A 44,169-nucleotide genomic window follows, 5' to 3' on the forward strand; every position below is an offset into this window, starting at 1 on the left:
GGAGTCACCGAGCACGACAAGCCGGCGCGCCTGCTTCAGCGGCGGCACGGCCGCGAGTGAGAAACAGGGTTAGAACACTGTTTCTCACTCACGACCAGCCGCGGCAGTGTGCCCACCCGGCGAGAACTCCCGGACCACCCGAGCCCGGAGGTACGATCCGGGACGTCCTTCTCGGCCGAGGGGGACGGCCCCGGCCGGAAGGGCAGCCTGTGGTCGCGTCGCCGAGGGCGGAAGACCGGGTGCGCGACCTGCATCGGCGTGCGGTCGCGGCGACCAACAACGGCCAGCCCGTGGTCGGCGGCCGCCTGATCCGGTCCGCCGCGCGGCTTCTCGGCCTGCCCGCGCAAGCGCCGCCGCCGGAATGGCCGTCCTGGCCTGACCTCGCCACGCGCGTGCTCGGCACGTACGCCGCCGTCGAAACCGCGCTGGGCAACAGCACCCGCGGGCTCGCGCTGCTCGACGAAGCCGACGTCCTCGTGTCCGACGCCGGGCGCGGGATCCTGCGCCAGCAACGGGGTCTCGTCTTCATCCTGATCGGCCGGATGGACGAAGCCCTCACGTGCTTCGACGAGGCGATCCCCCTGCTGCGGCAGGCCGGCGAGTTCGTCGTGCTCGCCCGGACCCTGCTCAACCGCGCCATGCTGCACCAGTACGCCGGGCGCGTCCGGCTCGCGCTCGCCGACCTCGACCAGTGCGAGCAGATCGGCGCCGGCCAGCCCGGAGAAGAGGGGCTGGCCCGGATCTTCGCCAAGGCCGCGCACGGCCGCGGCCAGGCGCGCGTGCTCACCGGCGACATCCCCGGCGCCCTGCGGGACTTCGACGCGGCGAGCGGGTTCTACGCCGAACAGAGCGTCGGGATGCTGCCGGTGCTGGCCGTCGACAAGGCCCGCGCGCTGCTCGCGGCCGGGCTGCCGCAGGAGGCCGCCGCCGAGCTGGACGCGGCTCTGGAGCAGTTCCCGCGGCTGCGGATGAACCAGGAACACGCCGAAGCCGAGCTGACCCGCGCTCTGGCCGCACTGGCGAGCGGCGAGCCGTCGACCGCGCGCAGCTGGGCCGGGCGCGCCGAACGCCGCTTTCGCCGTCGGGGCAACGAAACCTGGGCCGCGGTCGCGCAGCTGACCGTGCTGCGCGCGGACTTCGCGGCCGGACGGCGGATCGCCCGCGTCGCCGGCGAGGCGACCGCGCTGGCCGGCCGGCTCACCGCGCTGGGCCTGCGCAACGACGCCGAGATCGCCGCGCTGCTCGCCGCCCGCGCACGCATCGCCCTGGGCGACCTCGACGGCGCCCGCGCCGGCATCGCCCCGCGCGACCGCCGGACCGCACCGCTGGAGAACCGCCTGGTCCGGCGGCTCGCGCTGGCCGAACTCGGCGCCGCGAGCGGCGACCGGCGCATCACCTTCGCCAACGCGCGCGCCGGGTTGACGCAGCTGGAGCGGCACCGCGGCCAATTCGGCAGCATCGACCTGCAGACCGCGACGACGTCGCTCGGCAAGGAGCTCGCCGACGCCGGTCTCGCCGCCGCGCTGGCCCAGCGCTCGCCCGGCGTCGTCTTCCGGTGGCTCGACCGTTCGCGGGCGCAGGCGTTCCGGTTCCGGCCGGTGCGCCCGCCCGCGCACCCCGAGACCGTCGACGCCGTCGCCGAGCTGCGGTACCTCTCGATGCAGATCCGCGCGGGCGAGCTGTCCGGGAAGCCGGACACCCAGGCCGCGAAGCGGTGCGCCGCGCTGGAACGCGAGATCCGCGCCAAAGGCTGGCAGGCCGAGGGCACCGACGTCGACCACCCGGAAGCGAAGCTGCGCGAGGTGGGTGACGAGCTCGCCGAGACCGGCAGCGCGATGGTCTGCTTCCTCGCCGACCACGGCGCGCTGTGCGCGCAGGTGATCGCGAACCACCGGGTCGCGCTGATCGAGCTCGGCCCGGCGTCGGCCGTCGCCGAACCGGTCGCGCGGCTGCACAGCGACCTCGACGCGTTGTGCGGGCGCCAGCTGCCGGCGCGGCTCGACGAGGTCATCCGCCGTTCGGTGCGGACGCAGGTCACGGCCCTGGACGGAATCCTGTTGGCGCCGCTGGCTTCCCGGCTCGGCGACCTCGACGTCGTCGTCGTGCCGACCGGTGCGCTTTCGGCGATCCCGTGGGGCCTGCTGCCGACGTTGCGCGGGCGCCCGGTGACGGTCACGCCGTCGTCGTCGGCCTGGCTGGACGCGGGCCGCCGTCCGCGCCGCGCGGCCGGGGCGCCGCTGCTGGTGGCGGGCTCGGACCTGACCCACGCGGACACCGAGGTTTCTTCGCTGGCGCCGATCTACCCGGAGGCCGAGGTGCTGACCGGTGCGGACGCGACGGTCGCGGCGACGCTCAAGGCGTTCGACGGATGCCGCCTCGCGCACTTCGCCGCGCACGGCCACCACGAACAGGAGAACGTGTTGTTCTCCCGGTTGAACCTGGCCGACGGGCCGCTGATGGCCTACGACGTCCAGCAGCTTTCGACCGCGCCCGAGCAGGTGGTGCTGTCGTCGTGCGACGTCGGCCAGGCGGTGGTCCGCGACGGCGACGAGGTCCTCGGCTTCACGGCGGCGCTGCTCTACGGCGGAAGCCGGACGGTCGTCTCCAGCGTGGCGCGGGTCGACGACCGGACGGCCGGCGGCGTGATGCTGGCCTACCACCGGGCGCTCTCGGCGGGCACGCCCCCTGCGCGTGCCCTGGCCGATGCCGCCCGGGCGGCACCGCTGATGCCGTTCGTCTGCTTCGGCCGTAGCTGACCTCTGTTTCGACGTCCGGGCGGCTCCGGGGTTGCTTTCTGGTGATCGACCCCATCGCGACGCATCCCCGGGTGGCTGCCGGGCATCTCTTCCGGTGAGTCCGGTTGATCACGGAACGAGGGAGGATGACCATGAAGCGAACTGCGATCGCGATGACCATCGGGGGCCTGGTGGCCGGTGGCCTGTTCCTGGCGGGCGGCGCGGCGAACGCCATGCCGAGCGACACGCCGTGCGGGGCATCGGACGTCCACGTGACGGTGGCCCGCGACCCGTCGAACGCCGCCGGGCACGAGGCCTACGTCCTCACCTACACCGCGGCTTCGGCCACGACGAACTGCAAGCTCGAGGGCGCGCCGACGGCGTTGGCCTTCCTCGCCGGCGGGCAGCGGCTGCCGGTCACGGCGACCCCGGACGGCTCGGAGGCGGTCCCGGTGAACCTGCGTGCGGGGCACCCGGCCGTGTCGCGGATCGTCCAGCGCTCGGCGGCGGCGCCTTCGGCCACGCCGAACTTCGTGACGTTCGACCTGCCGACCGGCCCGTACGGCCAGCCCGTGAGCGTCGAGTGGCCCGCGGGGGCGGTCTTGAAGGGCGACACCGTGCAGGTCACGCCGGTCAGCAGCTGAGCTTTTCCGACACCGGGAGGAATGTCATGAAGCGCATCTTGATGGGGATCGGCACGGCCGCGGGCGCCTTCGCGCTGGCAGCTTGCGGGACTTCGACGTCGGCTGCTCCGGCGGGGGCCGCGGCGGTGCAGGCTCCGGCGGCCGGGGGCTCCGGGGGTGGCGTCGCCGCCGCTTCGACCGCGACACCGCGGTGCACCACGGCCGACCTGGAGGTCCTGCTGGGCAAGCCGGCCGAGAAGAACGGCGCGCCGGGCCAGTTCGACGTCCCGCTGACCTACCGCAACACCTCGGACCACACCTGCGGCCTGTACGGCGTGCCGGGCGTCGACCTGGTCGGCCCGGACGACGCGACGTTCGGGCCGGTCTACCACCTGCCGCGCGTCGACAACGGCGTGAAGTACAACGAGGTGCCCGCGGGGACGACGGCGTCGGCGACGATCACGGTCGTGAAGCCGGCCGCCGGTGAGCCGGCCTGGACGCCGGCGAAGCTGAACACCATCCCGCCGGGCCGGACGACGGCGCTGACCGCGAAGTGGCCGGCGGACCTCCCGGTGCTGCGCCAGGACGCGGCGACCCACCCGGGTTCCTACGTGAACGGCATCCTGGCCGACCCGGCCTGAAACCTTCTTCGTCACTCGATCGGGTGAAGCGGGGAGCCGCGCGTCATTCCTGGCGTGTGGCTCCCTCTTTCTCGGTGCGGCGGTAACCGGCCGGCACGCCCCCCGACTGGCCGGTTACCGCTGCGGCCTTTCTACGCACGGTGGAGCAGTACGACGGAGTCCGTCTCCGCGACGCGCAGGTATCCCGTGCTCTTCAGCTCTTCCAGAGCGAATTCCTTCGTGGCCAGCGTCGTCGGCCAGGACTGCTCCGGCTTCGCCACCACCACCCACTCCGGCCGCACCTTCGACACGCCGTCGAAGAACAGCACCGTGCAACGGGACGTCAGCCGCGGGGCCAGCCGGTTCGACGCCATGACGTCCGCGCCGTCCGGGATCCGCGCCAGCACCTCGTCGATGCCGTCCCGCTGCGACGGTGTCCAGACGCCATCCGTCAGGTGCGCCGCCTGCAGCCCGAACGAGCCCAGCCCGGCCACCAGCGCGCACGCCGGGAGCAGCGTCCTGAAGCGCGGGCCGCACCGCCGGACGCCGTCCGCCGCCGCGAGGAACACGATCGGCATCAGGACCGCGCTGTAGTGGTAGCCCATGCCCCAGTAGCGGTCGTTCGCCGAGACCAGCCGCCACAGCAGCGTCGGCACCGCCAGCAGCAGCACCGGCGACCGCAGCGCCGCGAACGCCGTCGGTACCACCAGGGCCAGCAGCATCGACACCTTGACGATCGACCCGCCGAAGGGGTTGAAGCCGCCGCTGTGCGCGTACGCGCCGGCCGGGTTCAGCGCCGGCAGCACGACCGTCACCAGCAGCACCGTGGTGGCCACGCCGAAGACGAGCACCGCCCAGCCGAGCCGCCGCTGCCGGTTGAGCAGCAGGACCACGCCCACCGCGGCGAGCGTCATCGGCAGGTCCTCCTTGACCAGCACCAGCGGCAACGCGCACCAGACCGCCGCCCGCCACTGCTCGCGCAGCAGGTGCTCCGCGGCGAACGCCACCATCGGGACGGCGAAGCAGACCTCGTGGAAGTCGAAGTTCACCGCGGACAGCAGCCCCCACGACAGCACGTACCCCGCGGCCACGACCGCGCCCCGGCGAGCGCCCAGCACGCGAGAAGCGCAGCGCGTCACGGGCACCGCGGACAGCGCGAACAGGAAGGCCTGCGCGAGCAGCAGGCACGCCGGCGACGGCCAGAGCAGGTAGAACGGCGCGAGCAGCGCCAGGATCGGGTGGAAGTGGTCGCCGAGCGTCGGCGCGCCGGGGCCGAGCAGGTCCGACACCGGCCAGTGCCCGTGCGCGTAGGACCGCACCGCCTGTTCGAAGATCCCCAGGTCGAACCCGCTCGCGTCGAACTTCCGGAGCCGCTGCAGCGACCAGGCGGCGTACCCGGCGAAGGCGACCGCGGCGACGACGTAGGGGACCGCGCGGGTTCCGCGCGTGCGCGCCGGAGCCGGCGCGAAGTCGATCAGCATGGCGGGATGCTCTTGGGGCCACGCTGAACCGGAGCTTAAGCGAGCTGAAGACGTCTTCAGGCAAGCGGAAGACGCAGCTCCAGACGCGCGCCGGACGTGCTGTCGGCGACGCGCAGGGAGCCGCCGTGCGTGCGCGCGATCTCGGCGGCGATCGCCAGGCCGAGCCCGGAGCCGCCGTCGTCCTCACGGGCGCGGTCCTCGTCGAGCCGCACGAACCGGTCGAAGACGCGCTCGCGCTGCTCGGCCGGGATGCCGGGCCCGTCGTCCTCGACCGTCAGCACGCTCTGGCCGTCGGACGCGGTGAGCGTGATCGTCACGCGGCTCTTCGCGTGGCGCTCGGCGTTGTCGACGAGGTTGCGCAGCACGCGCTCCAGCCGTCCGGCGTGGCCGCGCACCACCGGCGACGCTTCCAGGTTCAGCTCGACGCCGTCATGAGGGATCCGCGCGGTGACGTGCGCGGTCACCAGGTCGGCCAGCTCGACCGGTTCGGTCCCGGCCGGCTGGTCCGCGTCGAGCTTGCTGAGCAGCAGCAGGTCCGCGGCCAGCGTCTCCATGCGCGTCACGTCGAGCACGGCGTTTTCGCAGCTGCGGCGCCAGTCGAGCCGGTCCGGGTGGGCGAGCTGCACCTCGAGCTGGGTGCGCAGCGAGGCCAGTGGCGTGCGCAGCTCGTGCGACGCGTCCGCGGTGAACTGGCTCTGCCGCCGCACCGACCGGTCGAGCCGGGCCAGCATCTCGTTCATCGTCACGGCGAGCTCGGTGATCTCGTCGCCGGAGTCCGGCACCGGCACGCGGCGGCCGAGGTCGCCCGCGCGCACACCGTCGACCTCGGCGCGGATGCCGCCCACCGCGCGCAGCGACCGCCGTACCGCGAACCAGGCGACGCCGCCGATGAGCAGCGCGGCCGCGGGCACCCCGCCCCAGAGGATCCGCTGGGCCGTGTCCACGGTCTGGAGGCCGATGGGATCGAGCCGCGCCGACGTCCGCACGTAGTGCTTGTTGTCCCTCGTCCCGGCGTTGGACAGGACGGAGCGATTCCCTTGGAAACCCAGCCCCACCACGCAGTCCGGCCCGTAGACCACGGCCTGTCCGACCCTCGTGCCGGTCCCGCCGGGGTGGTCCGGGCACCCGGCGGCCCCCGACTTGTCCGGGCTGATCCAGTAGCTGTCGTACTCGATCTGCTTGGCGACGTCGAGGGGCTTGATCCCGGCGTCGAGCAAGGCCGCGACAGCGCCTGCCTTCTCACTGGCGAGCTGGTTCGCGGAGCTTTCCAGGCCGCTGCGCAGCGCCTGCACGAACCAGTACGACCCGAGGCCGAGGACGAGCGCCGAGGCGAGCGCGGCGAAGAGGGCGACCCGCCACCGGGTCGACCGGGGCAGGAGCCGGATCATGAGCAGAAGATAACCGCACCTTGGGAGACCCGGGACGCCGTCCAGGCTCCTACCGTCGAATCCGTGACGCTCGAGAAGTGGCAGGCGGTGCGCACGGCGCTCCCGGAGACCGGCGCCCGGTTCGCGGACCTGGTGGCCGGCGTCCGGCACGGGCACACGACGTCGCTCGGCGAGTGGACGATCGCCGAAACGGCGGCGCACGTCGGGATGATCGCGCTGATGTACACGTCGATGATCCGCGGCGACGGCGGTCCGCTGCCGCTGCCGGGCCTGGCGGAGCCGATCGACACGGCCCGCGTCGACACGATCTCGCGGATGAACGCGCTGGCGCTCGAGCTCTACCCGGAACGCGACCCCGTCCGGCTGGCCGAGCGGCTGCGCGCGGACATCGCCGAGGTGCTGCTCGTCAGCGCGGACTCCGACCCGGAGAAGCCGGTGTGGTGGCTGGGCGGCTCGCGCGTGCCGGTCGCGGGCGTGCTCGCGCACCTGGTCAACGAGATGCTGCTCCACGGCCTCGACATCGCCCGCGCGGTCCGGCGGCCGTGGCCGATCCCGGCGGCGCACGAGGCGCTGTTCCTGGAGCTGTTCCTGGTCGGCATGGCGCGCAACGACATGGGCCGCCTGCTCGACGACGCGACGCCGTCCCCGCGCCGGATCGCGGTCGAGTTCCGCTCGGCGTACACGAAACCGGCGATGCTGGCGTTGCAGCACGGCGAGTTGCGCTCCGAGGAACCGGACGGAAGCGCCGACGTGCGGCTGACGTTCGACCCGGCGGTCCTGGTCCCGATGATGTTCGGCCGGATTTCCCGCGCGCGGGCGGTGCTGAGCGGCGGGGTGCGGATCGGCGGGCCGCGGCCGTGGCTGCTGCCCGCGTTCCTCCGGACCGTGCGGATGCCCTAGTTCAGGACCCGGTACGTCAGGTGGGTCGCGTTCGGTGTTTCTTCGACGCGGGTGCGCTCGAGCTTCACGTGCGCGCCGGTCTCGGCGTCGAACAGCCGGACCCCGGCGCCGAACAGCACCGGGACGACGTGCAGGCGCAACTCGTCGACGACCCCGGCCAGCAGGTACTGCCGCAGGGTCGTGCCACCGCCCATCAGCACGACGTTCTCCTCGCCCGCCGCGGCTTTCGCCTGCCGCAGCGCGCTTTTCGGGCCGTCGGTGGCGAAGGTGAACGTCGTCGGGCCCTTGACCAGGGGCTCGTGCGGCCGGGTGGTGACGACGAAGACGGGCTTCTTGAAGGTGCCGTCGTCGCCCCAGGGTTCGACGCCGGCGTCGAACATCGTGCGGCCGACGACGAAGGCGCCGGTGCCGTCGAAGAGCCGGGCGCTGACCCCCGCGTCGGCGTCGGTGCCGTCGAACATCCACTGGTGCAGCAGATCGCCGTCCTTGCCGAGGCGGTGCTCGGTGCTGGTGTCCGGCCCGGCGACGATCCCGTCCGCCGACATGCTGATCTCCGCGATGACCTTCCCCATGGACGGCCACCTTGCCATGGCCGGATCAGTTCGTCGACCAGCCGTCGCCCCATTCGGCGTCGCGGGCCGCGCGGTACCGCGGGCCCTGCTTCTTCGAGACGGCCACACCCGGCTTGAGCCCGTCCGACGCCGTGCAGAGGTCGAGCGCGACCCAGCCCTTGTGCTTCTTCGGGTGCCGGATGATCCGCGCGTCCGGCCGCTCCGGCACCGTCCGCGACGCGACGACGTAGGCGAACTTCTCGTCTTCGAAGCCGAGCGTTCCCGCCTTGAGCCGCCGGTGCAGGACCGACCGCGGGAGCCGCGCGGAGAAGTGGCACCAGTCCTTGCCGGCCACGATCGGGCAGGCGGCGTCGTGCGGGCACGGCGCGACGACGTGCAGGCCCAGCTCGATCAGTTGCGCCCGGGCGGCGCGGATCCGTTCGTAGCCCGCGGGCGTGCCGGGTTCGACGATGGCGACGGTGTTCGCCTTGGCGGTCAGCCAGCGCACGACGTCGTCGCGGGAGGCGTCCGACAGCTCGCCGAGCACGTAGGACAGCGTCACGAGGTCCGCTTCCGGCGCCGGCGCGGCCGGGTCGACGAACCCGCGCCGCCAGTCGGTGTTCCGGACCGTCGCGTTCTTGGCCCCCGCGGCGAGCCGCTTGCCGAGCCCGATGGCCCCGGCGACCTGCTCCAGGACGGTGGATTTCTCCAGTGACGACCAGACGGTGGCAGCCGCCCAGACCGCGGCGCCGGTGCCTCCGCCGACGTCGACCTGCGTACGCGGCTCGAAGCCGGGCGCGCGCGAAGCGGCTTCGGCGAGCACAGCGTGTACGGCCGCGTAGGTGGCCGGCATCCGGTAGCCGGCGTACGCGGCGACGTCGGCTTCGGTGGCGAGGATGGGTGAGGCCGCCGCGTCACCCTGGCGGTAGCGCGTGCTGAGCCGGTCGACGGACTGCGCGAGCCGGGGCACGGGGTGCCGGGCCAGCTCGTCGTCGAGCGCGGAGGAGAGGTCGTCGGGGAGTACCGCCACGACGGCAGGTTAGCCGGGGCGCCCGGCCGGCCGGTGCTCGGCGGAGGGACGTGTCCCGCACCGTGAAGCGCGACTCGCGTGCCGGGCCGCCCGGCCCGCGGCGTCTCCCCTGTCCGAATTGCCCCGCTCGAGCCGCCCTGAGCTGCTAGTTTTCCGGCGCGAAAGTTTTTTGGCGGGCGCTGTCGATCCGGGGCGTGGCCGTTCGACGCGTAGGCAGACCGAGCGAGAGGAGACCGCGATGCGGTTCATGGTGATCATCAAGTCGAACGAAGAGTCCGAGGCGGGCCAGGGCCCGAGCGCCGAGCTGCTGGCCGAGATGGGGAAGTTCAACGAGGAGCTGGTCAAGGCCGGCGTCATGCTCGCCGGCGAGGGCCTCACGCCGAGCTCGCAGGGTGCGCGCGTCGTGTTCTCCGGGAGCGAGGACCCCAAGGTCGTCGACGGTCCGTTCGCGGAGACCAAGGAACTCGTCGGCGGCTTCTGGATCCTCCAGTGCCGCGACCGCGACGAGTGCGTCGAGTGGATCAAGCGCATGCCCAACCCGGACGGGCAGGCCGGCGTCGTCGAGATCCGGCGCGTCGCCGAGGCGTCCGACTTCGAGAACATGACGCCCGAGGTCGAAGAGCTGGAGGGACGGCTCCGCGCGCAGAGCGCCGGGGAGGCCTGATGCGTTTCCTGGTGATGGTGAAGGCCACCCCCGAGTCCGAGGCGGGGGTCGGGCCCAGCACCGAAGAGCTGGAAACGATGTCGAAGTTCAACGAAGAACTCCTGAACGACGGCCGGATCGTGTTCGCCGAGGGCCTCACCCGGAGCTCGGAGGGCGTGCGCGTCCTCTTCGAAGGCAACGCCGAACCCAAGGTCATCGACGGTCCGTTCACCGAGACGAAGGAGCTCGTCGCCGGCGTCTGGGTGCTCAACGGCGAATCCCTCGAGGACGTCGTCGCGCTGATGAAGCGCGCGCCGAACCCCGAGGCCAAGGGCGGTGTCATCGAGATCCGCGCCATCGCCGAGTAGTGGGTTGCACCGCGGCCGATCACCCTGTCTGATGGCCGGGTGACGGTTGCGGACACCCGGAGCACGGTAGAAGCGGTCTGGCGGATCGAGTCGCCGCGGCTCATCGCGGGTCTGGCCCGCATGGCCCGCGGCGACGTCGGTCTCGCCGAAGAGCTGGCGCAGGACGCGCTCGTCGCGGCGCTCGAGCAGTGGCCGGACTCCGGCGTGCCGCGCAACCCCGGCGCGTGGCTGATGACCATCGCCAAGCGCCGCGCGGTCGACCAGTTCCGCCGCAACGAGCGGTACGCCGAGAAACTCGAGGAGGTCGGGCGCGACCAGCAGCTCGGCGAGGGCGTCCTGCCCGACTTCGACGCGGCCCTCGACGACCACATCGAGGACGACCTGCTGCGCCTGCTGTTCGTCGCGTGCCACCCGGTGCTGAACACCCAGGCCCGCGTCGCGCTGACGTTGCGGATGCTCGGCGGCCTGACCACCGACGAGATCGCGCGCGCCTTCCTCGTCCGCGAATCGACGATCGCGCAGCGGATCGTCCGGGCGAAGAAGGCCCTCGCCGCGGCGAAGGTTCCGTTCGAGGTACCGGAGGGCGACGAGCGCGTCGCCCGGCTGTCCTCCGTGCTCGAGGTCGTCTACCTGGTGTTCAACGAGGGCTACTCGGCCACCCGCGGCGACGACTGGATGCGTCCGGCGCTCTGCGAAGAGGCGATGCGCCTCGGCCGCGTCCTCGCCGGGCTGATGCCGGGCGAGTCCGAGGTGCACGGCCTGGTCGCGCTGATGGAGCTGCAGTCGTCGCGCTCGAAGGCCCGCACCGGCCCGAACGGCGAACCGGTGCTCCTGCTCGACCAGGACCGCGCCCGCTGGGACCGGTTCCTGATCCAGCACGGCTTGGCGGCGCTGACCCTGTCGGAGCAGATCGCCGACGGCGCGTACGGCCCGTACTCCGCGCAGGCGGCGATCGCGGCGTGCCACGCCCGGGCCCGGACGGCTTCGGAGACGGACTGGGTCCGGATCGCGGCGCTGTACGAGGGGCTCGGCAGGCTCCAGCCGTCCCCGGTGATCGAGCTGAACCGCGGAGTCGCGGTGGGGATGGCGTACGGCCCGGCGGCCGGCCTGGAGGTCGTCGACGCGGTGGCCGACGAGCCGGCGTTGAAGGACTACCACCTGCTCCCGAGCGTCCGCGGGGACCTGCTGCAGAAGCTGGGCCGGTTGGAAGAGGCGGAGGAGGAGTTCAGGCGCGCGGCGGAGATGACGGAGAACGCCCGCGAGCGCGCGTTGCTCCTCGACCGCGCGACGGCGGTGGGTCGCTGAGGCCGCGCGTTGCGAGTTGTTCGACGTTCAGGCCGCCGGAGCCAGGGCGCTCGCGAGGCTCGGTAGCCGGACCAAAACGTCTTGAATGAGTCATTCAGGACCTCCGAAGACCTGAATGAGTCATTCAAGACGTTCGCCTCGCCGGCACGCTGTCGGCGAACTTCGGGCGCGCGATACTAGCGGTCCCGCCAGGAGAGCGGTGACAGCGTCAACGCCGCTTCAGCGATCTTCTTCGCGGTCTCCGTCGTAAGCCCCTTCCGCGCCGACTCGATCCACTCGTCCACCGGCCGCACGCCGATGTCGCGGTACTCCAGCGCCTGCAGCAGCATCTCCAGCTTGTCGGCATCCTTGGCGCACAACGACTCGGCCGACGAGCGGGTCTCGTATTCGTCGACCGCGTCACGCACCAGATCGCGGGACCGCGAAGGCAAGGCAGCCGTCTGGTCCGCCGTGATCTCCCGCGGCTCGGGCTTCTTCAGGTAGTCCCCGGCCGTCAGCGGAAGATCACCCGTCCGGGTCTCCTGGGTGTCGTGCCACAGCGCCAGGAACGCCGCCCGCTCCGGCGACGCACCCTCCTCCGCCGCGATCAGCGCCGCCAGCTGGGCCGCCCGCAGGCTGTGCTCGCCGACCGACTCCGGGTCGCGGACCCCCGCGTGCCACCAGCCCGACCGGCGGACGCGCTTCAGCAGACCCAGCTCGTACCCGAAGGAGGCAAGCGACTCGCTCATGCCCCCAGCCTAGGGCGACGGGATCATCGCCGTCAGGATCGTCGCCTGCAGCAGGGAGATCACGCCGACCACCGCGGTCAGCAGCAACGACCACAGGAACGTCTGCCGCAGCAGCGATCCCTCCTTGCCGCTCTGCCCGATGGCCGTCGCGCCGATCGACAGGTTCTGCGGCGAGATCATCTTGCCCATCACGCCGCCCGAGGTGTTCGTCGCGCCTGCCAGGATCGGGTTCAGGTTCAGCTGCTGGGCCGAGATCACCTGCATCGGGCCGAACAGGCTGTTCGTCGACGCGTCCGACCCGGTCAGGAACACGCCCAGCCAGCCGATGTACGCCGAGAACAGCGGGAAGACCGCGCCGGTCGTCGCCAGGGCCAGGCCCAGCGTCTGCGTCGCGCCCGAGTAGTTCATCACGAACGCGATCGCCAGGATCATGAAGATCGTCGCGAGCGCCCAGCGCATCTGGAACAGCGTCTGCCGGTACGTCTTGAGCAGCAGCCCCGCGCGGCCGCCCATCGCGAACCCGGCGATGACCGCCGCGATCAGGGCGACCGTGCCCGGCGAGAACAGGAAGTCCACCGTGAACGTCGCCGCGTACGGCGCGTTCTTCGCGGTGATCGGCGGGTGCTGGACGACGTGGTTGTGCAGCCCGGGCCAGGCGAAGATCCAGTCCGCCTTGTGCAGCAGCTTCGTCAGGTCGAGCCAGGTGGGCAGGTTCTTGAAGATCGTGCCGATCCGGGACAGGAAGATGGCCAGGATCAGGATGATGTACGGCATCCACGCGTAGAGCGCGCCGCGTTCGGACTGCGCCGCGCCCAGACTCTTGACAGCGCTTTCTTCGCCGTCGAAACGCCACACCGACGCTGGCTGCCAGAACCGCGTCAGGATCCACAGCGCGGCCATCGCGGTGAGCGCGGCGAGGACGTCGACCAGGCTGGCGCTGATGTAGTTGGACGCGACGAACTGCATGGCCGCGAACGCGAGCCCGGCGGTCAGCACCGCCGGCCACACCTCGAGCATGCGCTTCCAGCCGGCGAGGACCACGACCAGGAACGCGGGGATGATCAGCGCGAGCACCGGCACCTGACGGCCGACCGCCGCCGAGAACAGCTCGGTCGCCTGGTCCTGCTTGAGGTGCATGATCGGCGCGGTCAGCCGGCCGAGCACGATCAGCGGGTTGCCGAGGCCGCCGAACGCGACCGGCGCGGTGTTCGCCAGCAGCGCCAGCACGACGGCCTTCACCGGCGGGAACCCGAGCGCGGCCATCATCGCCGCCGTGATCGCGATCGGCGACCCGCCACCCGCGACGCCTTCGAGCAGCGCGCCGAAGCCGAACGCGATGAGCAGCGCCTGCAGCCGCCGGTCTTCGCTGAACCCGGCGAGCACGCGCTTGATCGCGTCGAACCGGCCGGTGGCGACCGTGACGTTGTGGAAGTACACGGCGTGGAACGCGATCCAGGCCACCGACCAGACGCCGAAGACCACGCCCATCGCGGCGGAGTCGAAGGCCAGCCCGATCGGCATCCGGTACAGCAGCAGGGCGACGCCGAGCGCGGTGACCAGCGCGAGCGCCGCCGAAAGGTGCGCGGAGAAGCGGACCACGCCGAGCGCGACCAGCAGCACGATGATCGGGAGCGCGGCGAGCAGCGCGGAGACCCACAGCCCGCCCGCCGGCTGGTAGTCCTGGATCCAGGTCACGGGTCAGCCCCTTTGCCCTCGTACGTAACCGAGCCTCAGCGACAGGGCGGCGGCGGTCCCGGCCACGGAGGCACCGAGCTCGTCGAGGCGGCGCAGCACGCGCGGCGCCGGCCCGGCGATGCTGATGGCGGCGATGGGCCGTCCCGAGTGGTCACGCACGGCGGCGGCGACGCACCCGACGTCCGGCTCGTTCTCGACCTCGTCGATCGCCCAGCCGCGGCGGCAGGTCCGCGCGAGGTCGTCGAGCAGCCGGAGCGGGTCGTTGATCGTCTTGAGCGTCAGGGAGTCGAGCTTCATCCGCCGGACGCGCTCGGCCCGGTCGGCCTCGGGCAGCGCGGCGAGCCAGGCTTTCCCGAGCGACGTCGCGTGCTGCGGGCGGCGGGTGCCCAGGCGGCAGGCGAGGGTGACGGCGCTGGCACTGCGTTCGGTGGCGACGTAGACCATGGTGTCGTTGTCGGGCACGGCGAGGTACGTGGTCTCCCCGGACCGTTCGGCGAGCGACGCGAGATACCGCGGCGCGCAGCGGTGCAGGTCGGTGGCGGCCATGGCCCGCGCACCGAGTTCGACGAGCCGCGTCCCGAGCCTGACCCGGCCGGTGACCTGGTCGGCTTCGAGGTATTCGAGGCTCTTGAGGGTGCCGACGATGCGGTAGGCGGCACTGCGGGAAAGCCCCAGTTGCCGCGCGATCGCATTGGTGGAAATCTCCTGGTGCCGACCCACGTGCTCGAGCACCGCGAGTCCGCGTTCGAGGGTTCCGCTGTTCTCCAGTGCGCGCTCCGGTCCCACGTGGCCCTCCGTTGGACGTTCCCGTTTCCGCTCAGCGGTACGCATTTCCGCTGGATGGGGTTGGACGGTAACACCTCCGATGTATGTGGGGAAGATCTTGAAACGTCTCAGGAGAAGACTCGGATAATGCGGTTACTTGCGCAGGCTAATTGGTACAACCTCCGATGGTTAAGTTTCCTACCTATGGCGGTTGCGGAGGAGTTGACGGGCTCGTTCGACAAGTTCGACGAGGGTGGTTCATATTCGTGAATCGGCGGTGAAGGGAGTAGAGACGCTGCCCGGACGTCTTGAATGAGTCATTCAGGACGTCCGAAGACCTGAATGAGTCATTCAAGACGTTTCGACGGGCGCCGCCGGCGCGGGCCGGGTGGGCCGAGTCACGGACTCAGCAAACTCACAGCGCCCACCGAGCACCATCCAGCCGGTGTCCGTCCGAAGCCCCCTCCGTACCCGCGCGTCCGTGACCGCCGGGCGGATCACCGCCTGGCTCTCCCGCAACGCCGGCCTCGGCCAAGGCGGCGTCATCGGCGGCCGCGTCACGCTCGCGCTCGACCCGAAAGCCCTCGAGAGGCTCGGCCGGGAACGCACCGTCGTCCTCGTCACCGGCACCAACGGCAAAACTACGACCGCCCTGATGATCACGCGAGCGCTCGAAGCCCTCGCCGAGGTAGCCGCCAACAGTGACGGCGCCAACATGCCCGACGGGATCCTGGGCGCCCTGACCGCCAGCCCGGAAGCGCCCTACGCCGTTCTCGAAGTCGACGAGACCTACCTTCCCTGGGTCGCCGAACAACTGGAACCCGCGGTGCTCGTCCTGCTGAACCTCAGCCGCGACCAGCTCGATCGCGTCGGCGAGGTGCGCTCGACCGAACGCGATCTGCGCGCCGCGATCGGCGGACATCCCGAAACCACGATTGTCGCCAATTGCGACGACATTCTCGTCACCTCCGCGGCGACCGCGGCCGCCAGACCGCTCTGGGTCGGTACCGGCCGCCGCTGGACCGGGGACTCGACCGCCTGCCCCCGCTGTGACGGCCTGATCGAACACGCCAAAGAACACTGGAGCTGCGCCTGCGGCCTCGCCCGCCCCGAGCCCACCTGGACCCTCGACGGCGACCTCGTCAGCACGCCCGGCGGTCGTCAAGTCGACCTGGACCTCCGGCTGCCCGGCGACGCGAACCGGGCCAACGCCGCCTTCGCGCTCGCTGCCGCGCACCGGCTCGGCGTGCCGCCGCACACCGCCACCGCGCGGCTGCGGACCATCACCGACATCGGCGGCCGCTACCGGACGATCCGCCGGTCGCGGCACTCCGTGCGGCTGATGCTGGCCAAGAACCCGGCCGGCTGGGTCGAGACGCTGCGCGTGCTGGACGAGGACACCCCGGTCGTCGTCGCGGTCAACGCCCAGGAAGCCGACGGCCGCGACCTGTCCTGGCTCTGGGACGTGCACTTCGAACGGCTGCGCGGCCGCCAGGTCGTCGTCACCGGCGAGCGCGGGGCCGACCTCGCCGTGCGGCTCTGCTACGCCGAGGTCGCGCACTGGGCCGAGCCCGACCCGGTCGCCGCGATCGACGCGCTGCCGCCCGGCGGCGTCGAGCTGGTCGCCAACTACACCGCCTTCCGCGAGCTGGTCGGTAGGCTGCCCGGTGCGTGACTCGATCGTCCACATCGGACTCCTGCTGCCCGAGGTGCTCGGCACCTACGGCGACACCGGCAACGCGCAGGTCCTGTGCCAGCGGCTGCGCTGGCGCGGGATCGAGGCCGAGGTCGTGCCGGTCGGGCTCGGTGAGCCGGTACCGTCCACTTTGGACCTCTACCTGCTCGGCGGCGGCGAGGACGGCGCGCAGGTCCTGGCCGCGGCCCACCTGCGGAAGCACCGGCGGTCCCTGACGCCCGAAGCGGTGGTCTTCGGCGTCTGCGCCGGCCTGCAGGTGCTCGGCACCCGCTTCCGCGGTCTCGACGGCGTCGACCACGACGGCCTCGGCCTGCTCGACGTCACCACCGAACCCGGCGAGCGGCGGGCGGTCTCCGAACTGGTCGCGACGTCCTCGGGGCTCCTGGACGAAGCGCCGCTCACCGGGTTCGAGAACCACCTCGGCGTCAGCAAGCTCGGCACCGGCAGCGAACCGCTCGGGCAGGTCGTGCGCGGTACCGGCAACGGCGACGGCACCGAAGGTGCGGTGACCGACCACATCGTCGGCACGTACCTGCACGGCCCGGCGCTCGCCCGCAACCCCGCGCTGGCGGACCTCCTGCTGACCTGGACGGCCGGGCACCCGCTGCCGCCGTTGGAGCTGCCCGAGGTCGAGCGCCTGCGCGGCGAACGTCTTACGCGCCGCCGCCGGACGTCGTGATGGCGGCCCGCCGCGGTTACGCTGCGTTGGTGAACCTGGGCAGCGTGATCGCCGCGACCGGTGTCCGGATGCGGACCACCGCGGTGGCCGTCTTCGCGCTCGCGCTGGCCATCGCCGCCGCGGGCGTCGTCGTCGTGCTGCTGCTCGAAGAGTCGCTCGACCGCAGCGTCACCGAGAGTGCGCGCAGCACCGGCCGCCAGGTCGCCATCCAGCTCGTCCGCGAGGGCGCGCGCGACCTCAGCGCGTCCGACGTCGCCAGCACCGGTGACACCGAGGCCGTCACCCAGGTGCTCAACGCGCGCGGCGTGCCGATCGCGAGCGACCCGGCGATCGTCGGGCACCCGCCGCTGACCGCCGCCCGCCCGGCGGTCGGGCAGGAGGCCATCGAGACCCTCCCGCTCGGGCTCAACGGCGACAGCGACGACTACCGCGTCGTGTCGCAGCAGGTCAACGGGCCGGGCGGCCCGTACACGGTGGTCTCCGCGCGTTCGCTGGAGCCGGTGACCGAGGCCTCGACCCGGTTGACGTTGCTGCTCGGGCTGATCGCGATCCCGCTGCTGGCGATCTCCGGGCTCGCGGTCTACCGCGCGGTCGGCTCGGCGCTGCGGCCGGTGGAGCGGATGCGCCGGACCGTCGCCGAGATCTCGACGCGCGACCTCGCCGCCCGCGTCCCGCTGCCGCCGGGTGGCGACGAGGTGCACCGGCTGGCCGTGACGCTCAACGAGATGCTCGGCCGGCTCGCGTCGGCGCAGGCGGCGCAACGGCGGTTCGTCGCCGACGCCAGCCACGAGCTGCGCTCGCCGCTGTCCACGATCAGCACCGCGCTCGACGTCTCCGGGCGGCACCCGGAAAGCACCGGGGACCTGGTGCCGGTGATCGGCCGGGAGACCGCGCGGCTGCGCGAGCTCGTCGACGACCTGCTCATGCTCGCCCGCACCGACGACACGACCGACCGGCCGTCGCGCACCGAGGTCGACCTCGACGACATCGTCCGCGCCGAGGCCGAGCGGGTCCGCGGCGAGTGCGCGCTGGACGTCGAGGTCCGCGCCGGGCCCGCGAAGGTGCGCGGCAGCGAGGCCCAGCTGCGGCGGGCGGTGCGGAACCTGGTCGACAACGCCCGCGGGCACGCGCGCTCGCGCATCCGCGTCGCCAGCTCGGTGCGCGGCGACCTCGCCGTCGTCGAGGTGAGCGACGACGGCCCGGGCGTCGGGGAAGCCGACCGCGAACGGATCTTCGAGCGGTTCGTCCGCCTCGACGCGTCGCGGCAGCGCGGGCACGGCGGCACCGGGCTGGGCCTGCCGATCGTGGCGGGCATCGCGGCGCGCCACGGCGGCCGGGCGCGCTACCGCGCGTCGGACGAGCCGGGCGCGCGGTTCGTGCTCGAGCTGCCGGTGCTCGAACTGCCGGAGGAGGAGTAGTGCGCCTGCTGATCGTGGAGGACGAGCGCGAGTTCGCGGAGACGCTGCGGCGCGGCCTGGTCGCCGAGGGGTTCACCGTCGACGTCGCGCACACCGGTCGCGAGGGGCTCTGGCGGGCCACCGAGCAGGAGTACGACGTCGTCGTGCTCGACATCATGCTGCCCGAGCTGTCCGGCTACGAGGTGCTCAAGCGCCTGCGCGCGGCGGAGAACTGGACGCCGGTGCTGATGCTCACCGCGAAGGACGGCGAGTACGACGAAGCCGACGCGTTCGACCTCGGCGCCGACGACTACTTGTCGAAGCCGTTCTCCTTCGTCGTCCTCATCGCCCGGCTGCGCGCTCTGCTGCGCCGCGGCGCGCCGGCCCGCCCCGCCGTGCTGGAGGCGGGTGACCTGCGGCTCGACCCCTCCGCCCGCACCGTCCACAGAGGACAACAGCGGATCGAGCTGACCGCGCGGGAGTTCGGGCTGCTGGAGTTCCTGCTGCGCCGGCCGGGCACGGCGCTGACGAAGAACGAGATCCTGAGCCACGTCTGGGACGCGCACTATGACGGCGACGAGAACGTCGTCGAGGTCTACATCGGCTACCTGCGGCGCAAGATCGACGTCCCGTTCGGCACCCGCACCATCGAGACGGTCCGGGGCGTCGGGTACCGGCTCGTGGACGTTACTCGATCGTGATATGCCGGGCGGAATCCGGGAATTGGTTCCGCTGGGCGTTCCGTACTGGGCCGTTTGCCGCCGCTGGTTGCCGCAGAGAGCCCATTCGTTCCCGCGAACCGGTGAAAAATACCGTGTCGTAGCTCATCTGCGGGCGGTTGTGCCCGTTGCTACGGTGGGCACCCACCCGAGACCAGGAAAGCGATGACGGAATCGCCGAAGCCGTTCCTTGCCCAAAACAACAATGTCCCGGAAAGCTCTGAGAAATCCGTTTCCCGGCTGCGCGCCGCCGATGCCATCCGGGAAGCGACGGCCCAGTTCGGCGTGGTCACGGGGCTGGCCCCGCACGCCGTGACCGGGCTTCGGACCCGCGCCGAAGGGGGCTGGTCCGTGCTCGTCGACGTCGTCGAGCTGGCCCGGATCCCAGATTCCACCAGCGTGATGGCCACCTACCGAGTGGACCTCGACGCCGCCGGTGAGCTCATCGCGTGCGAACGGCTCCGGCGGTTCACGCGCGGCGCCACCGATTCCTGAAAGGAAGAGTGACACGATTGGCCGCTTCGTCCGATTCATTGGCGGACATTCTGGAACGCGTGCTCGACAAGGGTGTCGTGATAGCCGGTGACATCGGCGTCAGCATCGTCGACGTCGAATTGCTGACGCTGCGGATCCGGCTGTTCATCGCTTCGGCCCAGACCGCCCGGGAAATGGGCATGGACTGGTGGACGAACGACCCGTTCTTCTCGCCGAACGCGGCGCGCGAAGAGCTGGAAGACAGTGCCGGTCAAAAGCTGGACTTGGCGGCGCGTGTCGCCGCACTCGAGGCCCGGGTTCCGGGCAGGAGGGACGCACTGCGGTGAGCACCCGCGATTGGCTCTGCGCGTACGCGATCACCCGCAACCGGGCCGGGCTGGACCTCGGTCCGGCGCCCCGGCTCGTCGGCTACCGCGACCTGGGTGTGGTCGTCTCCGAAGTGACTCCGGCGCGCTTCGACCGCATGGACACGCTCGACCCGGTCGACGGCACGCTGGCCGAGCTGGCCCGCGAACACGACGCCGTCGTGCGCGCGGTCTTCCGCCACGAACCCGTGCTGCCGCTGCGGTTCGGCACGGTCCTCGACGGCGAAGCGTCCGTGAAGCGCCTCCTGGAGGTCACCTACGACCAGGCCCGGAGCTGCCTCGACGAGGTCGAGGGCCACCGCGAATGGGGTGTGCGCGTGCGGCACGTCGAGCCGGCCGCGACCACCCGCCCGGACCCCGCGGGCCTGTCGGGCACGCAGTACCTCGTCCGCCGCCGGGAACGGCTGAAGGCGATCGATCGGGCCCGCGAAGACGTCGTGGGCGTGGCCGGCCGGCTCGAAGAGGCCTTGCGCCGGCACGCTGCCGATCACCTCGGGCGCGCGCGGCCGCACGGCGTGCTGGTCAACACGGCTTATCTCGTGGCCGAGGGCCGGGAGGCGGCGTTCCACGCGGAGTTCGAGTGGTTCGCCCGCGAGCTGCGGCAGGCCGGGGCGACGGTGGAGACGAGCGGCCCGTGGCCGCCGTACTCGTTCACGGACGTCGAGCTCGGGGTGGCGGCGGATGGCTGACGCCGCCGAAGCCGTCGCCGACCTGCTCGACCGGGTCGTGCACCGGGGTGCCGTCGTGACCGGTGACGTGATCATCTCGCTCGCCGGCATCGACCTGGTGCGGCTCGACCTGCGGTTGCTGCTGCTCGGGCTCGAAGGATGAGCGAGCCCGTCCGGATCCCCGCCGACGCGGGCCGCGGGCTCGGCCACCTGGTCGTCACCGTGCTCGACGTCCTCAAGGAGGTGCTGGAGAGGCAGGCGTTGCGCCGCCTCGACGCCGGCACCCTCACCGACGACCAGGTCGAAGACCTCGGCCAGTCCCTGATCGCGCTGGAGCTCCGGTTCGCCGAGATCCGCGCGGCCCTCGACGAAAGGATCTAAGTGACCAGACCGGGACAGACCGGTGGCGGGCTCGCCGACACGCTCGACATCCTGCTCGACAAGGGACTCGTCATCGACGCTTCGGTGCGGGTGTCGGTGATCGGGATCGAGCTGCTGGCGATCGAGGCGCGGATCGTGATCGCCAGCGTCGACACGTTCATCCGCTACCTCGAAGCGATGCAGCGGCTGCAGAACACGCCCGTGCCCGGACAGATCTCCCAGGGTCTCGGGCAGACGACCGGGCTGATCCCGCCCCCGCCGCCGACGCCCGCGGTGGCGGTGCCGGTCGAGCCGGCCATCCCGGTCGACCAGCCGTGACGCTGCAGCTCTACGGCGTCGTGCGCGCCGGGCACCCGCGGGCGCCGCGGACGGTGTGCTGGGAGGACCTGGCGATGGTCGTCGGCGAGCCCGAGCCCGATCCGGCGGTGCACCTGGCGGTGGTGTCCGCGCTCGTCGAGGGCGGGCCGGTGCTGCCGGTCCGGTTCGGCACCGTCGCCGACGACGAGGAAGCCGTCCGGGACGAGGTGCTGGCGCCGTCGGCCGACACCTACCGCGCCGACCTCGACCGGCTCGACGGCCTGGCCGAGGTGCACGTCTGCCTGCGGTTCACCGAACCCGGCTCGGCCTGGCGGGCGGCGCGCTCCGACGTGCTGCTGAGCGAGGTCGCCGAACGCGCCCGCGATTCGGTGTCGCTGCCGGCGGGCGAGTCCGCCGACGAGCGGTGGGCGTTCCTGATCGGGATGGGCGATCTGCTCGTCGTCCGCGACGCGGTCACCGGGCTGGCCCGCGGTGGCGGCGTCCAGGCCGACTGGCTCGGGCCGCTGCCCGCGTACAGCTTCCTGGAGCGGCGGACCTGCACGCGGTGGAGCTGGTGAGCGACGGCGGAACAGTCGCTGAACACTCTTTTCGGTACTGGCCGCCGTGGCTCACGGTCGGCGATCCTGACCTCGTGGCCACCAGTGAAGTCGCGGCGCTCCCGCGCGCTTTCGGCGGGCCCGGCTCGGGGCCGGGCCAGTTCCGCGCGCCGTCCGGGATCGCCGTCGACGTGCGCGGACGCGTGTGGGTGGCCGACACCGGCAACGACCGCGTGCAGGCGTTCACCCGCGACGGCGCGCTCGTGCGCGTGCTGTCCGGGCGGCTCAACGCACCGGAAGGGGTCGCGGTCGACGCGGCGGGCAACGTCTACGTCGCCGACACCGGCAACCGCCGCGTGGTGCAGTTCTCGTGGTGGGGCGGGTTCGTGCGCGAGTTCGGGGGCTTCGCCCGGCCCCGCGCCGTTGCGCTGGACCCGGTCGGCCGGCTGCTGGTGGACGACGCCGGACACCGGCGCGTCGCGCGGTTCGACACCCGCACGGGCGCGGCGCTGACCGACACGACCGAGCCGATCAGCTCACCGCGTGACGTCGCCGACGACGGAAGGGGCGGTGTGTGGGTCGCCGAAACCGGCAACCACCGCATCGTCCACTTCGGAGCGTCGGCCTAGGTGTTTTCGGCCAGCAGCGGCAGCAAGCGATCCCAGTGCAGCCGGAGAGCGGCGGGGTCGAAGGCGTCGGTGTCGGACATCGTGAAGCCGTGGACGGTGCCGGGGTAGATCTCGGACGTGTAGTCGATGCCCGCGGCGTCCAGGGTCCGGTTGAGTTCGCCGAGCGCCTCGGGCGTCAGGTCGGTCTCCGCGTGGCCGAAGTGGACCCGGGCGGTGAGCCGGTGCAGGTCGGGTCCGGCGGCCTGCACCGGGGCGTGGAATGCGGCGAGGGCGGCCACCTGGTCGGGGTGGGCCGCGGCGGTGCGCGTCGCCAGGAGGCCGCCGATGCAGTAGCCGGTCACCGCGACGGGTCCGGCGCCGACCTCGGGCCGCGTGGTGAGGAACCGGAGGTAGGCGTCGGCGTCCCGCAGGACGCGTTCGGTGGTGTGGGCCTCGATCAGCGGCATGAGCCGCGCAAAGATCGCGGGTCGAGCTTCTTCGCCGATGTGCTCGGGAAGCTCGAGCACCGGGGTCGGGCCGGTCCGGTAGAAGACGTTGGGGACGAGCACGTAGTACCCGTGCCCGGCCAGTTCGCGGGCCATGTCCCGCAGCACGGGACGGATCCCGAAGCCGTCGGGGTACATCAGCACCCCCGGGTGCGGCCCGCCCTCGCCCGGGAAGGCGGCGAAGGCGTCGGCTTGGCCGTCCGCGGTGGGAATCTGCAACGTCGTGGTGAGCACTGTCCTCCCGTCTAGTTCTTCGAGATCGCGGCCGTCGCGCGGACGACGGCGGTGCAGCGGTTCTCGACGTACTCGAGCCCGCCTTCCTCGGCGATGCGGCGCGCTTCGGCGGAGACGATGCCCTGCTGCAGCCACAGCGCCTTCGCGCCGATCTCGACGGCTTCGCGGGCGATGCCGGGTGCCTCGGGGGACGGCCGGAAGACGTCGACGATGTCGACCGGCTCCGGGATGTCCTTCAGCGACCGGTAGACCTTCTCGCCGAGCAGTTCGGTCGCGCTCGGGTGCACCGGGATGATCCGGAAGCCGTGCGCCTGCAGGACCGCGGGCACGCCGTGCGCCGCCTTGGCCGGGTCGCGGCTCAGGCCGACGACGGCGATGGTCTTCGCGCCCTCGAGGATTTCCTCTGCTTTCATACCGGGGGAACGCGCGGCGGGCGTCAAAGCTTCCAGAGCCGCAGGCCGCGGACGCGGTAGACGGGCCAGATCACGTGCCACGGCTTGCGGCGGCCGAAGGTCGCGGCGCAGGTGAGGATGTTGCGGGCGGACGTCGTCGAGACCTCGTGCCGGTCCGCCCAGACCCCGCCCTTGGCGCCGATGGCGATGCGGAAGACCGTCAGCAGGCCCCGGCCCTGGAGGTCGTACTTCGCACCGGTGTCCCCGGAGTCGGGAGCCAGTTCGGCGATCTCGGCGCCGAACGCGCGGGCCGCCTGCGGCGCCACCTCCGCGGGCACCACGCCGACACTGCGCGTGATCGCCTTGCCGTGCAGGCGCCGCGCGTACCGGTGCAGGAGCGAGCGCTCCCACCACGGCAGCAGCCGCTGGTGGGCAAGCAGCGCGGCGCACTCGCCGTGCCCGATCGCGAAGATGCTCGTCAGCTCGTCGTAGGCGCCGTTCGTCATCGGCTCGTTGAGGTGCAGCCGGACCTCGAACCGCGTGCGCGCGCTGAGCTCGTCGAGCCGTTCGCGGTGATCGAGCCGCGCCTTCGCGCGAGAGAGCGTCCAATCGGACATGGGACCTCCAGGCGTCGCGCACAGGCTAAACGGCGCGCGGCGCCCGGAACACGTTTTCAGCCGATCTTCTCGCCGTACATCTCGCCGAGCGGGTCGGAGATCAGCTCGACGCGGGCACCGTCCGGATCGGACAGGTAGATGGAGGTCTTGCTCTCCAGCAGGTACTGCACGCCGGCCTCGTCGAGGTTGTCCTTGATCGCGCTCCACCGTTCGGGCGTGACGGACAGGGCCAGGTGGTGCAGTCCACCGAGGACTTCCGCGTACGGGCCGAGGTCCAGACCGGGCAGGTCGAAGAAGGCGACCGCGTTGCCGTTGCCGACGTCGAAGAAGAAGTGGCTGGAGCCCGGGTAGTCGCGGTTCTCGATCAGCTCGGTGAGCGGGAAGCCGAGGATGTCCTGGTAGAAACCGATGGTCCGCTCGACGTCGCTGGAGATCAGCGCGGTGTGGTGGATGCCGCGCCCGTTCGTCGCCGGTCGCTCGGCGGCCGGGCGCAGGTGGCGCTCGCGCAGCTCGTCGCGGACCTCGGCGAGCTTGGTGACCTCGGCCTGGGTCGGTGCCATGTCCCTCACGTCCCTTCCTGGTGGTGCCCTGAACGGTACGCCCGAATTATCTCGCGCGCAAGAGGTTGACTGGCGAGAGGTCCACTGGGCGGAACGCCGAGGCTTGTGCGCGGGGTGCGCTCACGGCAGAGTCCCCGGCGTGGACGTCAGCAAGGTGCAGGAGGCCGCCGCCGTACTGGCGCGGGCCTACGCGACCCGAGAACCGATCGAGCCGCTGATCAAGACCTACCCGGATGCGGTGGTCGAGGACGCGTACCGGATCCAGCAGGAGCAGGTGCGGCGGTGGGTCGAGGGCGGTGACGCCGTCCGCGGGCACAAGGTCGGGCTCGCGTCCGCCGCGATGCAGCGGCAGATGGGCGTCGACCAGCCCGACTACGGGCACCTCACCGGCAGCATGTTCCACCTCGAGCACCAGGCGATACCGACGTCGGCGTTCCTGCAGCCGCGGATCGAACCGGAGATCGCGTTCGTGCTCGGCTCGGCGCTGCGCGGCCCCGGTGTCACGGTCGCCGACGCGGTGCGGGCAGTCGACTTCGTGCTGCCGTCGCTGGAGATCGTCGACTCGCGGATCCAGGACTGGAAGATCTCGCTGTTCGACACGATCGCCGACAACGCGTCGTCGGGCGGCGTGGTGCTGGGCAGCAGCCCGACGGCGTTGGGCTCCGTGGATTTGCGGTTGGCCGGCTGCATCCTGTACCAGAACGGTTCGGTGGCCGCGACGGGCGCGGGCGGCGCGGTGCTCGGCTCGCCGCTGAACTCGCTGGTGTGGCTGGCGAACACCGTCGGGCCGCTGGGGGTCACCCTCGAACCCGGGCACGTCGTGCTGCCGGGGTCGATGACCCGGGCGATCCCGGTGTCGCCGGGCGACACGATCGTCGCGACGATCGCCGGGCTCGGCAGTGTCACCGCAGTCTTCGCTCCTGCTTCGGAGGAATCGTGAACGTGCGCGAGGCGGCCGCTGCGCTGCTGGGGACGGTTTCGGAGCGTTCGCCGCTCTCGGAGGACTGGCCGGGATTGGACGTCGACACGGCGTACGCGATCCAAGACGAGGCCCTGCGGCTGCGGCGGGCCCGCGGCGAGACGCTGGTCGGGCTGAAGCTGGGCCTGACGTCCCGGGCCAAGCAACAGCGGATGGGCATCGACTCGCCGTTGCTGGCCTGGCTGACGGACGCGATGGTCCTGCCGGCGGGAGTCCCCGTGCCTTCGTTGATCCACCCGCGGGCCGAGCCTGAGCTGGTCTTCGTGCTGGGTCGTCGTCTCGCGGGTCCCGGCGTCACCGCCGCGACGGCGCTGGCCGCGGTCGACCGCGTGTACGGCGGCATCGAGGTCATCGACAGCCGGTACACCGACTACCGCTTCACACTGCCGGACGCCGTCGCGGACAACGGCTCGTCGGCCTACTTCAGCGTGGGTCCGGTAGGCCTCCCGCCGTCTTCGCTGGACTTGTCCCTGGAAGCGGCGCTGCTGGAGGTCGACGGCCAGATCGTCGACACGGCGACCGGCGCGGCGGTCCAGGGCCACCCGGCCGAAGCGCTGGCCCTGGCGGCGAACGCCCTGGGCGCGCGCGGCTTGGCCTTGGAGCCGGGCTGGCTGGTCCTGACCGGCGGCATGACGGACGCGGTCCCGGTCCGCCCGGGTTCCCGCGTCGCGGCCCACTTCTCCCACCTGGGCTCGATCACCCTCTCGTCGTAAGCCGCGATGCCCCGCCAATCACGCGAGATGCCCCGCCAATCACGCGAGATACGCGCCCAATCACGCGAGATACGCGCCCAATCACGCGAGTTCCGTCTTCAATCACGCGAGATCGGTGTTTCCGCACGGTCGGCGATGCGCGTGATGCCCCGGACCACCCGCGGCCACACTGCCCGCGGCAGGTCGTGGCCCATGCCGGGGACGATGTCGAGGTCCGCGCCCGGGATCGCGCGGGCCGTCGCGCGGCCGCCGGAGACGTGGACCAGCGGGTCGCGCGCGCCGTGCACCACCAGGGCCGGCACCCGGACCTTGCGCAGCCGCGGCCCGCGGTCGCGTTCGGCCATGATCGCCGCGAGCTGGCGCAGCGTGCCGCCCGGGTGGACGCCGCGGTCGAAGGTGCGCTCGGCGCGGTCCCGCATGCGCGCCTCGTCGAACGGGTAGCCCGGCGAGCCGATCAGCCGGAACGTCCGCACGAGCATCTCCACGTAGTCGGCGCGGCTGCGCGGCGGTGCGCCGAGCAGCATCGACATCGCTTTGCCGCTCGGCCGGCCGACCAGCCGCCCGCCGGTGCTGGACATGATCGACGTCAGCGACAGCACCCGCTCGGGGTGCCGGATGGCCAGGGTCTGCGCGATCATCCCGCCCATCGACGCCCCGGCGACGTGCGCGGCCGGGACGCCCAGCACGTCCAGCAGCCCGGCGGCGTCGGCGGCCATGTCCGCGAGCGAGTACGGCGCGCGGTGCAGCAGGTACGCCTGCGCGAGGTTGGCCCGGCCGCGCATCCGGCTCGACCGCCCGGCGTCCCGGTTGTCGAACCGGATGACGGAGAACCCTTGTGCGGCAAGGGATTCGCAGAACTCCTCGTCCCACCAGATCATCGGCGCGCCGAGTCCCATGACGAGCAGCAGCGGCCGGCCTCCCGTGTCACCGAACGTCTCGTGGCACAGCTCGACGCCGCCGACGTCCGCGACCTGCTCCGCCATCAGGCCTCCCGGGTGTGCTCGGCGGCCAGCTTCGTCAGCTCGGCCAGCGCGTCGTGCAGGTGGTCGATCAGGTCCCGGACGTCCGGGATCAGCTCGCGGCAGGCGACGAACCCGAAGTCCAGCTTGCCGTCGTAGGACATCACGGTGATGTTCAGGCCGCCGCTCGCGTCGGTGATCGCGGACACCGGGTAGTTCGCGAGCAGCCGCGCGCCCGCGAGGTACAGCGGGCTCTGCGACCCGGGGACGTTCGACACGACGAGGTTCACCACCGGCGCGGTGGCCCCGAGGAAGCGCATGGTGGCGCGGGCGGCGAGCCCGCCGAGCGCGGCCGGCAGCATCCCGCTGAAGTCGACCAGCCACGACGCCGGCAGCGGCTGGTAGCGCTGCTTCGCGGCGACCATCGCCGTGGTGACCTCGGCCAGCCGCGCGGCGGGGTCGGCGAGGTGCGTCGGCAGCGGCGCGAGCATGACCGAAACCTGGTTGCCGGCGTCCTTCGCCTGCTCGGGCGTGCGCACGGACAGCGGGACGAGCGTGACGAGCGGCTGACCGGGCAGGGCGTCGTGGTCGACGAGCCACCGGCGCATCACGCTCGCGCACAACGCCATCACGACGTCGTTCACCGTGACGCCGAAGACGTTCTTGACGTGCTTGACCTCGTCGAGGGGCAGCGAGCCGTACGCGAAGCGGCGGTGCGGGCTGATCGGCCCGTTGAACGGCGTGTCGGGCGCGACGAGCCGTGGCCGGTCGGCTTCGTGGCGGCCGGAGCCCTGGCGGGTGACGCGGTTGAGCACGCTGCCGGCCTTCGCGAGCAGCCCGACGCCGGGGTAGCGGCCGAGGCCGGGGACTTCGTCGATGTGCTGCAGCAGTTTCGGTACTTGCAACGCGGCTTTGACGGGGTGCAGCGCGAGCTTCTTCGTGCCGTTCAGCGCGAGTGCGACGGGAGTCGGGACGGGCTCCTTCTGCGGTGTCTTCGGCGGTTTCGGGGGTGGTGGTTCGGCGGTGGTGTCCATGAGCACGCCGATGAGCTCGGCCCCGGAGACGCCGTCGATGGCGCTGTGGTGGACCTTCGTGTAGACGGCGACGTTGCCGTCCCGCAGGCCGTGGATCAGGTAGGCCTCCCACAGCGGCCGCCGCCGGTCGAGCGGCCGCGCGGTGAGCCGCGCGATCTGCTCGGCGAGCTGCCGCTCGTCACCCGGCGCGGGGAGAGCGATCTCGCGGACGTGGTACTCGAGGTCGAACTCGGGATCGTCGACCCAGTAGGGGTGGTCGAGCCCGAGCGGCACGGGGAGAAGCCGCCAGCGGAGCGGTTTCGCGAGGTGCAGCCGCGAGCCGATGAGTTCGCGGAGGTCGTCGAGGGTGAGTTTTCCGCCGGGCGCGGTCGAGGGGTCGAGGATCGAGAGGCCGCCGACGTGCCCGGTCGTGGTGGTCGACTCGGCGTTGAGGAACTGCACGTCCAGGGCGGTGAGCTGACGCATCGTGCCTCCACGGGCTGGGCAGGCCAGTCTGCCTCGCGAGGTCGGCGGGGGTAAATCCGCTGGCCGGGTGCGGGGTGACGCCCGTTCGCGGAGTACGCCCTGCTCGGCGTGCCGGAGAGTCCGCTCGTCCGGCAGCGGCGAGTACTCCCGGGCGCGTCCGCTTTGGACGGTAAGCGGGCTTTCACGGCAATCTCTCCGGTGTCTCCGGCGCGGGGCGTGCCGACGAGGGCTCACTCGGCGTGCCCGTGACTCGGGGCGCCGGGACCTCCGTGCCGTTGCGATACGCGCGCGCTTGGATTTCGTACAGCTCGTGGTACACGCCGCCCGCGTGGATCAGTTCGTCGTGGGTGCCCTGCTCGATCAGCTTTCCCTTCTCCAGCACCAGGATCCGGTCCGCCGAGCGGATGTTGGCCAGCCGGTGCGTCACCAGGACCGTCGTGCGGCGGCCGTCGTGGGAGGTGCTCGCGTGCTGGAGGCCGGCGAACACCCGGGCCTCCGCCCGGGCGTCGAGCGCCGCCGTGGGTTCGTCGGCCACCAGGACCGATGCGTCGCGGTAGATGCCGCGGGCGATGCCCATGCGCTGCCACTGGCCGCCGGACAGGTCGTGGCCCTCGTCGAACTTCTTCGAGAGCACCGTTTTCTCCTTGGCGGGCAACGACTCGATCACCTCGTCCGCGCCCGAGTAGTCCACCGCTTCGCGCCACGCCCGGTGGTCCGGGTCGGCGCGGCCGAGGCGACCCACCGTGATGTTGTTCGCCGCCGTCATCGGCCACTCGGCCGGTTCCTGCGCGATCACCGCGATGTTCGCGTGCACCGACGCCGGGTCGGCGTGCGCGAGGTCGACGTCGTCCCAGCGCACCACGCCTTCGTCCGGTGGGTAGAGCCCGGTCAGCAGCTTGCCGAGCGTGGTCTTGCCCGAGCCGTTCTCGCCGACCAGCGCGACCACCTCGCCGCGCCGGATCGTCAGCGAGATGTCCCGCAGCGCCGGGCTTTCCCGGCCCGGGTAGGTGAACGTGACGTTCTCCAGCCGGATCTCGGCCGGGTCGGCGGGCGCGGCCACCGCCGTCGGCGGCGGTTGCAGCTTCACCGACTCCACCAGCAGCTGGTTGTAGAACCCGATGTAGAACGAGTCCTCGTACAGCGAGTTGACCGCGCGCATGGTGTTGGACAGCGCCGTCGACGCCGTGCGCATCGCCAGCACCGCCGTGCCGGCCAGCGCCAGCTCCATCCCGCCGGAGTAGAGCAGCCAGCCGAGCACCAGGTACGCCACGGCGGTGCCGAACCCCGCCGCCGCCCGGCCGGTGGTGCGCACCAGGTTGCTGCGGTGCGCCAGCCGGACCTCCTCCCGCGTCAGGCTGCGCGAGATGCGCCGGTACTCGCCGAGCAACGGCTCCTGCAGCGTCAGCGCGTGGCGTTCGAGGGCCATCGAGCGCCAGGTGGCGACCTCCTCGACGACCGACTTGCGGATGTTGCGCCCGACCGTGTCGATGAAGTGCCGGTAGTTCAGCTTCGCGACGCGCGCGGCGGCGAAGCCGTCGGCGGCCGCGGCGAGCAGCAGCACCGGCGCCAGCCACGGGTTGAGCAGGCCCGCGGTGAGCATCGCCGCCGCCAGCGAGATCGCCGACGACGTCAGGTCGGCCACCCGGCGCAGGCTCGTCTCGATCGACCGGACGCCGAACCGCGCGCCCTGCCTGGCCAGTTCCCGGAAGTCCGCGTCCTCGAACGCGATCAGCCCCACGCGCACGACCGACGCCGTCACCGCGTCGTCCGCCGCCGCGGTGACGCGCGGCCGCAGCGCCCCTTCGACGGCCGCGACCGCCGCGTCGAGCAACGCGCGCGCCGCGTACGAACCCATGACGACGGCGATCGCCGGCAGCGACTGCAGCACCCGCTCCGGGGTCGGGCCCTGTTCGAGCAGCGCGGTGAAGACGTTCGCGGTGGCGAGCAGCCCGAACGCCGTGACGCAGCCCGAGACGACGTGGACGAAACCGGCGATCAAGGTCAGCCGCGGCGACGTCCGCCAAGCCAGCCGCAGTACGACGGCGATCGCGGCCGGCAGCGCGCGCACGGCCTGGCCGAACCCGGCGTCGGCCACGCGTTCGTCGACGCGCGCCCATTCGGGCATCTTCAGGTTCTCGACCCCGATCAGCGGGGGCGATTCCGTGGTGTCCTGGGGTGTTCCGGCGGATCTGCGCACCCCTCCATCTCTACTCCGGGGGTCCGACAATTTCGGAGCTGCCAGGGGCGTCGCCTGCTCCTCCTACCCCGTTTCCCGGGTGTACCGCGCGCGCAGGAAGGGGCTGAATTCGCGGTCTTCGCCCACCTTGACGTCGATTTCGTGCGTCAGGGTGTCACCGTCCGGGGTGAGCCGGTGCCGCGCCACCCCTCGAGCCGTCTTCTTGTCCAGGACGAGCGTGGCGCCGGTCCAGTCGCCGCGGGCGGGTGACTCGGGCGGGAAGCCGTAGCTGTCGAAGCCGTACCAGAGCGTCTCGCCGGTCTGCGGGTCGACGGTGAACACGTTGTGCCCCAGGAACTCCGAGCCGTCTTCGCGGTGGCGGTAGTGCTGGACCAGCGCGAAGCCGTTGAGCGCCAAGCGGTATTCGCAGCCGGCACGCGCGGTCGAGGCCGGCGCCCACGGTGAGGCGGCGAGGTCTTCGGTGCCGGTCCAGTCGCCGGCGAAGGCCTTCAGGGCCTCGTGTGCGGGGCCGAGGGCGGGCATGTCCATGGTCGTCTCCGTTTCGACAGGTACCTGTCGATGTGCGAGACTAGCACGCATGTGGTCCCCTCGAGCCGAGACGTTCACCCGGGTGATCGACGCGGTCTTCGCGTGCAACGGCGGTTTCCTGGCGGCGGGCGACGCGCTGACCGAGCCGGTCGGGCTGACGGCGGCGCAGTGGCAGGTCCTCGGCTTCCTCGAGGACGGCCCGGCGACCGCGGCGGAGGTGGCGCGCCGCCGCGGGCTGCGCCGGCAGAGCGTGCAGGAGACGGTGAACCGCTTGCTGCGCAACGGAATGCTCGACCGCCTGCCGAACCCGGCCGACGCGCGGGCGCCGCTGCTGTCGGTGACGCGGCGGGCGAAGGAGGCGCTGCGCGAGCTGGGGGCGGCGCAGGTCGAGTGGGCGGAGGACGTGGCGCGATCGGTGTCCCAGGAGGATCTGGAAACGACGCTGCGAACGTTGCGGCGGCTACGGGAAGCCGTGGCCCAGCCGCGGTTGCTCTGAGGGTCAGTTCGCCGCGCCGGGACCGGGGAGCGGGTCGATGTCGCGTGCGTGCATCGACTCGCCGCAGTGCGTGCAGCGGAGGTCGACGGTGGTGATCTCGCCGCACGCGTGGTGCCGGTAGAGCACCGGCGGGCCGGCCTCGCCCGCGAGCCACTTGTCGCCCCAGCGGGTCATCACCATGAGCATGTCGACGAGCTCGGTGCCCTTTTCGGTCAGGACGTACTCGTAGCGCGGCCGCCGATCGTACGGCCGCCGCTCGACGATGCCCTGGTCGGCGAGGTGGTTCAGGCGTTCGGTGAGGACCTTGCGCGAGATGCCGAGGTCGGCCTGGATCTGCTCGAACCGGCTGATCCCGACCCAGACGTCCCGCAGGATCAGCGGGGACCAGGGCTCGCCGATGACGTCGAGCGTGCGCGCGATCGAGCACGCGGCCAGCTCGCTGAAGTTCGTGCGCTGCATGAGGCCACTTTAGCATTCGGGGTTCCCTTAGGGAACGTGAGCTGTTACGGTTCTGGAGTCTCCTCAAGGAACTCGGAAAGGATCGCGGCGATGAGCAAGGTCTTCAGCGCCCACGCGGTGTCGGTGGACGGGTACATCACCGGCCGCGACGCGGGCCCCGGGCACGGACTCGGCGACGGCGGCACGCTGTTCGACTGGTACACCGACGGCGACACGCAGAGCCGGGTGTTCGACTTCTTCAAGCTCAGCGAGCCGAGCGCCCGCGTCTTCGACGGCCTCGCCGGTCGCGTCGGCGCCGTTGTGGCGGGCCGCAACACCTACGAGGACTCGGACCACTTCGGCGGCGGCAGCCCGCACCCGGGCGCCCCGCTCTTCCTCCTCAGCCACCGGCCGGCGCCGGAGCTGACCGAGCGGCAGGCCCTGTTCGGCGACGTCAAAGAAGCCATCGAGGCCGCGCGTGAGGCGGCCGGCGGCAAGGATGTCGGCCTGATGGGCGGCGGGGTCTTGACGTCGGCGCTGGCGGCGGGTCTGGTCGACGAGATCGTCCTCCACCAGGTGCCCGTGCTGCTCGGCGGCGGGCGGTCGTTCTTCCAGGAGCTGCCGTCCCACATCCGGCTCCGCTTGATCGAAGCTGTCGCGGCGCCCGGTGTCACCCACCTCCACTACGCAGTCGACTGAAGGAGATCGCCATGATCAACGCTGACGTTCGCCGCATCCTCGAGACCACCGTGGTGGGTCACCTCGCCACACTCCTGCCCGACGGCGCCCCGCATTCGATCCCGATCTGGGTCGACCCGGAGGGCGACCACATCGCGATCATGACCGGCCCGGACTCCCGCAAGGCCCGCAATCTGCAGCGCGACCCGCGGGTGGCCCTGTCCTTGACGCCCGTCGACAACCCGTTCGAGCCGGTGATCATCCGCGGCCGGGTGGAGAAGTGGATCGACGGCGACGCGGGCTGGGCGATCATCGACCGGATCGCGACCAAGTACATCGGGCAGCCGTACCCGCGTGAGCAGGAGCGGGTCGTGGCACTGATCTCGGTGGAGCGGCAGAGCGTGGGGATGGGCTGAGGTCAGTCCGGCTTGATGCCCAGCAGCGTCAGGAATGTGCGGAACCCGGCCGGCATGTCGACCTCCGCCGGGTCCAGGAGCCACTGCAGCTGCAACCCGTCCAGGACCGCGATCGCGATCGGCGCCAGTTGCTCCGGGGTCGCGCCCGGGGGGAGCTCGTCGCGGTGGCGTTCGAGCATCTGGGTCATGCCCGCGCGCACCCGCTCGTACCGGTCGTGGAAGTAGTCGCGCGCCGGGTGGCCGTCCGTGACGCTGTCCGCCGACAGCACCGTGTACGTCTGGACGATCCCCGGCCGGGTCGCGTTGTAGTCGACCAGGTCGGCCAGTTGGTTGACCGTCATCGCCGACTCGTCGCCCTGCGGGGCGTGCCCGAAGTGCAGCAGGTCCCACTCGTCGCGGGTCTCCAGCACCGCCGCCAGCAGGTCCTCCTTCGTCGGGAAGTAGTGCATCAGCCCCTGCTGGGTCAGCCCGACGCGGTCGGCCACCGCCGCGAGCGAGGTGCCGCGATAGCCGCGTTCGGCGATCACTTCGAACGCCGCTCGGACGATGCTCGCTCGGCGGTCGGCGCCCCTGGCCCGGGTCATGATCCCGAGCCTACGGGACTGGCTGTCACGGGAATGTAACGTTCACTACCCATCGCCAGGTAGAGTACGTGCCCATGAGCTTCGACGTCGACGCGCTGCTGGCCGAGCTCGACCTGGACGCCAAGGCGAACCTGCTCGCCGGCCAGGACGTCTGGAGCCTGCCCGCGGTCCCGCGGATCGGCCTGGACTCCCTGGTGCTCTCCGACGGCCCGGTCGGCGTCCGCGGCGTCCGGTGGAGCCCGGACGACCCCTCGGCGACGCTCCCCAGCCCGACGGCCCTCGCCGCGAGCTGGGACCCGCGCCTGGCCGTGCGCGCCGGCCGGCTGCTCGCGCAGGAGGCCCGCCGCAAGGGCGTGCACGTCCTCCTCGCCCCGACCGTCAACCTCCACCGCTCGCCCCTGGGCGGCCGCCACTTCGAGTGCTACTCGGAAGATCCCCTCCTCACCGGGATGATCGGCGCCGGCTACGTCACCGGCGTGCAGGACGGCGGGGTCGCCGTCACGGTCAAGCACTTCGTCGCCAACGACTTCGAGACCGAGCGTTTCACCGCCGACGTCCACGTCGGCGAACGCGCTCTGCGCGAGCTCTACCTCGCGCCGTTCGAACTCATCGTCCGGCGGGCGAAGCCGTGGGGGATCATGGCCGCCTACAACAGCGTCAACGGCACCACGATGACCCAGCACGCCGGACTGCTCAACGGCGTGCTGCGCGACGAATGGGGCTTCGACGGCTTCGTCGTCTCCGACTGGCTGGCCGCGCGCGACACCGTCGCCTCCGCCAACGGCGGCCTCGACGTCGCGATGCCCGGGCCCCGCACGGTTTTCGGGGACCGGCTCGCGGAAGCCGTGCGCGGCGGCGAAGTCGACGAAGACGTCGTCGACGAGATGGTGCGCCGCGTGCTCCTGCTGGCTCACCGGACCGGCGCGCTCGGCGGCAGCCCGGCCGCTGAACGGTCCACTATGGACGGTGAAGCGATCGCGCGCGAGGTCGCGCACCGGTCGTTCGTGTTGCTCAGCAACGAAACCGGCTTGCTGCCCCTGCGCGAACCGCAGAGCATCGCCCTGATCGGCGCGCTGGCCGCGGACCCCAAGATCCTCGGCGGCGGCAGCGCCACCGTGTTCCCCGATCACATCGTCTCCCCTCTCGACGGCCTCCGGAAGGCCGTTCCCCCGGGCACCGACCTCGCGTTCGCCATCGGTGCCGATCCGCGAACGACGCTACCGCCGGCCACCGACAATTTCCGGCTCCGCGCGACGGCCAAGGCGGCAGACGGCACCCGATTGGCTGAATTTCCGCTCAGGGAAGCCAAAATCAACTGGATCGGCGAGCTGCCGAAGGGGCTCGACATCGCCACGCTCGCGTCGGTCGAGATCGAAGGCACCTACCTGCCGGAGCGAACCGGCACGCACACCTTCGCCGTCACCGGACCCGGCGACCTCCGCCTCGACGTCGCCGGCCAGACCCTCTTCGACGGCGTCAACCTGCCCGAAGGCGGTGACGTCTTCACGTCGATCATGCAGGTGATCGAGCAGCGCCGGGAGGTCGAACTCACCGCGGGCGAACTCGTCGACGTCCGCCTGACGTACTGGATCCCGTCGGAGATGGCGGAGTTCGCCCGCGGCACCTTCGCCTGGGTCACCTTCGCGCTCGGCCACCGCGGCCCGGTCCTCGACCCGGACGCCGCCCTCGACGAAGCCGTTGCCCTGGCGGGGAAGTCGGACGTCGCGATCGTCGTGGTCGGCACCACCGCCGAGGTCGAGAGCGAAGGCTTCGACCGGACTTCCCTGGCGCTGCCGGGAAGGCAGGACGAACTCGTCACCAGGGTCGCGGCGGCCAACCCGAACACCGTGGTCGTCGTCAACGCCGGCTCCCCGGTGGAGCTGCCGTGGCGCGACGACGTCGCCGCGGTACTGCTCACCTGGTTCCCCGGCCAGGCCGGCGGCGACGCGCTCGCCGACGTCCTCCTCGGCCGCGAAGAGCCCGGCGGCCGCCTGCCGACGACCTGGCCGGCGCGGCTCGAAGACGCGCCGGTCACCAACGTCACGCCGGAAGCAGGCGTCCTCGAGTACGGCGAAGGCGTGTACATCGGTTACAGCGCCTGGGCGCGCACCGAAACACAACCCGCGTACTGGTTCGGCCACGGCCTGGGCTACACGACCTGGGTCTACGAGGAGCTCGACGTCTTCCCGGACGACGAAGGCGGCGCGCGCGTCCGGGTGCGCGTCCGCAACTCGGGGACGGGCAAGGGCCGCGAAGTCGTCCAGCTCTACCTGGCCCCGACCGAGCGCGGTGACCGGCCGCCGCGCTGGCTGGCCGGCTTCGCGAGCATCGAGGCCGGGCCCGGCGAGGCCGTCGAGACCGACATCGCCATCCGGCCGCGGTCGGCCGAAGTCTGGCGAGACGGCTGGCAGCACATCGCCGGCGAGTACGTCCTGGAGGCTTCGCACTCCTACGCGCAGCCCCGGCTGAGCACGCGCGTCGTCCTCCAGAAAATACGTTGACGCGCGGCGCGGGAGCCCCTAACTTCAGCCGCGCACCCCGGAACGAGCGAAAGGGAGGTGGGTCCGATGATCACGCAATCGATCACGCGCTCCCACCTCGCCTCGAGGGTGCCGGGTCTCTGACCGGGAGCGCGTACTCCCGGAAGGACTTCCATGACCGATCTGGTCGTGCGCCCGCTCGAAGCGGGCGAAGAAACACTGTTCACCTCCCTGCCCGACCGCGGTCTCGTCGGCCGCAAGCTGTTCGGCAACGACTTCGCCGAGATGGCCGCCAAGGGCGAGTACCGGCCCGAGTGGGTCTGGGTCGCGCTGCGCGATGACGTCGTCGTGGCGAGGGCCGCGTGGTGGGGAACCCCCAAGGACGCGGAACCGATCGCGCTCGACTGGTTCGACTTCACCGACTTCGACGCGGGCGTCGAGCTGCTGAAGAGGGTGCCGCTGCGCGCGGAGTACGCCCTGACCACGCCGCCCGGCTGGCAGGACGACCCGGACGTCGCGCACGAGGTCACCATCCGTGTCGAGGCGGCCGAGAAGGCGGGCTACCGCAAGCTGGTCGAGCGCTACCGGTTCTGCTGGACGCCCGAGAACGGCCTGCCGGAACGACCCGGCCGGCTCGTCTTCCGGCCCGAACCGGACGACGACGTGTTCCTGGACGTCTTCAAGCGGGTGCACGTCGGCAGCCTCGACGCGCACGTGCGCAAGACGATCGAGGAGCACGGGCTCGACGCGGCCGCGCGCGAAGACCTCGACATCATGCTGTGGATGCCGGCGCCGCGGGACTGGTGGCGGCTGGCGTACACGCCCGAGGGCGAACTGGTCGGGCTCGTCCTGCCGAGCCGCAACGCCTACGACCCGGTGGTCGGGTACGTCGCCGTCGTGCCGGAGCAGCGTGGTCACGGCTACGCCTACGACCTGGTGGTCGAGGCCACGCACGATCTCGTCGGATATGGCGCCGAGAAGATCGTCGCGGGCACCGACGTCGGCAACGTCCCGATGGCCAAGGCGTTCGCCAAGGCCGGCTACCCGGTGACGCAGCACCGCATCGACCTGGTCTGACCGGAGCTTTCACGTGAAAGCTCCGCGTGGAGCTTTCACGTGAAAGCGCGAAGCGGTACCGTCGCTAGAGCGATCTATCAAATCGGCATAGGGGGCCCGTGATGGACGTTCTGCACGACAAAGGACTGGCGCCACTCCGCGTAATCCTCGGCTTTTCGCTGGTCAGCACGACAATCCACTACGCGCACAACGCCATACAGGTGGCGGACTACCCGCAGCTGCCGGGCGTCCCGGCGACGGTGGCGGGGATCGTCGTCGCCTTCGGCTGGGTGCTGTTCACGACGTTCGGCTGGCTCGGTTACCGCGCGTACGTGCGAGGAAACTACCCGCGGGCGCTCGCGTTCCTGGTGGTCTATTCGCTGGCCGGGATGATCACGCTCGGCCACTTCCTGACCGGCGTGCCGCAGATCCCCGGGTTCTTCTTCGCGACGATCTTCACGGATGCCGCAGCGGGGCTCGCACTCTGGGTGTTCCTCACCTGGGCCTGGGCGACGCTCAACCGGGTGACCTCGCGAGATCAAGTTTCTACAGAACATTGACGTTCGTCGGAACTATGTAGACACTCGGATGAGTGACCACCACCACACCGGTGACCTTCGACCGCCGTCCGGACGAGTACCGCCACTGGCGCCTCCAGTTCGACGGGGAGGTGGCCTGGCTGGAGCTGGACGTCGACGAGCAGGGCGGACTGGTCCCGGGGTACGAGCTCAAGCTCAACTCCTACGACCTCGGCGTCGACATCGAGCTGTACGACGCCACCCAGCGGCTGCGGTTCGAGCACCCCGAGGTCCGCGTGGTGGTGGTGACCAGCGCGAAGGACAAGGTCTTCTGCGCCGGCGCGAACATCCGGATGCTCGCCGCGTCCGAGCACCACTGGAAGGTGAACTTCTGCAAGTTCACCAACGAGACCCGCAACGGCATGGAGGACGCCACCGCGCACTCCGGCCAGACCTACGTCGCCGCGGTGAACGGCACCTGCGCCGGCGGCGGCTACGAGATCGCGCTGGCTTGCGAGAAGATCCTGCTGATCGACGACAACTCCTCGACCGTCGCGCTGCCCGAGGTGCCGCTGCTCGGCGTGCTGCCCGGCACCGGCGGCCTGACCCGGGTCGTCGACAAACGGCGGGTGCGCCGGGACCTCGCCGACGTCTTCGCGACGCGCTCCGACGGTGTCAAGGGAAAGACCGCGGTCGACTGGCGCCTGGTCGACGAACTGGTACCGCGCCAAGGATTCCGCGAAGCCGTGGCGAAGCGGGCGCGAGAGATCGCGCGCGAGTCCGATCGGACCGGTGAGGGCGGGATCGAGCTGACCCCGCTCGAACATCGCTATGTCGACACGGAAGTGGCCGAAACCCAGGTCACCATCACCATCAAGGGGCCCGAAAGCGACCCCGGTGACCTGCACGAAGAAGGCGCGAACGGCTGGTTCCTCGCCATGACCCGCGAGCTGGACGACGCCATCTTGCGGCTGCGCACCAACGAGGTCGAAGCCGGCACGTGGATCCTGAAGACTCAGGGCGACCCGGAGAAGGTGCTCGCGCACGAGCAGGCCGTGTTCGGCGCGAAGGACTGGCTGGGCAACGAGATCACGCAGTACTTCAAGCGCACGCTCAAGCGGCTCGACGTCACCAGCCGCACGCTGATCGCGCTGATCGAGCCCGGCAGCTGCTTCGCCGGCTCACTGCTCGAACTCGCGCTCGCCGCAGACCGCCAGTACATCCTGGACGGGCCGCCGATCGACGACGAAGACAGCGACGAACGCGCGACGATCAGGCTGTCCGAAGCCAACTTCGGCCCGTTCCCGATGGGCAACGGCCTGACCCGCCTGCAGACGCGCTTCTACGGCGACGACGACCACCTCGCGTGGCTCGCCCGCGAAAAGAACCACGAGCTGAGCGCGGCCGAAGCCGTCGAGCTCGGCCTGGTCACCGACGCCCCGGACGACCTCGACTGGGAGGACGAGATCCGGATCGCGCTGGAGGGCCGGGCGTCGCTGTCCCCGGACGCGCTCACCGGCATGGAGGCCAACCACCGGTTCGTCGGTCCCGAGACCATCGAGACCAAGATCTTCGGCCGGCTGGCGGCTTGGCAGAACTGGATTTTCACCCGGCCGAACGCATCCGGGCCCGAAGGCGCGCTGCGCCGATACGGTACGGGGCAGAAGGCCGTCTTCGACAGGAAGCGGGTCTAGCGCAGATGCCCGAGAAGATCGACTACGACGCCAAGATCCCCAACAACGTCAACCTGTCCGGGGACCGCCGGCTGCAGCGCGCGCTGGAGGGCTGGCAGCCGAAGTTCATGCACTGGTGGGGCGAGATGGGCCCGACGCTGGAGACCCAAGGCGTCTACCTGCGCACCGCGGTCAGCGTCGGCCGGGAGGGGTGGGCGCACTTCGACCACGTCAACGTCCCGGACTACCGGTGGGGCATCTTCCTCGCCGAGCGCGACCCGGACCGGCGGATCGCCTTCGGGGAGCACAAGGGGGAAGAGGTGTGGCAGCAGGTGCCCGGCGAGTACCGCGCCGACCTGCAGCGGCTGATCGTCATCCAGGGCGACACCGAGCCGGCGTCCGTCGAGCAGCAGAAGCTCCTCGGGCTCACCGCGCCGAGCCTCTACGACCTGCGGAACCTGTTCCAGGTCAACGTCGAAGAGGGCCGCCACCTGTGGGCGATGGTGTACCTGCTGCACGCCTACTTCGGGCGCGAAGGCCGTGACGAGGCCGAAGGGCTGCTGCTGCGCAACTCCGGCAGCCCCGACGCGCCCCGCATCCTCGGCGCGTTCAACGAGGAGACCGCCGACTGGCTGGCCTTCTACATGTTCACCTACTTCACCGACCGCGACGGGAAGTACCAGCTCGGCACGCTCAAGGAGAGCTCCTTCGACCCGCTCTCGCGCACCTGCGAGTTCATGCTGAAGGAGGAGGCGCACCACATGATGGTCGGCACCACCGGCGTCGACCGCGTGGTGATCCGCAGCGCCGAGCTGATCCGCGAGCACGACACGCTCGACATCGGCTCGCACGGCGGGATCCCGCTGACCCTGATCCAGAAGTACATCAACTTCCACTACACCGTCTCGCTCGACCTGTTCGGCAGCGAGACGTCGACGAACGCGGCGAACTACTACACGGCCGGGCTCAAGGGCCGCTGGCAGGAGGCCCGCCGCAAGGACGACCACAAGCTCACCGACGACGCCCGCACGCTGGAGAAACCGGCCGGCGACGGCACCTGGACGTCGGAGGAGATGCAGGCGATCCTGCTGCTGAACCTCGACCTGCGCAGTGAGTACGTGGCGGACTGCCAGACCGGCGTGAAGCGCTGGAACAAGATCCTCGCCGACGCCGGGATCGACTTCACGTTCCGCTTGCCGCACCCTGGCTTCAACCGCGAAGTCGGCATAAACTCCGGCCACCACGTCACTCCCGACGGCACCATCGTCGACGAGGCGACCTGGCAGGCGGGCAAGAGCAAGTGGCTGCCCACCACCGAGGACCTGACGTTCGTCCGCTCGCTGATGCACCCGGTGTACGAGCGGGGGAAGATCGCGAGCTGGGTGGCCCCGCCGCGGCAGGGCATCAACGGGAAGCCCTTCGACTACGAGTACGTCCACCTCACGTAGGAGGTTCGGTGCCGACAGGGTTCAACGCCGCGGAGTACCTGCTTTCCGCCGGGCACCCGGACGCGACCGCGGTCGCGTCGCCCCGCCGCACGCTCACCTACGCCGAGCTGGCGGCCGAGTCCCGCCGGGTCGCGGGCGGGCTCGTCGAACTCGGTGTGCGGCCCGAAGAGCGCGTGATGTTCTGCATGGTCGACGACGTCGAGCTGCTCACCGGCATCCTCGGCGCGATGCTGGCCGGTGCGGTCGCGGTGCCGGTTTCGACCATGGTCACCGGGCTCGAGCTGGGCAAGATGCTGGCCGACTCGCGGGCGCGCCTGTTGTGCGTGTCCGGCGAGTTCGCCGAGCAGGCGGTGACCGCGCTCGGGTTCGCGCCCGAGGTCACCGACGTCCTGCTCGACCGGTCGGACGCGGCGGCATTCGGCGTCCGGACGCACGAGTGGTCGTCGCTGGGCGGCTCGTTCCGAAGTGGACAGACGTGGGAGGACTCGCCCGCGTTGTGGCTGTACACGTCCGGGACGACGGGACAGCCGAAGGGCGCGATGCACCGGCACGCGAGCATCCGCGCGGTGTGCGAGACGTACGCGCGTGGCGTGCTGGCGACGACGCCGGTGGACCGGTTCCTGTCGGTGCCGAAGCTCTTCTTCGCCTACGGGCTGGGGAATTCGTGCTTCTTCCCGCTGGGCGCGGGTGGGACGACGTTGCTCGAGCCTTCACGTCCGACGCCGGCGTTGTTCGCCAGACGGGCTCGCGAAGAGGAGCCTTCGCTGTTCTTCGCCGTCCCGACGTTCTACGCGGCGTTGCTCGCCAGTGAAGTCCCGGACGACTCGTTTTCTTCGGTGCGGCACGCGGTTTCGGCCGGCGAGCCGCTGCCCGCGTCGCTGTTCGAACGGTTCCGGGCTCGTTTCGGGCTGGAGATCCTCGACGGCATCGGGTCCACCGAGGCACTGCACATCTTCCTGTCGAACCAGCCCGGCGCGGTGCGGCCGGGCACCACCGGCGTCGCGGTGCCGGGCTACTCCGTGCAGATCCGCGACGAGGCGGGCGCGGTGATCGACGCCGTCGGCAAGCCGGGTGAGCTGTTCGTGGCCGGGCCGTCGACGGCGACCGGCTACTGGGCCCGGTACGACGCGACGAAGCTCGTCTTCCAGGGCGAGTGGCTGCGCACCGGCGACAGCTACGTCCGCAACGAGGACGGCACGTACAGCTGTCTCGGCCGCTTCGGGGACATGCTGAAGGCGGGCGGGATCTGGGTGTCACCGTCCGAAGTGGAGGAGCGGCTGCGTCAGCACCCGGCGGTCGCGGAGGTGGCGGTCGTCGCGGCCCCGGACGCCGACGGGCTCGACAAGCCGGTGGCGTGCGTGGTGGCGGCGCCCGGTTTCGCCGTGGACCCGGACGAGCTGATCGAGTTCTGCCGCGAAGGCCTCGCGGCGTTCAAGCGCCCGAGAGGTGTGGTCGAGCTGGCGGAACTGCCGAAGACGGCGACGGGCAAGATCCGCCGGAACGTGATCCGCGAGCAGGTCCGGGACGTCCTGCGGGTGGTGCCCAGCACGTGATCGACGGCTACTTCGTGGTGGACGCGCACGTCCACACACCGCGCCTGCCGACGCTCAAACCCGCCTGGACGCAGTGGGCGCACGACTTCGCGGGTTCCTACCCGTGGCGTTCGGTGTATTCGCCGGACGGCGCGGTGATCCCGTCGGCGATGGACGAGCTGATGGAGTCCGAGGGCGTCGACCGGGTGCTGCTGTTCTGCGAGTACAGCCCGCGGGCGACCGGGATTCAGCCGATCGAGGACAACCTGCCGCTGGTTTCGTACAACCCTGCTCGTTTCCGGCTCGTGGCGAACGTCAATCCGTACCTGCACCACCCGCCGGCGACGGAGGTCGCGCGGCAGCTGGACCTGGGCGCGGTGGCGCTGAAGATCCACCCGGTGCACGGCGCGTTTTCCCCGGCGGACAAGGAGCTGTACCCGGTCTATTCGCTGTGCGCCGAGCGCGGGGTGCCGGTGATCCTCCACTCGGGAACGTCGAGTTTTCCCGGCTCTCGCACCAGTTTCGGCAATCCCGAGCTGATGTCCGATGTGGTCGAGGACTTCCCTTCGGTGCAGTTCGTCTTCGCCCACGGCGGGCGCGGGTGGTGGTACGACGTGGCGGCGTTCCTCGCGCTGGCGCGGGACAACGTCTGGCTGGATCTGGCCGGGCTGCCGCCGAAGAAGCTGCCGGAGTACTACCAGCGGTTCGACCTCGCCCGGCTGGCGGGGAAGTTCGTGTTCGGGACGGACTGGCCGGGGGTGCCCTCGGTGGCCAAGAACGTCCGCGCGCTGGCCGCGCTCGGCCTGCCCGAGGACGTCCTGAACGGCGTCCTCGGGGGCAACGCGGTGAAGCTGATGCCGTCGCTCGCCTAGGGTCGAGTGCCCGCCGCGCGCCGGTCGGCTGTCCTGCGACGCCGCCAATGCCCACCGCATTGCCGTTGGCCCGGCTATCCCGCTGCGCCGTCCGTGCCCG

48 protein-coding genes are annotated in these 44,169 nt (G+C 71.4%); 31 read left to right on the forward strand and 17 right to left on the reverse strand.

The window, feature by feature from the left end; genetic code table 11:
- Positions 1–239: 239 nt before the first annotated feature.
- The 3 genes from AB0M59_RS49810 to AB0M59_RS49820 all read left to right on the forward strand — a co-directional run bounded on the left by AB0M59_RS49810 (position 240) and on the right by AB0M59_RS49820 (position 3,999).
- Positions 240–2,756, forward strand: coding sequence for a CHAT domain-containing tetratricopeptide repeat protein (locus AB0M59_RS49810; RefSeq protein WP_364630195.1), 2,517 nt, complete (start codon positions 240–242; stop codon positions 2,754–2,756).
- A gap of 131 nt (positions 2,757–2,887) precedes the next feature.
- Entirely contained in the window at positions 2,888–3,379 is a 492-nt protein-coding gene (locus AB0M59_RS49815) for a DUF4232 domain-containing protein (RefSeq protein ID WP_364630198.1), read from the forward strand.
- Positions 3,380–3,405: 26 nt separating this feature from the next.
- Positions 3,406–3,999, forward strand: coding sequence for a DUF4232 domain-containing protein (locus AB0M59_RS49820; RefSeq protein WP_364630201.1), 594 nt, complete (start codon positions 3,406–3,408; stop codon positions 3,997–3,999).
- A gap of 131 nt (positions 4,000–4,130) precedes the next feature.
- Here the strand turns inward: AB0M59_RS49820 and AB0M59_RS49825 are convergent, their stop codons facing one another.
- A complete protein-coding gene (locus AB0M59_RS49825; protein WP_364630204.1) occupies positions 4,131–5,459 on the reverse strand; it encodes a DUF2079 domain-containing protein in 1,329 nt (442 codons plus the stop codon).
- 56 nt (positions 5,460–5,515) lie between these two features.
- Positions 5,516–6,847, reverse strand: coding sequence for a HAMP domain-containing sensor histidine kinase (locus tag AB0M59_RS49830; protein WP_364630207.1), 1,332 nt, complete (start codon positions 6,845–6,847; stop codon positions 5,516–5,518).
- A gap of 63 nt (positions 6,848–6,910) precedes the next feature.
- Between AB0M59_RS49830 and AB0M59_RS49835 the strand changes: the two genes are divergently transcribed.
- A complete protein-coding gene (locus tag AB0M59_RS49835; protein WP_364630210.1) occupies positions 6,911–7,747 on the forward strand; it encodes a maleylpyruvate isomerase N-terminal domain-containing protein in 837 nt (278 codons plus the stop codon).
- Here the strand turns inward: AB0M59_RS49835 and AB0M59_RS49840 are convergent.
- Together AB0M59_RS49840 and AB0M59_RS49845 are read right to left on the reverse strand one after the other, a co-directional pair.
- Positions 7,744–8,319 (reverse strand): dihydrofolate reductase family protein, encoded by a 576-nt coding sequence (locus tag AB0M59_RS49840; protein WP_364630213.1) that lies wholly within the window; start codon positions 8,317–8,319, stop codon positions 7,744–7,746. The two genes, AB0M59_RS49835 and AB0M59_RS49840, sit on opposite strands and share 4 nt — an antisense overlap.
- 25 nt (positions 8,320–8,344) lie before the next feature.
- Positions 8,345–9,328 (reverse strand): small ribosomal subunit Rsm22 family protein, encoded by a 984-nt coding sequence (locus AB0M59_RS49845; RefSeq protein ID WP_364630216.1) that lies wholly within the window; start codon positions 9,326–9,328, stop codon positions 8,345–8,347.
- Positions 9,329–9,566: 238 nt separating this feature from the next.
- Here AB0M59_RS49845 and AB0M59_RS49850 point away from each other — a divergent pair, with 238 nt between their 5' ends.
- The 3 genes from AB0M59_RS49850 to AB0M59_RS49860 are packed head-to-tail and all read left to right on the forward strand — an operon-like array spanning position 9,567 to position 11,644.
- On the forward strand, positions 9,567–9,992 hold the full coding sequence (locus AB0M59_RS49850) for a YciI family protein (RefSeq protein ID WP_364630219.1): 426 nt from the start codon (positions 9,567–9,569) through the stop codon (positions 9,990–9,992).
- A complete protein-coding gene (locus AB0M59_RS49855; RefSeq protein ID WP_364630222.1) occupies positions 9,992–10,339 on the forward strand; it encodes a YciI family protein in 348 nt (115 codons plus the stop codon). Before AB0M59_RS49850 ends, AB0M59_RS49855 begins: the two co-directional genes overlap by 1 nt.
- A gap of 39 nt (positions 10,340–10,378) precedes the next feature.
- The gene (locus AB0M59_RS49860) at positions 10,379–11,644 is read left to right on the forward strand and encodes an RNA polymerase sigma factor (protein ID WP_364630225.1); all 1,266 of its coding nucleotides are present in this window, start codon (positions 10,379–10,381) and stop codon (positions 11,642–11,644) included.
- A 176-nt stretch (positions 11,645–11,820) separates the two neighbouring features.
- Here AB0M59_RS49860 and AB0M59_RS49865 read toward each other — a convergent pair whose 3' ends face one another.
- The 3 genes from AB0M59_RS49865 to AB0M59_RS49875 are packed head-to-tail and all read right to left on the reverse strand — an operon-like array spanning position 11,821 to position 14,853.
- On the reverse strand, positions 11,821–12,372 hold the full coding sequence (locus AB0M59_RS49865) for an HD domain-containing protein (protein WP_364630228.1): 552 nt from the start codon (positions 12,370–12,372) through the stop codon (positions 11,821–11,823).
- Between the two features lie 9 nt (positions 12,373–12,381).
- The gene (locus AB0M59_RS49870) at positions 12,382–14,067 is read right to left on the reverse strand and encodes a lactate permease LctP family transporter (RefSeq protein WP_364630231.1); all 1,686 of its coding nucleotides are present in this window, start codon (positions 14,065–14,067) and stop codon (positions 12,382–12,384) included.
- Positions 14,068–14,070: 3 nt separating this feature from the next.
- Positions 14,071–14,853 (reverse strand): IclR family transcriptional regulator, encoded by a 783-nt coding sequence (locus AB0M59_RS49875; protein WP_364630234.1) that lies wholly within the window; start codon positions 14,851–14,853, stop codon positions 14,071–14,073.
- 424 nt (positions 14,854–15,277) lie between these two features.
- Between AB0M59_RS49875 and AB0M59_RS49880 the strand changes: the two genes are divergently transcribed.
- The 12 genes from AB0M59_RS49880 to AB0M59_RS49935 all read left to right on the forward strand — a co-directional run bounded on the left by AB0M59_RS49880 (position 15,278) and on the right by AB0M59_RS49935 (position 22,715).
- Positions 15,278–16,507, forward strand: coding sequence for a MurT ligase domain-containing protein (locus AB0M59_RS49880; protein WP_364630237.1), 1,230 nt, complete (start codon positions 15,278–15,280; stop codon positions 16,505–16,507).
- Positions 16,500–17,207 carry a glutamine amidotransferase gene (locus tag AB0M59_RS49885; RefSeq protein WP_364630240.1) on the forward strand — a complete coding sequence of 236 codons (708 nt, stop codon included), beginning with the start codon at positions 16,500–16,502 and terminating at the stop codon, positions 17,205–17,207. Before AB0M59_RS49880 ends, AB0M59_RS49885 begins: the two co-directional genes overlap by 8 nt.
- Positions 17,208–17,236: 29 nt before the next feature.
- Positions 17,237–18,625 carry an ATP-binding protein gene (locus AB0M59_RS49890; protein WP_364630243.1) on the forward strand — a complete coding sequence of 463 codons (1,389 nt, stop codon included), beginning with the start codon at positions 17,237–17,239 and terminating at the stop codon, positions 18,623–18,625.
- Positions 18,625–19,305: a response regulator transcription factor gene (locus AB0M59_RS49895; protein WP_284746845.1), complete on the forward strand. Its 681-nt coding sequence runs from the start codon at positions 18,625–18,627 to the stop codon at positions 19,303–19,305. The genes AB0M59_RS49890 and AB0M59_RS49895 overlap by 1 nt, the downstream gene beginning before the upstream one ends.
- Positions 19,306–19,488: 183 nt before the next feature.
- A complete protein-coding gene (locus AB0M59_RS49900; RefSeq protein ID WP_364630246.1) occupies positions 19,489–19,818 on the forward strand; it encodes a gas vesicle protein in 330 nt (109 codons plus the stop codon).
- Between the two features lie 8 nt (positions 19,819–19,826).
- Complete coding sequence (locus AB0M59_RS49905) at positions 19,827–20,144, forward strand: gas vesicle protein (protein ID WP_364630325.1); 318 nt, start codon at positions 19,827–19,829, stop codon at positions 20,142–20,144.
- Positions 20,141–20,872 (forward strand): GvpL/GvpF family gas vesicle protein, encoded by a 732-nt coding sequence (locus tag AB0M59_RS49910; protein ID WP_364630249.1) that lies wholly within the window; start codon positions 20,141–20,143, stop codon positions 20,870–20,872. The genes AB0M59_RS49905 and AB0M59_RS49910 overlap by 4 nt, the downstream gene beginning before the upstream one ends.
- The gene (gene gvpJ, locus AB0M59_RS49915; protein ID WP_364630252.1) at positions 20,865–21,014 is read left to right on the forward strand and encodes a gas vesicle protein GvpJ; all 150 of its coding nucleotides are present in this window, start codon (positions 20,865–20,867) and stop codon (positions 21,012–21,014) included. Before AB0M59_RS49910 ends, gvpJ (AB0M59_RS49915) begins: the two co-directional genes overlap by 8 nt.
- Complete coding sequence (locus tag AB0M59_RS49920; protein ID WP_364630255.1) at positions 21,011–21,232, forward strand: gas vesicle protein K; 222 nt, start codon at positions 21,011–21,013, stop codon at positions 21,230–21,232. The genes gvpJ (AB0M59_RS49915) and AB0M59_RS49920 overlap by 4 nt, the downstream gene beginning before the upstream one ends.
- Positions 21,233–21,550, forward strand: coding sequence for a gas vesicle protein GvpJ (gene gvpJ / locus AB0M59_RS49925; RefSeq protein ID WP_364630257.1), 318 nt, complete (start codon positions 21,233–21,235; stop codon positions 21,548–21,550).
- Positions 21,547–22,107, forward strand: coding sequence for a GvpL/GvpF family gas vesicle protein (locus tag AB0M59_RS49930; protein ID WP_364630260.1), 561 nt, complete (start codon positions 21,547–21,549; stop codon positions 22,105–22,107). The genes gvpJ (AB0M59_RS49925) and AB0M59_RS49930 overlap by 4 nt, the downstream gene beginning before the upstream one ends.
- A 74-nt stretch (positions 22,108–22,181) precedes the next feature.
- Entirely contained in the window at positions 22,182–22,715 is a 534-nt protein-coding gene (locus AB0M59_RS49935) for an NHL repeat-containing protein (RefSeq protein ID WP_364630263.1), read from the forward strand.
- Here the strand turns inward: AB0M59_RS49935 and AB0M59_RS49940 are convergent.
- The 4 genes from AB0M59_RS49940 to AB0M59_RS49955 are packed head-to-tail and all read right to left on the reverse strand — an operon-like array spanning position 22,712 to position 25,003.
- Positions 22,712–23,434, reverse strand: coding sequence for a dienelactone hydrolase family protein (locus AB0M59_RS49940; RefSeq protein WP_364630266.1), 723 nt, complete (start codon positions 23,432–23,434; stop codon positions 22,712–22,714). The two genes, AB0M59_RS49935 and AB0M59_RS49940, sit on opposite strands and share 4 nt — an antisense overlap.
- An 11-nt stretch (positions 23,435–23,445) precedes the next feature.
- Positions 23,446–23,847 (reverse strand): CoA-binding protein, encoded by a 402-nt coding sequence (locus tag AB0M59_RS49945; protein ID WP_364630269.1) that lies wholly within the window; start codon positions 23,845–23,847, stop codon positions 23,446–23,448.
- A 23-nt stretch (positions 23,848–23,870) separates the two neighbouring features.
- Positions 23,871–24,443 carry a hypothetical protein gene (locus AB0M59_RS49950; protein WP_364630272.1) on the reverse strand — a complete coding sequence of 191 codons (573 nt, stop codon included), beginning with the start codon at positions 24,441–24,443 and terminating at the stop codon, positions 23,871–23,873.
- Positions 24,444–24,499: 56 nt separating this feature from the next.
- Entirely contained in the window at positions 24,500–25,003 is a 504-nt protein-coding gene (locus tag AB0M59_RS49955) for a VOC family protein (protein WP_364630273.1), read from the reverse strand.
- A gap of 139 nt (positions 25,004–25,142) precedes the next feature.
- On the opposite strand from AB0M59_RS49955, the gene AB0M59_RS49960 reads away from it, so the two are divergent.
- The gene (locus tag AB0M59_RS49960; protein WP_364630276.1) at positions 25,143–25,943 is read left to right on the forward strand and encodes a 2-keto-4-pentenoate hydratase; all 801 of its coding nucleotides are present in this window, start codon (positions 25,143–25,145) and stop codon (positions 25,941–25,943) included.
- On the forward strand, positions 25,940–26,695 hold the full coding sequence (locus tag AB0M59_RS49965) for a fumarylacetoacetate hydrolase family protein (protein WP_364630279.1): 756 nt from the start codon (positions 25,940–25,942) through the stop codon (positions 26,693–26,695). Before AB0M59_RS49960 ends, AB0M59_RS49965 begins: the two co-directional genes overlap by 4 nt.
- Positions 26,696–26,793: 98 nt before the next feature.
- Here the strand turns inward: AB0M59_RS49965 and AB0M59_RS49970 are convergent, their stop codons facing one another.
- The 4 genes from AB0M59_RS49970 to AB0M59_RS49985 all read right to left on the reverse strand — a co-directional run bounded on the left by AB0M59_RS49970 (position 26,794) and on the right by AB0M59_RS49985 (position 31,878).
- Positions 26,794–27,678, reverse strand: coding sequence for an alpha/beta hydrolase (locus AB0M59_RS49970; RefSeq protein WP_364630282.1), 885 nt, complete (start codon positions 27,676–27,678; stop codon positions 26,794–26,796).
- Positions 27,678–29,153: a wax ester/triacylglycerol synthase family O-acyltransferase gene (locus AB0M59_RS49975; RefSeq protein WP_364630285.1), complete on the reverse strand. Its 1,476-nt coding sequence runs from the start codon at positions 29,151–29,153 to the stop codon at positions 27,678–27,680. The genes AB0M59_RS49970 and AB0M59_RS49975 overlap by 1 nt, the downstream gene beginning before the upstream one ends.
- A 181-nt stretch (positions 29,154–29,334) precedes the next feature.
- Positions 29,335–31,278 (reverse strand): ABC transporter ATP-binding protein, encoded by a 1,944-nt coding sequence (locus tag AB0M59_RS49980; RefSeq protein ID WP_364630328.1) that lies wholly within the window; start codon positions 31,276–31,278, stop codon positions 29,335–29,337.
- Between the two features lie 135 nt (positions 31,279–31,413).
- Positions 31,414–31,878 (reverse strand): DUF1579 family protein, encoded by a 465-nt coding sequence (locus tag AB0M59_RS49985; protein WP_364630288.1) that lies wholly within the window; start codon positions 31,876–31,878, stop codon positions 31,414–31,416.
- A gap of 49 nt (positions 31,879–31,927) precedes the next feature.
- Between AB0M59_RS49985 and AB0M59_RS49990 the strand changes: the two genes are divergently transcribed.
- Positions 31,928–32,374, forward strand: coding sequence for a MarR family transcriptional regulator (locus tag AB0M59_RS49990; RefSeq protein WP_364630291.1), 447 nt, complete (start codon positions 31,928–31,930; stop codon positions 32,372–32,374).
- A gap of 3 nt (positions 32,375–32,377) precedes the next feature.
- Here the strand turns inward: AB0M59_RS49990 and AB0M59_RS49995 are convergent, their stop codons facing one another.
- Positions 32,378–32,833: a helix-turn-helix domain-containing protein gene (locus AB0M59_RS49995; protein ID WP_364630294.1), complete on the reverse strand. Its 456-nt coding sequence runs from the start codon at positions 32,831–32,833 to the stop codon at positions 32,378–32,380.
- 90 nt (positions 32,834–32,923) lie between these two features.
- Between AB0M59_RS49995 and AB0M59_RS50000 the strand changes: the two genes are divergently transcribed.
- Positions 32,924–33,511 carry a dihydrofolate reductase family protein gene (locus tag AB0M59_RS50000; protein ID WP_364630297.1) on the forward strand — a complete coding sequence of 196 codons (588 nt, stop codon included), beginning with the start codon at positions 32,924–32,926 and terminating at the stop codon, positions 33,509–33,511.
- Between the two features lie 11 nt (positions 33,512–33,522).
- Positions 33,523–33,906 carry a PPOX class F420-dependent oxidoreductase gene (locus AB0M59_RS50005; protein ID WP_364630299.1) on the forward strand — a complete coding sequence of 128 codons (384 nt, stop codon included), beginning with the start codon at positions 33,523–33,525 and terminating at the stop codon, positions 33,904–33,906.
- A gap of 2 nt (positions 33,907–33,908) precedes the next feature.
- Here AB0M59_RS50005 and AB0M59_RS50010 read toward each other — a convergent pair whose 3' ends face one another.
- A complete protein-coding gene (locus tag AB0M59_RS50010; RefSeq protein ID WP_364630302.1) occupies positions 33,909–34,490 on the reverse strand; it encodes a TetR/AcrR family transcriptional regulator in 582 nt (193 codons plus the stop codon).
- Between the two features lie 74 nt (positions 34,491–34,564).
- Here AB0M59_RS50010 and AB0M59_RS50015 point away from each other — a divergent pair, with 74 nt between their 5' ends.
- The 7 genes from AB0M59_RS50015 (at position 34,565) to AB0M59_RS50045 (ending at position 44,069) form a co-directional block, all read left to right on the forward strand.
- Positions 34,565–36,991, forward strand: a complete 2,427-nt coding sequence (locus AB0M59_RS50015) for a glycoside hydrolase family 3 C-terminal domain-containing protein (RefSeq protein WP_364630305.1) — start codon at positions 34,565–34,567, stop codon at positions 36,989–36,991.
- A 153-nt stretch (positions 36,992–37,144) separates the two neighbouring features.
- Positions 37,145–38,047: a GNAT family N-acetyltransferase gene (locus AB0M59_RS50020; protein WP_364630308.1), complete on the forward strand. Its 903-nt coding sequence runs from the start codon at positions 37,145–37,147 to the stop codon at positions 38,045–38,047.
- Positions 38,048–38,148: 101 nt separating this feature from the next.
- Complete coding sequence (locus tag AB0M59_RS50025; protein ID WP_364630311.1) at positions 38,149–38,586, forward strand: hypothetical protein; 438 nt, start codon at positions 38,149–38,151, stop codon at positions 38,584–38,586.
- A 32-nt stretch (positions 38,587–38,618) separates the two neighbouring features.
- Positions 38,619–40,238 (forward strand): 2,3-epoxybenzoyl-CoA dihydrolase, encoded by a 1,620-nt coding sequence (boxC, locus tag AB0M59_RS50030; RefSeq protein WP_364630314.1) that lies wholly within the window; start codon positions 38,619–38,621, stop codon positions 40,236–40,238.
- Between the two features lie 5 nt (positions 40,239–40,243).
- Entirely contained in the window at positions 40,244–41,665 is a 1,422-nt protein-coding gene (boxB, locus tag AB0M59_RS50035) for a benzoyl-CoA 2,3-epoxidase subunit BoxB (RefSeq protein ID WP_364630317.1), read from the forward strand.
- An 8-nt stretch (positions 41,666–41,673) separates the two neighbouring features.
- On the forward strand, positions 41,674–43,218 hold the full coding sequence (locus AB0M59_RS50040; RefSeq protein ID WP_364630320.1) for a benzoate-CoA ligase family protein: 1,545 nt from the start codon (positions 41,674–41,676) through the stop codon (positions 43,216–43,218).
- Positions 43,215–44,069 (forward strand): amidohydrolase family protein, encoded by an 855-nt coding sequence (locus tag AB0M59_RS50045; protein ID WP_364630323.1) that lies wholly within the window; start codon positions 43,215–43,217, stop codon positions 44,067–44,069. The genes AB0M59_RS50040 and AB0M59_RS50045 overlap by 4 nt, the downstream gene beginning before the upstream one ends.
- Positions 44,070–44,169 lie beyond the last annotated feature (100 nt).

This window comes from Amycolatopsis sp. NPDC051371, from assembly GCF_040682155.1.
In the GTDB taxonomy this organism is placed as follows: Bacteria; Actinomycetota; Actinomycetes; order Mycobacteriales; family Pseudonocardiaceae; genus Amycolatopsis.

Bases quoted from the DNA above. Each gene is read 5' to 3' on its own strand.
- AB0M59_RS49815 (WP_364630198.1), top strand. From the start codon at position 2,888: ATGAAGCGAACTGCGATCGCGATGACCATCGGGGGCCTGGTGGCCGGT.
- AB0M59_RS49820 (WP_364630201.1), top strand. From the start codon at position 3,406: ATGAAGCGCATCTTGATGGGGATCGGCACGGCCGCGGGCGCCTTCGCG.
- AB0M59_RS49825 (WP_364630204.1), bottom strand. From the start codon at position 5,459: ATGCTGATCGACTTCGCGCCGGCTCCGGCGCGCACGCGCGGAACCCGC.
- AB0M59_RS49830 (WP_364630207.1), bottom strand. From the start codon at position 6,847: ATGATCCGGCTCCTGCCCCGGTCGACCCGGTGGCGGGTCGCCCTCTTC.
- AB0M59_RS49840 (WP_364630213.1), bottom strand. From the start codon at position 8,319: ATGGGGAAGGTCATCGCGGAGATCAGCATGTCGGCGGACGGGATCGTC.
- AB0M59_RS49850 (WP_364630219.1), top strand. From the start codon at position 9,567: ATGCGGTTCATGGTGATCATCAAGTCGAACGAAGAGTCCGAGGCGGGC.
- AB0M59_RS49855 (WP_364630222.1), top strand. From the start codon at position 9,992: ATGCGTTTCCTGGTGATGGTGAAGGCCACCCCCGAGTCCGAGGCGGGG.
- AB0M59_RS49865 (WP_364630228.1), bottom strand. From the start codon at position 12,372: ATGAGCGAGTCGCTTGCCTCCTTCGGGTACGAGCTGGGTCTGCTGAAG.
- AB0M59_RS49900 (WP_364630246.1), top strand. From the start codon at position 19,489: ATGACGGAATCGCCGAAGCCGTTCCTTGCCCAAAACAACAATGTCCCG.
- gvpJ (WP_364630252.1), top strand. From the start codon at position 20,865: ATGGCTGACGCCGCCGAAGCCGTCGCCGACCTGCTCGACCGGGTCGTG.
- AB0M59_RS49920 (WP_364630255.1), top strand. From the start codon at position 21,011: ATGAGCGAGCCCGTCCGGATCCCCGCCGACGCGGGCCGCGGGCTCGGC.
- AB0M59_RS49945 (WP_364630269.1), bottom strand. From the start codon at position 23,847: ATGAAAGCAGAGGAAATCCTCGAGGGCGCGAAGACCATCGCCGTCGTC.
- AB0M59_RS49950 (WP_364630272.1), bottom strand. From the start codon at position 24,443: ATGTCCGATTGGACGCTCTCTCGCGCGAAGGCGCGGCTCGATCACCGC.
- AB0M59_RS49955 (WP_364630273.1), bottom strand. From the start codon at position 25,003: ATGGCACCGACCCAGGCCGAGGTCACCAAGCTCGCCGAGGTCCGCGAC.
- AB0M59_RS49970 (WP_364630282.1), bottom strand. From the start codon at position 27,678: ATGGCGGAGCAGGTCGCGGACGTCGGCGGCGTCGAGCTGTGCCACGAG.
- AB0M59_RS49975 (WP_364630285.1), bottom strand. From the start codon at position 29,153: ATGCGTCAGCTCACCGCCCTGGACGTGCAGTTCCTCAACGCCGAGTCG.
- AB0M59_RS49980 (WP_364630328.1), bottom strand. From the start codon at position 31,278: ATGCCCGAATGGGCGCGCGTCGACGAACGCGTGGCCGACGCCGGGTTC.
- AB0M59_RS49985 (WP_364630288.1), bottom strand. From the start codon at position 31,878: ATGGACATGCCCGCCCTCGGCCCCGCACACGAGGCCCTGAAGGCCTTC.
- AB0M59_RS49990 (WP_364630291.1), top strand. From the start codon at position 31,928: ATGTGGTCCCCTCGAGCCGAGACGTTCACCCGGGTGATCGACGCGGTC.
- AB0M59_RS49995 (WP_364630294.1), bottom strand. From the start codon at position 32,833: ATGCAGCGCACGAACTTCAGCGAGCTGGCCGCGTGCTCGATCGCGCGC.
- AB0M59_RS50000 (WP_364630297.1), top strand. From the start codon at position 32,924: ATGAGCAAGGTCTTCAGCGCCCACGCGGTGTCGGTGGACGGGTACATC.
- AB0M59_RS50005 (WP_364630299.1), top strand. From the start codon at position 33,523: ATGATCAACGCTGACGTTCGCCGCATCCTCGAGACCACCGTGGTGGGT.
- AB0M59_RS50010 (WP_364630302.1), bottom strand. From the start codon at position 34,490: ATGACCCGGGCCAGGGGCGCCGACCGCCGAGCGAGCATCGTCCGAGCG.
- AB0M59_RS50015 (WP_364630305.1), top strand. From the start codon at position 34,565: ATGAGCTTCGACGTCGACGCGCTGCTGGCCGAGCTCGACCTGGACGCC.
- AB0M59_RS50020 (WP_364630308.1), top strand. From the start codon at position 37,145: ATGACCGATCTGGTCGTGCGCCCGCTCGAAGCGGGCGAAGAAACACTG.
- AB0M59_RS50025 (WP_364630311.1), top strand. From the start codon at position 38,149: ATGGACGTTCTGCACGACAAAGGACTGGCGCCACTCCGCGTAATCCTC.
- boxB (WP_364630317.1), top strand. From the start codon at position 40,244: ATGCCCGAGAAGATCGACTACGACGCCAAGATCCCCAACAACGTCAAC.